The 53,088-nt window shown below is 39.6% G+C and carries 51 protein-coding genes and 1 other RNA gene; 51 read left to right on the plus strand and 1 reads right to left on the minus strand.

What is annotated here, in order from left to right; all coding sequences use genetic code 11:
• The 18 genes from Q7P05_RS01640 to pyrR form a co-directional block, all read left to right on the plus strand.
• The coding region (locus Q7P05_RS01640; protein ID WP_303930172.1) for an O-antigen ligase at window positions 1–512 on the plus strand (512 nt) is incomplete at its 5' end.
• Between the two features lie 519 nt (window positions 513–1,031).
• The gene (locus Q7P05_RS01645) at window positions 1,032–2,537 is read left to right on the plus strand and encodes an acetyl-CoA hydrolase/transferase family protein (RefSeq protein WP_039969068.1); all 1,506 of its coding nucleotides are present in this window, start codon (window positions 1,032–1,034) and stop codon (window positions 2,535–2,537) included.
• Window positions 2,538–2,565: 28 nt separating this feature from the next.
• The gene (locus tag Q7P05_RS01650; RefSeq protein ID WP_005386006.1) at window positions 2,566–4,212 is read left to right on the plus strand and encodes a methylmalonyl-CoA mutase; all 1,647 of its coding nucleotides are present in this window, start codon (window positions 2,566–2,568) and stop codon (window positions 4,210–4,212) included.
• 28 nt (window positions 4,213–4,240) lie between these two features.
• A complete protein-coding gene (locus Q7P05_RS01655; RefSeq protein WP_005386008.1) occupies window positions 4,241–4,636 on the plus strand; it encodes a cobalamin B12-binding domain-containing protein in 396 nt (131 codons plus the stop codon).
• Window positions 4,637–4,714: 78 nt separating this feature from the next.
• The gene (meaB, locus tag Q7P05_RS01660; RefSeq protein ID WP_005386009.1) at window positions 4,715–5,653 is read left to right on the plus strand and encodes a methylmalonyl Co-A mutase-associated GTPase MeaB; all 939 of its coding nucleotides are present in this window, start codon (window positions 4,715–4,717) and stop codon (window positions 5,651–5,653) included.
• Between the two features lie 51 nt (window positions 5,654–5,704).
• Window positions 5,705–6,127, plus strand: coding sequence for a methylmalonyl-CoA epimerase (gene mce, locus Q7P05_RS01665; RefSeq protein ID WP_005386012.1), 423 nt, complete (start codon window positions 5,705–5,707; stop codon window positions 6,125–6,127).
• Between the two features lie 151 nt (window positions 6,128–6,278).
• Window positions 6,279–7,808 carry a methylmalonyl-CoA decarboxylase subunit alpha gene (gene mmdA, locus Q7P05_RS01670; protein ID WP_303930174.1) on the plus strand — a complete coding sequence of 510 codons (1,530 nt, stop codon included), beginning with the start codon at window positions 6,279–6,281 and terminating at the stop codon, window positions 7,806–7,808.
• A 73-nt stretch (window positions 7,809–7,881) separates the two neighbouring features.
• On the plus strand, window positions 7,882–8,226 hold the full coding sequence (locus tag Q7P05_RS01675; protein ID WP_039969070.1) for an OadG family protein: 345 nt from the start codon (window positions 7,882–7,884) through the stop codon (window positions 8,224–8,226).
• A 23-nt stretch (window positions 8,227–8,249) separates the two neighbouring features.
• Window positions 8,250–8,417, plus strand: coding sequence for a hypothetical protein (locus Q7P05_RS01680; protein ID WP_004696483.1), 168 nt, complete (start codon window positions 8,250–8,252; stop codon window positions 8,415–8,417).
• A 101-nt stretch (window positions 8,418–8,518) separates the two neighbouring features.
• Window positions 8,519–8,902 (plus strand): biotin/lipoyl-containing protein, encoded by a 384-nt coding sequence (locus tag Q7P05_RS01685; RefSeq protein ID WP_287533453.1) that lies wholly within the window; start codon window positions 8,519–8,521, stop codon window positions 8,900–8,902.
• Window positions 8,903–8,972: 70 nt separating this feature from the next.
• On the plus strand, window positions 8,973–10,094 hold the full coding sequence (locus Q7P05_RS01690) for a sodium ion-translocating decarboxylase subunit beta (RefSeq protein WP_105094080.1): 1,122 nt from the start codon (window positions 8,973–8,975) through the stop codon (window positions 10,092–10,094).
• Window positions 10,095–10,286: 192 nt separating this feature from the next.
• A complete protein-coding gene (locus tag Q7P05_RS01695) occupies window positions 10,287–10,544 on the plus strand; it encodes a hypothetical protein (RefSeq protein WP_005377387.1) in 258 nt (85 codons plus the stop codon).
• Between the two features lie 38 nt (window positions 10,545–10,582).
• The gene (locus tag Q7P05_RS01700; RefSeq protein WP_105089439.1) at window positions 10,583–11,881 is read left to right on the plus strand and encodes an SLC13 family permease; all 1,299 of its coding nucleotides are present in this window, start codon (window positions 10,583–10,585) and stop codon (window positions 11,879–11,881) included.
• A gap of 239 nt (window positions 11,882–12,120) precedes the next feature.
• A complete protein-coding gene (locus Q7P05_RS01705) occupies window positions 12,121–12,384 on the plus strand; it encodes a SemiSWEET family transporter (protein WP_004696474.1) in 264 nt (87 codons plus the stop codon).
• A gap of 490 nt (window positions 12,385–12,874) precedes the next feature.
• Complete coding sequence (locus tag Q7P05_RS01710) at window positions 12,875–13,039, plus strand: DUF362 domain-containing protein (protein ID WP_005386021.1); 165 nt, start codon at window positions 12,875–12,877, stop codon at window positions 13,037–13,039.
• 107 nt (window positions 13,040–13,146) lie between these two features.
• A complete protein-coding gene (lspA, locus tag Q7P05_RS01715; RefSeq protein WP_039969072.1) occupies window positions 13,147–13,587 on the plus strand; it encodes a signal peptidase II in 441 nt (146 codons plus the stop codon).
• Window positions 13,588–13,648: 61 nt separating this feature from the next.
• Window positions 13,649–14,572: an RluA family pseudouridine synthase gene (locus Q7P05_RS01720; RefSeq protein ID WP_303930176.1), complete on the plus strand. Its 924-nt coding sequence runs from the start codon at window positions 13,649–13,651 to the stop codon at window positions 14,570–14,572.
• Between the two features lie 158 nt (window positions 14,573–14,730).
• Window positions 14,731–15,252, plus strand: a complete 522-nt coding sequence (gene pyrR / locus Q7P05_RS01725; RefSeq protein ID WP_105089436.1) for a bifunctional pyr operon transcriptional regulator/uracil phosphoribosyltransferase PyrR — start codon at window positions 14,731–14,733, stop codon at window positions 15,250–15,252.
• A 44-nt stretch (window positions 15,253–15,296) separates the two neighbouring features.
• Here the strand turns inward: pyrR and Q7P05_RS01730 are convergent, their stop codons facing one another.
• Window positions 15,297–16,490, minus strand: coding sequence for a nucleotidyltransferase family protein (locus Q7P05_RS01730; RefSeq protein WP_303930178.1), 1,194 nt, complete (start codon window positions 16,488–16,490; stop codon window positions 15,297–15,299).
• Window positions 16,491–16,676: 186 nt separating this feature from the next.
• Here Q7P05_RS01730 and Q7P05_RS01735 point away from each other — a divergent pair, with 186 nt between their 5' ends.
• The 33 genes from Q7P05_RS01735 to Q7P05_RS01895 form a co-directional block, all read left to right on the plus strand.
• Window positions 16,677–17,240 (plus strand): hypothetical protein, encoded by a 564-nt coding sequence (locus tag Q7P05_RS01735; protein ID WP_369680422.1) that lies wholly within the window; start codon window positions 16,677–16,679, stop codon window positions 17,238–17,240.
• A gap of 3 nt (window positions 17,241–17,243) precedes the next feature.
• On the plus strand, window positions 17,244–18,449 hold the full coding sequence (locus tag Q7P05_RS01740; RefSeq protein WP_119209371.1) for an acetate/propionate family kinase: 1,206 nt from the start codon (window positions 17,244–17,246) through the stop codon (window positions 18,447–18,449).
• Window positions 18,450–18,600: 151 nt separating this feature from the next.
• On the plus strand, window positions 18,601–19,224 hold the full coding sequence (locus Q7P05_RS01745) for a hypothetical protein (RefSeq protein ID WP_105089433.1): 624 nt from the start codon (window positions 18,601–18,603) through the stop codon (window positions 19,222–19,224).
• A gap of 114 nt (window positions 19,225–19,338) precedes the next feature.
• Window positions 19,339–19,905 carry a nucleoside triphosphate pyrophosphatase gene (locus Q7P05_RS01750; protein WP_295825891.1) on the plus strand — a complete coding sequence of 189 codons (567 nt, stop codon included), beginning with the start codon at window positions 19,339–19,341 and terminating at the stop codon, window positions 19,903–19,905.
• Window positions 19,906–20,072: 167 nt separating this feature from the next.
• Window positions 20,073–20,771: a DNA repair protein RadC gene (gene radC / locus Q7P05_RS01755; RefSeq protein WP_295825895.1), complete on the plus strand. Its 699-nt coding sequence runs from the start codon at window positions 20,073–20,075 to the stop codon at window positions 20,769–20,771.
• Between the two features lie 326 nt (window positions 20,772–21,097).
• Window positions 21,098–22,135 carry a rod shape-determining protein gene (locus tag Q7P05_RS01760; protein ID WP_105089431.1) on the plus strand — a complete coding sequence of 346 codons (1,038 nt, stop codon included), beginning with the start codon at window positions 21,098–21,100 and terminating at the stop codon, window positions 22,133–22,135.
• Between the two features lies 1 nt (window position 22,136).
• Window positions 22,137–23,054, plus strand: coding sequence for a rod shape-determining protein MreC (mreC, locus tag Q7P05_RS01765; protein ID WP_105089430.1), 918 nt, complete (start codon window positions 22,137–22,139; stop codon window positions 23,052–23,054).
• A complete protein-coding gene (gene mreD / locus Q7P05_RS01770) occupies window positions 23,051–23,542 on the plus strand; it encodes a rod shape-determining protein MreD (protein ID WP_105085900.1) in 492 nt (163 codons plus the stop codon). The genes mreC and mreD overlap by 4 nt, the downstream gene beginning before the upstream one ends.
• Window positions 23,543–23,565: 23 nt before the next feature.
• Complete coding sequence (gene mrdA / locus Q7P05_RS01775; RefSeq protein ID WP_303930182.1) at window positions 23,566–25,488, plus strand: penicillin-binding protein 2; 1,923 nt, start codon at window positions 23,566–23,568, stop codon at window positions 25,486–25,488.
• A 1-nt stretch (window position 25,489) separates the two neighbouring features.
• Window positions 25,490–26,413: a P-loop NTPase gene (locus tag Q7P05_RS01780; RefSeq protein WP_303930184.1), complete on the plus strand. Its 924-nt coding sequence runs from the start codon at window positions 25,490–25,492 to the stop codon at window positions 26,411–26,413.
• An 8-nt stretch (window positions 26,414–26,421) separates the two neighbouring features.
• The gene (gene rodA, locus Q7P05_RS01785; RefSeq protein WP_005386038.1) at window positions 26,422–27,525 is read left to right on the plus strand and encodes a rod shape-determining protein RodA; all 1,104 of its coding nucleotides are present in this window, start codon (window positions 26,422–26,424) and stop codon (window positions 27,523–27,525) included.
• A gap of 56 nt (window positions 27,526–27,581) precedes the next feature.
• Entirely contained in the window at window positions 27,582–29,465 is a 1,884-nt protein-coding gene (locus Q7P05_RS01790; RefSeq protein WP_303930185.1) for a TIGR03960 family B12-binding radical SAM protein, read from the plus strand.
• Complete coding sequence (locus Q7P05_RS01795) at window positions 29,437–30,132, plus strand: TIGR03936 family radical SAM-associated protein (protein WP_363178904.1); 696 nt, start codon at window positions 29,437–29,439, stop codon at window positions 30,130–30,132. Before Q7P05_RS01790 ends, Q7P05_RS01795 begins: the two co-directional genes overlap by 29 nt.
• A gap of 115 nt (window positions 30,133–30,247) precedes the next feature.
• On the plus strand, window positions 30,248–31,675 hold the full coding sequence (locus Q7P05_RS01800; protein WP_178884688.1) for an Rne/Rng family ribonuclease: 1,428 nt from the start codon (window positions 30,248–30,250) through the stop codon (window positions 31,673–31,675).
• Window positions 31,676–31,701: 26 nt separating this feature from the next.
• The gene (locus tag Q7P05_RS01805; protein WP_295825705.1) at window positions 31,702–32,277 is read left to right on the plus strand and encodes a manganese efflux pump MntP family protein; all 576 of its coding nucleotides are present in this window, start codon (window positions 31,702–31,704) and stop codon (window positions 32,275–32,277) included.
• Between the two features lie 204 nt (window positions 32,278–32,481).
• Complete coding sequence (gene rplU, locus Q7P05_RS01810) at window positions 32,482–32,793, plus strand: 50S ribosomal protein L21 (protein ID WP_004698652.1); 312 nt, start codon at window positions 32,482–32,484, stop codon at window positions 32,791–32,793.
• Between the two features lie 2 nt (window positions 32,794–32,795).
• Entirely contained in the window at window positions 32,796–33,110 is a 315-nt protein-coding gene (locus Q7P05_RS01815; RefSeq protein WP_060923972.1) for a ribosomal-processing cysteine protease Prp, read from the plus strand.
• Window positions 33,111–33,122: 12 nt separating this feature from the next.
• A complete protein-coding gene (gene rpmA / locus Q7P05_RS01820; protein WP_004696430.1) occupies window positions 33,123–33,407 on the plus strand; it encodes a 50S ribosomal protein L27 in 285 nt (94 codons plus the stop codon).
• 214 nt (window positions 33,408–33,621) lie between these two features.
• The gene (locus Q7P05_RS01825; RefSeq protein WP_303930188.1) at window positions 33,622–34,278 is read left to right on the plus strand and encodes an ATP-binding cassette domain-containing protein; all 657 of its coding nucleotides are present in this window, start codon (window positions 33,622–33,624) and stop codon (window positions 34,276–34,278) included.
• A complete protein-coding gene (fetB, locus tag Q7P05_RS01830) occupies window positions 34,275–35,039 on the plus strand; it encodes an iron export ABC transporter permease subunit FetB (RefSeq protein ID WP_105085890.1) in 765 nt (254 codons plus the stop codon). Before Q7P05_RS01825 ends, fetB begins: the two co-directional genes overlap by 4 nt.
• A 289-nt stretch (window positions 35,040–35,328) precedes the next feature.
• Window positions 35,329–36,747 (plus strand): [FeFe] hydrogenase H-cluster radical SAM maturase HydG, encoded by a 1,419-nt coding sequence (hydG, locus tag Q7P05_RS01835; RefSeq protein ID WP_227721141.1) that lies wholly within the window; start codon window positions 35,329–35,331, stop codon window positions 36,745–36,747.
• A gap of 195 nt (window positions 36,748–36,942) precedes the next feature.
• The gene (gene recJ, locus Q7P05_RS01840) at window positions 36,943–38,925 is read left to right on the plus strand and encodes a single-stranded-DNA-specific exonuclease RecJ (RefSeq protein ID WP_303930191.1); all 1,983 of its coding nucleotides are present in this window, start codon (window positions 36,943–36,945) and stop codon (window positions 38,923–38,925) included.
• A gap of 11 nt (window positions 38,926–38,936) precedes the next feature.
• A complete protein-coding gene (locus Q7P05_RS01845) occupies window positions 38,937–41,177 on the plus strand; it encodes a bifunctional (p)ppGpp synthetase/guanosine-3',5'-bis(diphosphate) 3'-pyrophosphohydrolase (protein ID WP_303930192.1) in 2,241 nt (746 codons plus the stop codon).
• Window positions 41,177–41,812 (plus strand): MBL fold metallo-hydrolase, encoded by a 636-nt coding sequence (locus Q7P05_RS01850; RefSeq protein ID WP_303930193.1) that lies wholly within the window; start codon window positions 41,177–41,179, stop codon window positions 41,810–41,812. The genes Q7P05_RS01845 and Q7P05_RS01850 overlap by 1 nt, the downstream gene beginning before the upstream one ends.
• Before the next feature lie 41 nt (window positions 41,813–41,853).
• Window positions 41,854–42,345 carry a Fur family transcriptional regulator gene (locus tag Q7P05_RS01855; RefSeq protein WP_105089417.1) on the plus strand — a complete coding sequence of 164 codons (492 nt, stop codon included), beginning with the start codon at window positions 41,854–41,856 and terminating at the stop codon, window positions 42,343–42,345.
• A complete protein-coding gene (gene hemZ / locus Q7P05_RS01860) occupies window positions 42,338–43,765 on the plus strand; it encodes a coproporphyrinogen dehydrogenase HemZ (protein ID WP_303930194.1) in 1,428 nt (475 codons plus the stop codon). The genes Q7P05_RS01855 and hemZ overlap by 8 nt, the downstream gene beginning before the upstream one ends.
• Window positions 43,765–45,036, plus strand: coding sequence for a histidine--tRNA ligase (hisS, locus tag Q7P05_RS01865; RefSeq protein ID WP_303930195.1), 1,272 nt, complete (start codon window positions 43,765–43,767; stop codon window positions 45,034–45,036). The genes hemZ and hisS overlap by 1 nt, the downstream gene beginning before the upstream one ends.
• An 8-nt stretch (window positions 45,037–45,044) precedes the next feature.
• The gene (gene aspS, locus Q7P05_RS01870) at window positions 45,045–46,850 is read left to right on the plus strand and encodes an aspartate--tRNA ligase (RefSeq protein WP_303930196.1); all 1,806 of its coding nucleotides are present in this window, start codon (window positions 45,045–45,047) and stop codon (window positions 46,848–46,850) included.
• A gap of 80 nt (window positions 46,851–46,930) precedes the next feature.
• A non-coding RNA gene (gene ssrS / locus Q7P05_RS01875) (6S RNA) lies at window positions 46,931–47,103 on the plus strand.
• A gap of 176 nt (window positions 47,104–47,279) precedes the next feature.
• A complete protein-coding gene (locus tag Q7P05_RS01880; protein WP_303930197.1) occupies window positions 47,280–48,581 on the plus strand; it encodes a replication-associated recombination protein A in 1,302 nt (433 codons plus the stop codon).
• An 81-nt stretch (window positions 48,582–48,662) separates the two neighbouring features.
• Window positions 48,663–51,407 carry a DNA translocase FtsK gene (locus tag Q7P05_RS01885; protein ID WP_303930198.1) on the plus strand — a complete coding sequence of 915 codons (2,745 nt, stop codon included), beginning with the start codon at window positions 48,663–48,665 and terminating at the stop codon, window positions 51,405–51,407.
• A gap of 48 nt (window positions 51,408–51,455) precedes the next feature.
• Complete coding sequence (locus Q7P05_RS01890; protein ID WP_005386075.1) at window positions 51,456–51,908, plus strand: helix-turn-helix transcriptional regulator; 453 nt, start codon at window positions 51,456–51,458, stop codon at window positions 51,906–51,908.
• Between the two features lie 39 nt (window positions 51,909–51,947).
• Window positions 51,948–53,088: YgiQ family radical SAM protein (locus Q7P05_RS01895; protein ID WP_303930200.1), on the plus strand; the 1,141-nt coding region annotated here is incomplete at its 3' end.

A 53,088-nucleotide genomic window follows, 5' to 3' on the forward strand; every position in this document is an offset into this window, starting at 1 on the left:
TAGCAGTGCCAGTAATTTTATATTTTTATGATGGTGAAATAGCTTCAAGGTTGTGGTCTATATTCCAAGGCCATGATACATCAGCTGATCTTCGATGGGCTTTATGGGATAGTACCATGTATATCGTACGTGAAAATCCTATCTTTGGTATTGGGTGGAATACATTTTACTTAGTATATCCAGATTATAACTATTATATTCAAGGTCCTCACATCTTGATGTATCATGCTCATAATTTGTATCTTAATATATTAGCTGAATCAGGCATCCCAGGATTGATATCATTCCTAGCAGTTATTATTGGTCATGTTATTACATCTATAAGACTTAAAGGGGATATATTCCGCCAAGCTGCACAAGTTGGTGTAGGTGCGTTAGCTATAGGTGTTTTATTTAGTGGCTTATCCGATTTTGAGCTATATAGTCATCAAGTAACCATCGTATTTTGGCAATTGTTTGGTTGGGTAGGGGCTTTTGTAAAAGTTCAGTTATCTGCTGATAAATCTGCATAATTGTAATATCTTGTATAATTAGCATGTTTTATGGTAGATATATAATTTCATAATATGGTATAATTAATACATACCTTGGGTAGGTACGTATTAGGTAGTATAACCGGTTTTCTAATGTTAGACATAATTGAACATTATCGTTAGCATTTGAAAGCCGGTTTTTTGTATATCATTGTATCTTTATAGGGAGGTGTAAGGTCTAGTTCTTGTATATGAGATGTTGTTTTATATTGAAAAGGGTCTATATATTGTATAGAGAGAGTTCGATTTAATTGAAAAACATCAATATATGCCATATATCGATGATTCCTGTGAGTTATAACGATGTGAATAAAACTTATGTGGAAATGTGAAAATCTATGCATTTTAATCATAATGCTAATCAAAGTGTGATAAAAAATACATTTTAGTCATATAAGTTGACAATGCATTGGATGTGGACTACGATGAAGTCGGTTTAAGGAACGACCAAGAGATCAAACTGTCGTTTATACAATGTTACTCTTAAAGGAGATGGTAATGGTGATAGACATCAAAGACCGCGTTAAATGTGCGGCCCTCCAAGGTAAAATTGTCACTGCTTATGATGCAGCTCTTTTGATTAACCCTAACGATAAAGTTGGTATTTCCGGCTTTACTCCATCTGGTTATGCAAAAGCAGTGCCATTGGCATTGGCAGAAAGAATGGAAAAAGAACCATTCAAAATTGATTTGTGGACAGGTGCTTCCGTAGGTGATGAAGCTGATGGCGCGTTAACTCGTGCTAACGGTATCAATCGTCGTTTCCCATATCAAACAAATGGGGATACACGTAAAGCCTTAAATAGCGGTGCTGTTAAATACATCGATATGCATTTAAGCACAATGGCACAAAATGTTCGCTATGGTTTCTTTGGCGATTTAGACGTAGCTATCGTAGAAGTTTGTCAAATCAACGAAGATGGCTCTTTAGTACCTACAACATCTGTTGGTAACTCTCCAACATTTGTTAGCCAAGCTAAAAAAGTTATCGTAGAAGTAAACGTATCCCAACCACTTTCCTTGGTAGGTATGCATGATATCTATGAACCACTCGATCCACCACATCGTAAACCAATTCCATTGGAAACACCTGGTGATCGTATTGGTACTGAAGCAATTCCTTGTGACCCAAGTAAAATTGTTGCAGTTGTACCTTGTGATGTTCCTGATACAACAAGACCTTTGGCACCTATCGATGATGATGCAAAAGCAATGAGTCAACACCTTATCAAATTCTTCGAACAAGAAATTGCAGAAGGTCGTTTGCCTAAGAACTTGCTTCCATTACAATCTGGTGTAGGTTCCGTAGCAAATGCGGTAATCAGTGGTCTTGCTAAAGGCCCATTCACAGATTTGTCCATCTATACAGAAGTAATCCAAGATGGTATGTTCGACTTGATCGATGCTGGTAAAGTAACTGTATGTTCCGGTACTGCATTAAGTCCTTCTCCAGATGGGTTGAAACGTTTCTATGCGAATATTGATGAATATCGTAAAAAAATCATTCTTCGTCCGCAAGAAATTTCCAACAACCCTGGTATTGCTCGCCGTATTGGTGTCATTGCCATGAATACCGCTATCGAATTTGATATTTTTGGCAATGTAAACTCTACTCATATTATGGGTAGCAAAATGATGAATGGTGTTGGTGGTTCTGGTGACTTTGCACGTAGTGCATATCTCACTATTTTCTGCACTAACTCCGTTGCTAAAAATGGCGACATCAGTTCTATCGTTCCATATGTATCTCATGTGGATCATCCAGAACATGACACTATGATTTTCTGTACAGAACAAGGTGTTGCTGACTGCCGTGGTTTGAGCCCAGTGGAAAGAGCTCGTTTAATCATTGAAAAATGTGCTCACCCAGACTACAAACCTATGTTAACTGAATACCTAGAAAAAGCATTAGCTGCAACAAAGAATGCCCATACACCTATGTTGCTTGATGAAGCTCTTTCTTGGCATAAACGCTTCACAGAAACTGGAAGCATGAAAAAATAACCTGTTTTTTTAGGAGGATGATGAAAACATGGCTTACGAAAACTTAAAAGCCCAAATTGCTGAGTACAACAAACTTTGTGACGAAAAAAGTGCAAAAACTCCAGAACGTCAAAATTTAAAATACAACCGTGTATATACACCAGTTGATATCGAAGGTTTTGACTATGAACGTGATTTGGGTATGCCTGGCGAATTCCCTTACACTCGTGGCGTACAACCTACTATGTACCGTGGTCGTTTCTGGACAATGCGTATGTATGCAGGCTTCGCTACAGCAGAAGAATCTAACAAACGTTACCGCTACTTAATCGAGTCTGGTGCAACTGGTCTTTCCTGTGCATTCGACTTACCTACACAAATCGGTTACGACTCCGACGATGCAGTTGCAGAAGGCGAAGTTGGTAAAGTAGGTGTAGCGATTGACTCCTTGGCAGATATGGAAATCTTGTTCGACGGCATCGATCTTGGTAAAGTATCCACATCCATGACAATCAACGCTCCAGCATCCGTTTTGTTGGCAATGTATATCGCAGTAGCTGAAAAACAAGGCGTACCTTCCACAGAATTGAAAGGTACAATTCAAAATGATATTTTGAAAGAATACGCAGCTCGTGGTACATACATTTTCCCACCAAAACCATCCATGCGTTTGATCACTAATATCTTCGAATATTGTTCTCAAAACGTTCCAAAATGGAACACAATCTCCATCTCCGGTTACCATATCCGTGAAGCAGGTTCCACAGCAGCACAAGAAATCGCATTCACAATTGCTGATGGTATCGCATACGTAGAAGCAGCTTTGAAAGCTGGTCTTGATGTTGATACATTTGCTGGTCGTCTTTCCTTCTTCTGGAATGCTCATAACAACGTACTTGAAGAAGTTGCTAAATTCCGTGCATCCCGCCGTCTATGGGCAACAATCATGAAAGAACGTTTTGGTGCTAAAAAACCAAAATCCATGATGCTTCGTGTACATACTCAAACAGCTGGTTCCATGTTGACTGCACAACAAGTTGATAACAACATCGTTCGTGTTGCTCTTCAAACTGCAGCTGCTGTAATGGGCGGTACTCAATCCTTACATACAAACTCCCGTGACGAAGCTTTGGCTCTTCCTACAGAAGCATCTGTACAAGTAGCTCTTCGTACACAACAAATCGTGGCTTACGAATCTGGTTTGGCTGACGTAGTAGACCCATTGGGTGGTTCCTACTATGTAGAAGCTATGACTAACGCTATCTATGACGAAGCTATGGCATACATTAAGAAAATTGATGAAATGGGCGGCGCTGTAGTAGCAATCGAAAAAGGCTACATCCAAAAAGAAATTCAAGAATCCGCTTACAAATGGCAAATGGAAGTTGAATCTGGCTTGCGCACAATCGTTGGCGTAAACAAATTCCAAGTTGAAGAAGAAGCTCCAAAAGACTTACTTCGCGTAGACGCTTCCGTTGGTGTTAACCAATCCAAGAAAACTCAAGCAGTTCGCGCTAACCGCGATCAAGCAGCAGTTGATAAAGCATTAGCAGCTCTTAAAGCTGGTGCAGCTGATGAAAACGTTAACTTGATGCCATTAATTCTTGATGCAGTTAAAACATATGCTACTTTGGGTGAAATTTGTAATGTATTGCGCGAAGTATTCGGTGAATACGAAGCTCATTCCACATTATAATATCGGCTAATTTCGGAGGTAATTAATCATGGCAGAAAAACGTATTAGAGTAATCGTAGCAAAACCAGGTCTTGATGGTCATGACCGTGGTGCAAAAGTAGTAGCACGCGCACTTCGCGATGCTGGTTTCGAAGTAATCTACACTGGTCTTCGTCAAACTCCAGAACAAATCGTTGAAGCAGCTCTTTCTGAAGACGTTAATGTAGTTGCATTATCCCTTCTTTCTGGTGCTCATAACACATTGTTCCCTAAAATTGTTGAACTTTTGAAAGAAAAAGGCATGGGCGATGTACTTGTAATCGGTGGTGGCGTTATTCCTGACGCTGATATCCCTGGCTTGAAAAAAGCTGGCGTAGCAGAAGTATTCACACCTGGTACACCAACTGGCGATATCGTTAAATTCATCAACGAAAACGTTAAATAATTAATTGGGCAAGAGAGGAGCACAACTGAATAGTTGGCTCCCCTCTATTCCCATATTCTAAGATAGGTGGTGAGGCGAGTGGATTTAGTTAAAGAACTTTTCGAAGGTTCTCGACTAGCCTTAGCACGGTCCATAACAGCTGTAGAAAACGAGTATGATAATGCCATTGATATTATGAAGGCTATTTACCCTAAAACAGGGAATGCACGTATTCTCGGTATTACAGGGGCCCCTGGTGCTGGTAAAAGTACGTTGACAGATAAAGTTGTTAAACATTATCTAGATCAAGGTAAGAAAATCGGCATCGTTGCCATCGACCCAACTAGCCCATTCTCTGGTGGTGCTATCTTGGGGGACCGTATTCGAATGAATGATTTGACATTAAATGAAAATGTATTTATTCGAAGCATGGGCACGCGTGGTAGTCTTGGTGGTTTGTCCAAAAAGACTGCAGACGTTGTAAAACTCATGGATGCCTTTGGCATGGATTTAGTAATCATTGAAACAGTAGGTGTAGGTCAATCTGAAGTAGATATCGTAAAAAATGCAGATACTACATTGGTTGTACTTGTTCCTGGTCTCGGTGATGATATCCAAGCTATCAAGGCAGGTATTCTTGAAATTGGCGATGTATTTGCTATCAATAAAGCTGACCGAGATGGTTGTGATCGTTTGAATGTAGAAATTGAAATGATGCTTGACCTAGACTCTCGTGAAGTAAAATGGCGCCCACCGATTAAGCGCACAATTGCTAGTAAAGACCAAGGCGTAGATGAACTCATCGACGCTTTAGATGAACATTTTGAGTATCTTGAAGATTCTGGTGAATTGGAATCTCGTCGGGCAGAACGTACTCGTGATGAAATCATCGCAATGATTAATGAACAAATTGGTCGTTATGTAGCTGACAAAATCGTTACAAGCGACGAATTTAATAGCCAAGTGGCAGCTGTTAATGAACGCGAAAGCGATCCATACACAGTTGTTAACGGCGTAATGACAAGCGTGCTAAAGTAGACGGCGACTACATAGCATTAGAGATTTAGCCTTATAAAGGAGATAATCGAAATGGCTTTTAAAGTATTACAAGTGGATCACATCGGTATTGGTGTTAATGATTTAGCAGCAACTAAAGAATTCTATAAAAATGCATTGGGTATTGAACATCTTCCTGAAGATGAAGTGGTTGAAGAACAAAAAGTAAAAGTATCCTTCTTCCCATGTGGCGATGCTGAACTTGAATTCTTAGAAACTACAACTCCAGATGGCCCTATTGGTAAATTCATCGAAAAAAATGGCGGTCGTGATGGTATCCAACACGTTGCATTGCGCGTTGATAATATTGAAAATGCTATTGCTGATTTGATGGCTAAAGGCGTTCGTATGATTGACGAAAAACCTCGTTACGGTGCAGGCGGTTCCTCCATTGCTTTCTTACATCCAAAAGCAACAGGCGGCGTATTGCTTGAATTATGTCAACGTATGAAATAATACAGTATCCAATTCACATCATTATGTATGAGTAATAGATATACATATTCATATAATCATGAGTTATATATTAAATATGTATGCATGCTTGAACTTTAATTATTAATGAAATAAAATGATACTGTAACAAGTTTTATTTGGAGGTGCTATAATGGCAACAGTGCAAGAAAAAATCGAGTTATTGCACGAAAAACTAGCTAAAGTTAAAGCTGGTGGCGGTGAAAAACGCGTTGAGAAACAACATGCTCAAGGCAAAATGACTGCTCGTGAACGTTTGGCTAAATTGTTCGATGATAACTCTTTCGTTGAACTTGATCAATTTGTTAAACATCGTTGTGTTAACTTCGGTCAAGATAAGAAAGAATTACCAGGCGAAGGTGTAGTAACTGGTTATGGTACTATTGACGGTCGTTTAGTATATGCATTCGCACAAGATTTCACTGTAGAAGGTGGTTCCCTTGGTGAAATGCATGCTGCTAAAATCGTTAAAGTACAACGTTTAGCAATGAAAATGGGTGCTCCTATCGTTGGTATCAATGATTCCGGCGGTGCTCGTATTCAAGAAGCTGTAGATGCTCTTGCTGGTTACGGTAAAATTTTCTTTGAAAATACAAATGCATCTGGCGTTATTCCACAAATTTCCGTAATCATGGGTCCATGCGCAGGCGGTGCTGTATATTCTCCAGCATTGACTGACTTCATCTACATGGTTAAAAACACATCTCAAATGTTCATCACTGGTCCTGCAGTAATCAAATCTGTAACTGGTGAAGAAGTAACAGCTGAAGATCTTGGTGGCGCAATGGCTCACAACTCCGTGTCTGGTGTTGCTCACTTTGCAGCTGAAGATGAAGATGATTGCATCGCACAAATTCGCTACTTATTAGGCTTCTTGCCATCCAATAATATGGAAGATGCTCCATTAGTAGATACTGGCGATGATCCAACTCGCGAAGACGAAGGCTTGAACAGCTTGTTGCCTGATAACAGTAACATGCCATACGACATGAAAGATGTTATCGCAGCTACTGTAGATAATGGCGAATACTATGAAGTACAACCATTCTATGCTACAAACATTATCACTTGTTTCGCACGTTTTGACGGTCAATCCGTTGGTATCATTGCTAACCAACCAAAAGTAATGGCTGGTTGCTTGGACATCAATGCATCCGACAAATCTTCCCGTTTCATCCGTTTCTGTGATGCTTTCAATATTCCAATCGTTAACTTCGTTGACGTTCCTGGTTTCTTGCCTGGCACAAATCAAGAATGGGGCGGTATCATTCGTCATGGTGCTAAAATGTTGTATGCTTACTCTGAAGCTACAGTACCAAAAATTACTGTTATCACTCGTAAAGCATACGGCGGTTCTTACCTCGCTATGTGTTCCCAAGATTTGGGCGCTGACCAAGTATACGCTTGGCCTACATCCGAAATCGCTGTAATGGGTCCTGCTGGTGCAGCTAACATTATCTTCAAAAAAGATGAAGACAAAGACGCTAAAACAGCTAAATACGTAGAAGAGTTCGCAACTCCATATAAAGCTGCAGAACGTGGCTTCGTAGATGTTGTAATCGAACCAAAACAAACTCGTCCAGCAGTTATCAACGCTTTGGCTATGCTTGCAAGCAAACGCGAAAACCGTGCTCCAAAGAAACATGGTAATATTCCATTATAATTCGATTCGATAACAAGATCATCGAATTTGGGAGATACCTTTCTTTACTACTTTTTTAGAAAGGGGAATGATTATGGAAGGACAAGCAGTTACTACCAATCCTTGGTTAATCATGGCCATTAATATGACAGTTGTATTTGTTGTGTTGATTCTTTTAGGTATTTTGATGTCAATCGTTCATTTGATTGACCCTACTAAGAAGAAAAAAGACGTACCACCAAGTGCACCTGTTGCGGCTCCCGCAGCTACACCGGTGGCTGCACCAAATGCATCTGCTCAAAATGAAGGTGAAGTAGTAGCAGCTATCGTAGGTGCCATTGTGGCGATGGGGTATTCATCTGAACAAATTGCATCTATTCGACCTACAGCAACCAGTGCTAAATGGCGCTTGGAAGGTCGTTTAAGCGGTAGAGGTTAATAATATTTTAGGAGGCATTTGTAATGAGCAATGCTACAACAACTAACGGTAAAGCTCCATCTCAAGATGTAGTAGCAGTAATCGTTGGTGCATTAGCGGCAATGGGTTATTCCGCTGATCAAATCGCGCATATCCGTCCAATCGTAAGCTATAATTGGAAAATGGAAGGACGTTTGCGCGGTAATCGATAAGATTATTGGCAGTTAGATAATCTAATAGATTATCCAATTTATATGTGTAAAGAAAATTTATAAGTATTGTGTAGACACTACACATTTTGGAGGAATTTAAAATGAAAAAATTCAACATTACAGTAAACGGCACAGCATATGATGTAGAAGTTAATGAAGTAAAAGGTGCAGCTCCTGCAGCAGCTCCTAAAGCAGCTCCAGCAGCAGCTCCTAAAGCAGCTCCTGCACCAGCTCCAGCTCCAGCTGCAGCAGCAGCTCCAGTTCCAGCAGGTGCTGAAACTGTAAAAGCTCCAATGCCTGGTAAAATCTTATCTGTAGCAGTATCCGCTGGTCAAGCAGTTAAAAAAGGCGAAACTTTGTTGATCCTTGAAGCTATGAAAATGCAAAACGAAATCGCAGCTCCTCATGATGCTGTAGTTGCAGAAGTTCGCGTAGCTGCTAACCAAACTGTATCCACTGGCGACGACATGGTTGTTCTTGGTTAATACCAAGTTGTGTGTGGCGCGGCTGAGCCGCGTCATATGACAATTTTATATTTGTGAAAGGGGAACGCATATGGAGGCTTTTGCTGTTGCGATTCAATCCGTTATTACAGATAGCGGGTTCCTCGCATTTACAACAGGCAATGCTATTATGATTCTTGTAGGTTTGATCCTATTGTACTTGGCATTTGCTAAAGAGTTTGAACCTTTATTGTTGGGTCCGATTGCGTTTGGTTGTGTACTTGCTAATATTCCTCGTAATGGTTTCGAAGAAGGCGTTATGGCACTTATTAGCGCAGGTATCTCCCAAGAAATCTTCCCACCTTTAATTTTCCTTGGTGTAGGTGCAATGACTGACTTTGGTCCACTCATTGCTAATCCTAAAACATTGCTTTTAGGCGCTGCCGCTCAAATCGGCGTATTCGTTGCTTTAGGTGGCGCAATGATGCTTGGCTTCACAGCTCAAGAAGCAGCTGCTATCGGTATCATCGGTGGTGCTGACGGCCCTACATCCATTTACTTAGCTACTAAGCTAGCTCCTCATTTATTAGGTGCTATCGCGGTTGCCGCATATTCCTATATGTCCTTGGTACCGTTGATTCAACCACCTGTAATGAAATTATTCACTACGCAAAAAGAACGCGAAATTGTTATGGAACAATTGCGTGAAGTTACACGTTTTGAAAAAATCGTATTCCCAATTATTTCTACGATCTTCATTTCCTTATTGCTTCCTTCCATTACATCCCTTTTAGGTATGTTGATGTTAGGTAACTTGTTCCGTGAATCTGGCGTAACTGATCGTTTGTCCGATACATCTCAAAATGCGTTGATCAATACTGTTACTATCTTCTTAGCAACTGGTACTGGTTTAACAATGAGTGCGGAACACTTCTTAAGCGTGCAAACACTCCTTATCATTTGCTTAGGTTTGGTTGCATTTATCGGTGGTACTGCTGGTGGCGTATTATTCGGTAAATTGATGAGCTTAGTAGATGGTGGTAAAACAAATCCACTTATTGGTTCTGCTGGTGTATCCGCGGTTCCAATGGCGGCTCGCGTATCTCAAGTTGTAGGTGCGAAAGCTAACCCAGCTAACTTCTTGCTCATGCATGCTATGGGTCCAAACGTAGCTGGCGTTATCGGTACAGCAGTAGCAGCAGGTACAATGCTTGCTATGTTGTCCAACCACTAGTAATTTAATAATTATTCACCAAGGTGTGCCTAATTAGGTACACCTATTGGTGAATATAAAAACCCTTCAAATCTATGTATTCATGCATAAATAGGGTATATTTGCAATAAATGCTTTTCAGATCGGTCATTAGGTGATACAAGAATTCACACAATAACCTTCTAGTGCTTTAAATTTAGTAGAGGTGGTCACTTGTTATCTGTAGAATTAAAAATACTGATTTGTTTTATCTGGGCATTTATTGTATTTTTTATTACGGCACTGATTATCGGTGTTGAAGGCAAAGCTAAATGGTTTCAACGCAGAACTAAATATACTTGGTTTAATCGCCGAGGATTTTTAGGTGAAACCTTATTCTTTGGGTATCCTAAAACAAGAGAGGGATATGGGATTACTTTTTTGATGGCTTCCGCCATTGGTATCGTAGGTTATATTTTATACCTCTTATAACTATATCAGTGCATTTCTCTGAAGGGAGATGATGATGTATGGGTACTGCAGAACAAACCTTAATCGTCCTCGCAGTCATGGCTGTTTTATTTGTTACGGAAATTATTCCTTTAGCTATTACTTCTTTAGGCGGCGCTATTACACTTGGCCTTATGGGTATTATTACTCCTAAGGTTGTATTCTCTGGTTTATCTGATAGTACAGTTGTGTTGTTTGCTGGCATGTTCGTTGTTGGTGCAGCATTGTTCTACACTGGTTTGGCTCAAAAAATTGGGGAAACAGTAGTATCTCATGCTGGTACTAGCGAAAATGGCTTAATGCTAGCAATCATGGTTGTTACAGCAACTATGTCCGCATTCTTATCTAACACTGGTACTACAGCTGCTTTACTTCCTGTAGTTGTTGGTATCTGTGCTGTTGCTAAGATTCCTGCATCTCGCCAATTGATGCCTTTAGCATTCGCTGCAGGTATTGGTGGTATCATTACAATGGTTGGTACACCTCCAAACATTATTGTAAGTGGTACATTAACTAAATTTGGTGAACAACCATTTGGTTTCTTCGAATTTGCTTGGATCGGTATTCCTTTGACTATCGCCACAATCGCATTCATGATGCTTATTGGTAAACATTTATTGCCTAAACATGAAATTCAAGATGCTGGCGACGTTGAACAAGAAGTAGCTGCTGAAGATATTTCTAACGATCCTAAGAAACAATTATACTCTGGTCTTATTCTTTTAGGTGTAATCATTGCTATGATTTTAGGTGACTTCCTAAAAGGTTATGGTATCAACTTACCATTGAGCATGGTTGCAGTTATTGGCGCAATGCTTTGCGTATTAACTGGTTGCTTGAACGAAAAACAAGCTTACACATCTATTGACTGGGTAACAATCTTCTTATTTGCTGGTATGATGCCAGTAGCAACTGCACTTGACCAATCTGGTGCAGGTAAAATGATTGCTAATGCAGTAATCGGTGTTATGGGTTCTGACCCTAGCCCTTACTTTGCAACAGCAGTATTATTCGCATTGTCTTGTGTTATGACTCAATTTATGTCTAACACAGCATCTTGTGCATTGTTGGCTCCTATCGGTATCTCCATTGCTCAAGGTATGGGCGCTGACCCTCATGCTGTATTGATGGCTATCGGCGTTGCTGCATCTTGTGCATTCGGTACACCTGTAGGTACACCTCCAAATACATTAGTACTTGGCCCTGGTCAATACAAATTTACAGACTATGTAAAAGCCGGCGTTCCATTGATTTTAGTTTGCTTCGTAGTAAGCTTAATTATCATTCCAATGGTATGGCCATTCTTCCCTGGTAAATAATAGGGGATAGGTTACTCTACTATAAAGCACATACGAGGTCGAATCGTAAGATTCGGCCTCGTTTTTTATGATTTTAGCCTATATGATTTTAATATAGATTACATATAAGTGTAATCAAAAGCAATATGAATTAAACTAATTTGCATGATTAATTTTACACAATTGACTACATCGAAAAAAATATGATATAGTATATTGTGTAAGATATAATAATGTAATGTTGAATAAGGAGGTCATCTATGACAAAAGAAAGATTTAACATGTTAGTTGGTTCTATTGGTGCATTTATTGGTGTATTTGTATTTTTAGCCTATATCCCACAAATAATTGCTAATCTTCATGGTCAACCTAGTCAACCATGGCAACCATTATTTGCAGCAGTATCCTGTTTGATCTGGGTATTATATGGTTGGACAAAATCACCTAAACGTGATTATATTTTAATCGTACCAAACCTTGCAGGCGTTATTTTAGGTACACTAACATTCTTAACATCTTTCTAAGTGCTATAAGAAAAAAATAGTATTATTGTTATATAGTGAATAATAGTAAAGATATTACTTTACTTTATAAATATAAATGAGGTCGAATCGTATGATTCGGCCTTTTTTAGAGTGAAGTTTATATGTTAGATTAAAATATAGATAAGCGTTAAATCTGTTGTAATAAAAAAATAGTTTTTATGATAATAAATATTGATAATTAAATTCCTATTATAATGATTAGGATTTTATAAAATTGATAATTACAACATTCTCATTTGTTGAATATCATATTCAATTAATTAAATGAAAAGTAATATCAAAATACCTATAAACATAGGCTTTGTATGATAAAAATGAAAAAGTAATATGCAAAAATATATACAGTTTTTTATCATTTTCATTTGACTTTCAAAAAGAACTGTGTGATAATGAGAACATAAGTTGAGGCAAGTGCCTTTCTAAATGATAATAAAAAGTTCTGATCTATATTTTTATGGAGGTCCTAATTATGAGAGTTATTGCTGATGGTTGCATTAAATGTGGTTCTTGCGCATCTGTTTGCCCAGTTTCTGCTATTTCTGAAGGCGAAACTAAATATGAAATCAACGATACTTGCATCGATTGCGGTTCTTGCGAATCCGTTTGCCCAGTATCTGTAATTTCCGCTGAGTAATCACAAATTAAACGGCCCCTCATTGAGGGGCTTTTTATTTTGCCTAAATTTGCTTAACTTAGTATAATAGGACTATTAAGATATATATTATTATAAGGGAGTACAGCTTGTTTTATATTATACTAATTCTTTGGTTACTCTTAGATCAATGGACTAAATATTACATTATGAATCATTTTATGTTAGGTGAGTCTTTAGTGGTTATACCCAATGTATTTCATTTAACATATATTATTAATCGCGGTGCAGCATTTGGTATGCTTGCTAATCAGCGATGGTTTTTCTTACTGGTAGCGGTTATTTTGCTAGGCGCATGTGCATATTATTGGAAGCGCTTATCAAAAGGTCCGTGGACTTTACAGATTGGATCTGCTTTATTAGTGTCTGGTGCTATTGGTAATGGCATTGATCGTTACATGATTCATGGTGTGGTAGATTTTTTTGATTTCCGTATATGGCCTATTTTTAATGTTGCTGATATTGGTATCTGTGTAGGCGTAGCTTTAGTAGTCTACTATTTATTTACATTAAAAGATGATGATAAATAATTCATATATTATGACATATAATTAATTAATATATGATACTTAACTCATAGAGAGGTAGAGGATGAACGAATATATTGTAAATTCTGAGCAAGACGGTATGAGACTGGATGTATTCTTAACAGAACATATGGAAGGGTCTCGTAGTTATATTCAAAGTTTAATTAAAGGTGGTCACGTTACAGTAGGTGCTAAGGTAGGGAAAGCAAATCTTAGACTTACACCAAATGCTGTTGTACGTGTAGAGATACCGGAGCCTGAATCTGTAGAGGTAAAACCAGAGGATATTCCTTTAGATGTATTGTATGAAGATCATGATATTATCATTGTAAATAAACAACGTGGTATGGTTGTTCATCCTGCGGTGGGCAATTATTCGGGTACACTTGTTAATGCATTGCTATATCATTGTAAGGATTTGTCCGGTATTAATGGTGAGATTAGACCTGGTATTGTTCACCGTTTAGATAAGGATACATCTGGTGTTATGATGGCTGCTAAAAATGATGCAGCTCATATAGGTTTAGCGGAGCAGGTAAAGGAGCATTCTGCTAAACGGACATATTTAGCATTAGTACAAGGTAATATTGTAGAAGAAAAGGGTACTATTAAAGCTCCTATTGGAAGACATCCTAAGGATCGTATGAAAATGGCTGTTGTCTTTGAAAATAGTAAGGATGCAGTCACTCACTTTAACGTGGTTGAACGATTTGGACATCAAACCTTGGTTGAATGTAATTTAGAGACTGGGCGCACACATCAAATTCGTGTACATTTTGCTCATATTGGACATCCTGTTGTTAATGATCCGTTCTATGGTTACCGTCGTATGGATTTTCCTATTGAAGGACAGGCATTGCACTCTAAATCTTTAGATGTAAAACATCCTATTACAGGTGAAAGTATGCATTTTGAGGCGCCTCTTCCAGATGACTTCAAAGCATGTATAGAGTTTGCTAAAACATATCGAGAAGATAAGCGTAAATAAGCGAAAAAATGAAAAGAAATCAAACGAAATGTAAAGAAACGTAGACAAACGTAAATACATGCAAATGAAATAACTGTCTTATATTGTGGTTTACTAAATAATCTTCTAACTATATTTGTAAAGGGGCATAGAGAACTCTGTGCTATAAGGGCGTATATATGGAAAAGAAACGCTTATTGATGGATCAAGATGCTATTATGCGCGCGATTCGTCGTATTAGTCACGAAATCCTAGAACGTAATAAAGGCTTATCTAATGCTCTTATTGTAGGCATTGAACGACGTGGTGTTATTTTGGCAAAACGTTTGCAGGCCGAAATCGAACGCATTGAAGGTATTCGTATTGAATGTGAATCACTCAATGTTGCTATGTATCGTGATGATCGTGATGCTCGCCAAAAAGAGGGGAAACCATGTACGATTGATACAACGGAGAAAACAATCATTCTCGTGGATGATGTACTTTACACAGGGCGTACTATTCGTGCAGCGTTAAATGCACTGATGACATCTGGTAGACCTAAATCTATTCAATTAGCAGTACTCGTGGACCGTGGTCATCGTGAATTGCCGATTCGCGCAGACTATGTGGGTAAAAATATTCCTACATCACATCTTGAAAGTGTACGAGTTGCCGTAGAAGACTTAGATGGTGAAGAAGGGGTTACAATACAGGAATAATCTGTATTGTAACCCCTTTTTTGCTTAAATTAAAATTATACTTTTTATTTGATATATTGCGGTGTATAGGTATAGTCTGTATGCCCTATACGTTTACCTTTATTATGGAAACATAAGGCTTGTATATCTGTAGCTAGTGTATCTATATGATGCATAGATTTTCCAAGATTATTGAGCTGAGTAGGTGCTTTAGCCCATTTTTGAATGAGTGGAATGTCATGTTTAGTCCTCAGCCATTGACGTCCTCTGTCGTTAAAGGCTAGTAATCTAGCGTATTGAGGACCGTCTTGCATAGCGATATTTATCAAGTCTTTCGTAATGCCTAATGTAAGATATGCACCCATGCGCTGTAAACGGGCGTAGGTGTAGCGCTTGGATTTTATTTGCTCAATGGCAGATTCCCATGAAGGCTGTTGTGCTGCTTTTAACCACAAGTGTTCAATACCTTCAGTAAAATCAACAAAACGCTCTAACTCATTGGCTGTCATGCGGCGACTCAACATATGTACCATATTGTAATATTTATTGTAGTCGACATAGTCATCATTTGTGATTCTATGCGTCATATCATCTAGAATTGGTGCTGGAATAGTACTTTGAAGCGTTGAACACATATCTAAGGAATTAGCAGTAGTGATGAGTTGACGCAATGCTGTACCTGAGGGCAACTCTTGATCGATAGTTTGATTATGGTGATCAGAGGTACGTTGAATGGGAATATACTCTAAAGTTGGATGATATTTTAATCCAGCTCGTATATATTCTAGCCCTAATAAGGCATTAGGTGTGCTAAGCATTTCAGAGCCTAAGGCTTTACGGAAGGCCGTTCCATAGGACATTCCTTCATTTAAATAACTACGTAACTCATTTTGGGTACTTTCACAATCCATACGTTTAGCCGTGTGGATGAGTTGATTTAAATCTGTTGTTTCAGAACCAAAAGAAAGGGTATCGATAGATAGTGACTTGATTAACCGAACCGCACCGGTCCCGAATAGTTGCGCACTGCCTAAGGAATAGAGCGTAGGGAGTTCGATAACAACATCTGCACCGCTAAGAATAGCCCAACGAGCACGATCAAACTTTGAGAATAGAGCCGGCTCACCACGTTGAACAAAGGAGCCACTCATAACACAAATGCGCAATACATCAGGGTATTTTGAAGCTAACGTATGTAGTTGGTGTGCATGTCCATTGTGAAATGGATTGTATTCGCAAATAATGCCGATGGTTTTCATAGTGTCTCCTTTCATTAGTGTTAGTGTAACAAAGCATAGAGGTACTGTAAATAAATTTTGAACTCAAGAGGGGATATAGTGAAGAAATAGACGTAAAAATGTACGTAAAACTAAAGTTTATTGTAGATTTTATTTGTTCTATAGGCTATAATTAACTGTAAATGCTGAATTGATGTGAGGTATATGATGAAACAAAATTGGAAACGTACATTACAAGGGGCTCTGCTCGGTGCTGTGCTGCTAGCAATGGCGGGATGTGGCTCTACAAATGTAATGGATACATATAGTTTTGGCCATCAAGTTATCCGTGCTGGTCAATCTGAAATTACCATTGCTTTGCCTTATGAAATGGGTAAAAGTACAAAAAATATGTCTGATGATGGGTATCCTATTGATATTTATGGTTCTGTTACAGAACATATGGTAATTGAAGTTGAAGCTTTGCGTGCTGGTGAAAACAAACCTTTACCAACGGTAGATGAGTATGTTAACCGCAGCAAATCTGAGTTTACTAAAATTGGCGGCACCATCAAGGAAGAGTCTGTAGCATTAGATGGCGCATCTGCTAAAAAGCTTGATGTGACCTATACGACTCAAGGACAAACATTTAGATTTTCTCAATACGTATTCTTAGATCATGGCGTATTGTGGAATATAGTCTACCAATATCCTGAAAAGGATCAGGTAGGTGCTGATATCAGCAAAGAAATTCAAAACAAGATTCAAGTTACACAACAGAAAGAGGGTTAATCGATGAACGTATTAGTAGTTAACTGCGGTAGTTCTTCCTTGAAGTATCAATTACTTGATATGACAACTGAAACAGAATTGGCAAAAGGTCTTTTTGAGAAGATTGGTGATCAAGATGCTATCTTCACTCATAAACGTCCTAACGCTGACAAATTAGAACGCGTTGAACCAATTTTGAACCATAAAGAAGCTCTTCGCATTTTGCTTGATATTTTAGTTGATGCTGAATATGGTGTAATTAAGTCCATGGACGAAATCGACGCTGTTGGTCACCGTGTAGTACATGGCGGTGAAAAATTCGCTGACTCCGTATTGATCACTCCAGCTGTTATGGAAGCATTAGAAGAATGCTGCGCATTGGCTCCATTACATAACCCACCAAACATTCAAGGTATCGAAGCTTGCCAAGCTATCATGCCAAACGTACCACAAGTAGCTGTATTCGATACTGCATTCCACCAAACAATGCCTAAAGAAGCTTATATGTATGCGCTTCCTTACGAATACTATGAAGACTATGGTATCCGTCGTTATGGTTTCCATGGTACATCCCATAAATACGTTGCACAACGTTGCGCTGAATTGATGGGTAAACACATGTCTGACCTTCGTATCATCACATGTCACTTGGGTAATGGTTCTTCCGTTTCCGCTATTAAAGGTGGTCGTTCCATCGATACAACAATGGGCTTCACTCCATTGTCCGGTTTGATCATGGGTACTCGTACTGGTGATATTGACCCAGCTATCGTTCCATTCTTGATGAATAAAACTGGCATGAACTACGAAGAAGTAGACACTGTAATGAACAAAAAATCCGGTGTACTTGGTATTTCCGGCGTGTCCAATGACTTCCGTGTTATCGAAGAAGCAGCAGCTAATGGTAACAAACGTGCTCAATTAGCATTGAACATGTTCCATTACAAAGTTCGCCGCGTAATTGGTGCATTCGCAGCAGTTATGGGTGGTGTTGATGCTATCGTATTCACAGCTGGTATCGGTGAAAACGGTATCGGTAACCGTGATGCAATCTGCAACGGTTTAGAATACTTGGGTACTCGTATTGACTCTGAACGTAATAATATCCGCGGTAAAGAACAAGAAATCAGTGCTGAAGGCTCCAAAGTTAAAATCTTCGTAATCCCTACAAACGAAGAAATCATGATTGCTCGCGATACTCAACGTATTACAGCATCCTTGAAAAAATAATATAGTTCGTATCTGAACTAGGTGACTAATAGAGTCATAAAACCCCGTCTATATCTTAGGTATAGACGGGGTTTTTGTAGTTTTTATACCTAGAATACCTTATAATAGAATGTATAGTTATAAAGTAGTAGTTCTTTTAAAGGGGTAACACATGACAGTATTATATGAAGAAAAATCTCAACGTGCTAAAAGTGCAGAGTGGTTAGTATTATGTTTTGTCATTCTATTATTATGCGGTGTAGCATACACTACATATCGTAGCATTAATTTACATACTGTGCTAATAGCTGAATACTTTATTGAAATTATGGCCATAATCGTAATTGTGAAACAGGCGGTTAGCCGATATACCTATATTTTGACAGATACAAAGTTGGTCATTGAAGAATCTTCTATCTTTAGAAAACGCCATTTTGAAGTAGATTACGATATGATTGATGGGGTGTTTAAGTTTGAACGTGAATTATTGACGAATATTAAATATCGATATAAATACAGAAAATGTTCTACTTCTGATCCACGTCCTATATGGTCTCTAGTGTATGCGATTGTAAAGGGTGATAAGGTCCAAAATGGTCGCCTTTTACTGAAAGCAGATGATAAATTCTTTGAAATCTTAGAAGAACATGTACCAGGGCGTATCCGTGTGCCGCAAGCAGACATTGTATTCTATGCTGCAGTGCGTGCTGATGCGGTAAAACACGGAGAAGATGTACAAGAGTACTATAAAAAGTTAACTACTCCTGAAAAGGATGGCCCAGATATTACTGTTTAGTTTACAAATATTCTGATTTATATTTTGTGATCTATATTTTCTGAGCTATGTTAGTTAGTCTTATTAATAAAATAGTTAAATTAACTAAAATTCTTATACCGTAAAGGAGTGCAAATGGCTGGATTATATTTGGCGAGCCAATCACCGCGAAGAACAGAATTATTAACACAAGTTGGCATTGATCATATTGTCGTGTCGAGCGCTTATGAAGAGGCTAATACTGGATATAATAATCCCATTGAAATGGTAAAAGCACAGGCTTTAGGTAAAGCTCGCGCTGCTGTAGATGTCCCTGAAGGTAGTATTGTTCTAGGCGCTGATACGATTGTCGTGCTAGATAATCAAGTGTTAGGCAAACCTCATGATGCGGCTGAGGCCCGTCACATGCTAGAACGTTTATCAGGCCAAGTTCATTCTGTTGTTACGGGAGTAGCTTTACTCATTAAAAATCAGGAAATAGTTTTTCATAATGAAACAAAGGTATATTTTAAAAAGTTAGCTCCTTTTGAAATTGAATCCTATATCGGTAGTGGTGAGCCTATGGATAAGGCTGGCGCCTATGGTATACAAGGTAAAGGCGCTTTATGGGTAGAGAAGATTGAAGGATCTTATACCAATGTGGTTGGCTTGCCTGTAGAGCATGTGTATGATGAACTATGTAAGGCATTAGGTGCTAAATAATACTATCGCTTTATAGTGATAGTGTTATAATTGGCTGTGCTGTGCTGTGCTGTGCTGTGCTGTGCTGTGCTGTGCTGTGCTGTGCTGTGCGCTATTGATATAGTAAGAGAGTAGATGTGTGTAGTTAGATTTACAAATGGTGTTATCTATTTGAATGGAGAGATTCTATGGAAGTACCAACAGTAAGTGTAAAAGACATGTTACCATTTCAGCGTCCCCGTGAAAAATTTCTTGCTTTAGGACCATCCCATATGGCGATGGAGGAATTGCTAGCTATTTTATTGCGTACTGGGGTGAAAGGTCAGTCTGCCATATCGCTAGCGAGTGATATCGTACAGTCCTATGATGATGGGGCGTACGGTCTTAATAGAATGACCGTTGAAGAGCTTATAAAAATTAAGGGAATTGGCACAGATAAAGCGGTAACTTTGTGTGCGGCTCTTGAGATGGGGCGACGATTAGGGGAACTAAAAATTAAGGCAACATACGAAGATTTTTCTCAACCTTTTGTCATTGCTCAATATGTAATGGAGCGCCTGCGACACGAAGAGGTGGAGCATGTATGGGCAGCTATGTTGACGTCTCGAAATAAGTTGATTCAGTTAGAACATATTTCGAATGGAGGTTTAGTATCTAGCCTCGTAGAGCAGCGAGCTGTTTTTAAGAAGGCCATAGCTTGTAATGCGGCAGCCATTATCTTAATACATAATCATCCATCTGGCGATAGCCGGCCTAGTGATGAAGATATACGACTAACCAAGTTATTTGTCAGTGCAGGTCAGTTCATGGGGATACCTGTGTTAGATCATATCGTCATTGGTGATAATGAATTCACTAGCCTTAGTGAAATCGGTAAACTCAGTTAAGTTATCCTTATATGATAAGTTTTAAAATGTATAATAATGGCTTTATAGTTTGTTGTATCAGTAAATAAGCACTCATAATGATGCGTTCTTTATTATGTCTAGTAAATAGAGAATGCATCATGATATGGGTGCTTTTTCTATTTTGTTCGACCTATAGGTAGCTTTGTAATGTATTACTTATGAGTGTGTAAATTATGTATGACTTAAGGGTACTTGAATTATGCATTTTCTGTGCTTTTAACAATGGTAAAAGCCTTGATATTAATAGAAAAAGTCGCATTATATGTGGTAAAATGGAATGATGATGTAATGAAGGAGATTTTACTATGAGTTCCATTTTACCTACTCTAGGAAAAGATGTAAGTATAGATATTGGGTCCATACAGACGCGCCTCATGGGGGGGACGCGAGGAACCGTTATAAGTGAGCCATCTATTATAGCCACTGATACGAAACAAGAAAAAGTAGTAGCCGTTGGGGATGAAGCGGCTCGCCTTGTATTGCGTATGCCAGATATGTGGCGACCTTTGACACCGTTGAAAGATGGCTTTATTGTGGATTATCGTGTTATGCATACGATGCTTAACTATTTTCTGAATAAGGTATCTAATGCATTGCGTCGTGCTCGAGTTCTTGTTGGTGTTCCATGCGGGATGACTGATGTTGAGCAAAGAGCGATGATGGATGCTGTTATTCAGGCGGGAGCCCGCGAAGTATTTCTTATTGAACGTCCTGTGGCTGCAGCTATTGGTTGCGGTGCACCTATCTTTGAAGCTCGTGGATCCATGGTCATTGATATTGGTGGTGGTACCGTAGATATGGGTATTGTTTCATTGGGCGGTATTGTAGATAGCAAAACTATACGCTTTGGTGGTTCAGATATTAACAATGCGTTGCTACGCTATGTACGCGAGTGTTTTGGTGTTATCGTTTCTGATGAAATTATAGAGGATATTAAACATACCGTAGGTACTGCTATGGCTCCACTAGAAGATGCGGAATATGCCTTTCAAGGCCGTGATATGATGAATGGTTTAGGTAGACGTTGTGTCATTCATCAGTCTGAAGTATACCAAGTAGTTAATGACTGTATCGGAGGACTTTTGGATGAATTAAAACAAATGATTCGTTCCGCTGAACCTGAAATTGTAGCCGATATTATGCAATATGGAATCTACCTCACTGGTGGTACAGCGCAATTATCTGGCCTGGCAGAGCGTATTGGAGGCGAGTTAGGTGTGCCTGTACACGTTCCGGACGCACCGGAGACGAAAGTTGTTGTGGGCCTTAATGGGGCTTCATCGGACTTAGTGAGTTTATCGAGATTTATTGTAAATTCTAAAAATAGAAAGGGCCAAGACTAATATGATACAGTCAGATAAAAAGTTAATTATCGTCGTTGTCATTAGCTGTATCCTATTGGCTTTGCTCGGATTTGCATGGAAACAACGAACTAGTATTCCTTTTGTTACTGTTACTCTTGAAGGCATTACAACACCATTTGCTTATGGCTCTGCTCGTTTACTTGATGGTGTGCAAACAGGTTTCACAGTGCTTAATAATGCTATTTCTGCAACTATTGAAAGTGATGAGGAAGCATCTCGTAAAGCTGCCTTAGAACAAAAGGTAGTTAACTATGATGAGGTAGTGGCAGAAAATATTCGACTTCGCCAGCTTCTTAACTATAAGAGTAGTCATCCAGAATTTTCCATGACATTGGCTGGTATTATTACAAAGGATTACGGTACATGGACAAATACTTTTACTATCGATAAGGGGAGTGAAGATGGGATGGCCGTTAATATGGCTGTCGTTGTACCAAGTGGGGTAGTTGGTTTTATTACCGATGTGTATCCTCATTCCTCTCGTGTGCAAACCATTCTTGACCCGCGTAGTGCAATCGGTGTTATCGTACAGCGTCCTGAATCCCGTTTATCTGGTGTTGTAAAGGGGGATGGAGATTCACCTCGTACACCATCAATGGTAAATATTGCCCGTGATGGCGATGTATTAGTAGGGGATAAATTAATAACCTCTGGGTACGGTGGTATCTATCCAAAAGGATTACCTGTTGGCAATGTACAGTCTATCGAAAATGATACAGAAGGCTTTGTTAAGAATGCCGTTATCACACCTAGTGTAGACTTTTACCGTTTGGAAGAGGTGTTTGTTCTTACATCATCTTCTGTTAGTGCACCACAAAAACCAGGGCTTGAGCCTAAGCTTGTACCTCAAACACAACGAGATCAAGTAGAAGGGGCAAAGGGGGCCGTTAAACCATGACGCGTCTAGCTTTAGTCCTCTGTGGATTCTTAATTTATTTTATACAGGCTCAATTATTGCCTGCTATTTTTCATACGAATTGGTTACCCAATTTAATCTTGACCATCATTGTTATGGTTACTCTTTTTAAAGGGCGTCGTATGGGAATAATGGCCGCTGTTATAGGTGGTATCGTCCATGATGTATTGATATCTAATTTCTTTGGGCTCCATTTATTCCCTTACGTTCTTGTGGTTTATCTATTATCCGCTGTAAAACATAGACTCTATGAAGAACGTTGGTATTGGTCTAGTGCTATTGTAGCGATATGTACCTTGCTAGATGGTTTTATCCGTAGCCTTATGATCTTGGCTAGTGGTGGGGATTTGCATATTGGCTTATATATGTGGCATATGGTTATACCTGTACTGTTTTGGAACGGCGTATTGGCCGCCATCGTACATGGCTTGTTGTGGCGTAAGGATGAACAACAAGATTATATTTGGTAATAATTTGGTAAGGGGGTGAAAGAGTGCTTGAAGGCCTCTATAAACGAAGAAAAACGAGTCGCTTTGATGTACTCTTTTACATTGTAGCGGGCATATTTATAGTGTTAGCATTGCGTTTGTTTATGCTACAAATCTTGGCTGGTGGCTATTATCAAGCCAAGGCGGAAGGCAACCGATTGCGCATGGTACCGATGACTGCAGCACGAGGTGTTATGTATGATCGTAATGGTCAAATTCTGGTAGGCTCTCGACCTGCCTATACTATATCTATCATGCCTACTGGAAAGGCTTTGGATGATGGTGAAGTTGCTAAATTAGCAGCTTTATTAAAAATGAAACCTGAAGATATTACAAAGAAGGTTAATGATCATAAGTATGGCTATGAGCCAATACGTATTGCTAATGATATTTCAATGGACGTAGTAACAACCATTGAAGAGCATCGACATGAATTACCAGGGGTAACCATTGATGTTGAGCCACTTCGATACTATCCATATGAAACGATGGCTTCTCAATTATTTGGTTATGTTGGTGAAGTGAGTGAAGAGGAATTAGAAGAGCTAAAACAGCAAGACCCTAATACACTGGTAAGTGGTGGTACTATTCTAGGTCGTTCTGGCCTTGAGAAATTATATGACTCTATCTTGCGTGGCACTGATGGTGGTAAGCAAGTTGAAGTCGATGCTACAGGTCGTCCTGTAGCTGAGGTAGATAGAAAGCATACAGTACCAGGATCTAATATTCATTTAACCATTGATGTAAACCTTCAAAAGGCTGCTGAAGAGGCTGTTAAGAACCAGCTTAATCAGTTGCGTGCTCAAGGTATTCCGGCACAAGGGGCAGCAGTGGTGGCTATGGATCCTAATACAGGGGCTATTTTAGCTATGGTCAGCGCTCCTGAATTCAATCCAAACTGGTTTGCGAAAGGCATTACAACGGCTCAATGGAATCAGTTAAACAATGATAAAAATCATCCATTTGATAATAAGGTTATTTCTGGTGAATATCCTCCAGGTTCACCGTTTAAGATTATTACTGGTACGGCCGCATTAGACCTTAAAAAGGTTACTCCTGAAGAGATGATCTTTGATAGTGGTAAGCACTGGTTGATCGATAAACGAAATGCGGAAGGTGAAGCATTAGGTTGGCTTAATTTTAATAAAGCACTTGCTAAGTCTGACAATGTTTACTTCTATGAAATGGGTAATCGTGTAGGCATAGAAAATCTCGATAAATATGCTGCGTATTTTGGCATAGGTGAAAAGACTGGTATTAATTTACCGGGTGAGGCCGCTGGCATTATGGCAAGCCCTGAGTATAAACGAAAAGTATATGATGAAGATTGGTACTTAGGGGAAACCTTTGATGCCGCAATTGGTCAATCTTTCACATTGGTTACGCCATTACAAATGGCGGTTATGCTCAGTGAAGTGGCTAATGGAGGCATTAAATATAGACCGTATGTGGTAAGCCGCATCGATAATAAAGATGGCACGCCAAAAGAAATTTTTGGACCTGATAAATTAGGAATTCTACCAGTTCCTAAGAATATTATGGATCTCATTCGAGAAGGCTTGCGTGATGTAACGAATGAGGGCGGTACAGCAGGGGATTTATTTAAAGGATTCCCTATAAATGTAGCGGGTAAAACTGGTACTGCGGAAAACGCACATGGCCGAGATCATGGCTGGTTCGTAGCCTATGCACCATATGATAAACCGCAAATTGTTGTGGTTGCACTCGTTGAACAAGGTAGCTTTGGTGCCGGTTCTGCAGGCCCAATCGTACGAGATGTGTTAGCGGCATATTTCAATGTACCGTTGAATAAAAAAACGAATGATACAAATACTAAAAGTAATAAAGATGCTGCCACTGTAGGCAATACGACGAATGGTCAAAAACCGGAGAAGGCAGTAACTAGTGGGCAACCAAGAAAGGATTAGTATGGGCGAAATCATTGGTGTTGTATCCGGCAAGGGTGGCGTAGGTAAAACGACTGTCACTGCATGCTTGGGTGCAGCCTTAAGTCATGCAGGGCACCGCGTATTGCTCTGTGATGGGGACTTTGGATTGCGCGATTTGGATCTTGTGTTAGGTGTAGCAGATGAAATCATCTATGATGCACTTGATGCGAGTGAAGATAAAGAATATACAGATGATGCTATTGTATCAATTGCAGAAAATCTAGATTTCTTACCGGCTAGTCAAAGTGCGCGTTGGGAAGATATAGGTCGTAAGAAGTATAAGAAATTAGTTCGTCGACTTTGTGATGTATATGACTATATTTTGATTGATGCTCCAGCCGGTATTGGTAAGGGCATAGAGTCTATTTTAGACTTAGTAAATCGCTGTATTGTTGTAACGCATCCGTTGTGGGTATCCTTACGTAATGGAGCGCGCATGATTCAAGTGTGTGAGGAACATAATATTCGCGATTTTGCTATTGCTTTTAATGCAGTACCTACAGATGGTGAAGACATAGACTTATACGATATGCTAGAAGTTCTTCGCGCCGAATATGTAGGGGCTATGATTCCTTATGATGAAGATGTGTTAACCTATACACAAGATGGACAGCTGTTAGATTTAGCTTCTCATGAATTCCGCAATGTATTAGCACCTCTTGTGGACTATGTTGTAACTGGGGATTGCTGGGAAGATTATGATGTACAAAAGCAATTTGATGCCTATGTAGCGAAGAAAAAGGCTGCTACAGAAAAACAAGGTACACCTACTCTTGCTGCAGCTGGTGAGTCTATCTTTGAAGACTCGAATAATGTTCTCTATATTAATCGCGGCGGTTGGACTACTCAGCGTTTATTAGTGCAAGGTAAGCAAAGCTTATGGCGCCGTCGTAAATTGAAATAGGTGATATGATGTGGCGGAAACTATGGAACGATAGCGACTGGGCTATTATCATATGTACTTTCTTACTTGTTTGTATTGGTTTAGCAGCCATTGGCAGTGCAACGCATGTTAATCAAGAGCCTATTGGATTTGGTAGTTTAGTAGTAAAACAACTCATATTTTTCTTAGCTAATGTAGCCGTTGTGATAGGTATGCAGTTTCTTAACTACCATCGCCTAAAGGATTGGGGTAATATCATTTACGCCATTACCCTTTTGATGTTGATTGCCGTTATGGCCGTTGGTACCTCTGCATTGGGGGCCCAACGCTGGATTCAATTGGGACCTATTACGATTCAACCATCAGAGTTTTCTAAATTGCTCATGATTATTTGCATGGCTAAAATGCTAGAGCCTCGTATTGGCAAGTTAGATACATTTAAATCATTAATATTGCCTGTATTATATGTTGGGGTACCTATTGCACTCGTATTCTTACAGCCTGACCTAGGTACATCTCTTGTGTATATTGCTATTTTTGTAGGCATGTTATTTATTTCTGGTATTAGAACAAGACTTATAAAAATTATTGCCGGTACTGGTTTATTATTGATGCCTTTAGGTTGGTTTGTACTGAAAGAATACCAAAAACAACGTATTCTTGTATTTTTAAATCCAGATATTGATCCGTTTGGATCAGGCTATCATATCATTCAGTCTAAGATTGCCATTGGTTCAGGTTTGATTTTTGGTAAAGGTATCTTTAATGGTACGCAAAGTCAGTTGAACTTCTTACCAGAAAACCATACGGACTTTATTTTCTCCGTTATTGGTGAAGAATTTGGTTTTGTAGGCTGTATTATCGTGTTGTTTTTGCTCTTTATGCTGATTTATCGCAGCATTAAAGTAGCCTATATGTGTAATGATAATTTTGGTATGTTATTAGCTACGGGGATTGCTACCATGTTTACCTTTGAGGTACTCGTTAATGTAGGCATGACTATTGGTATTATGCCTGTTACAGGGATTCCATTACCATTCCTTAGCTATGGTGTTAGTGCGTTGACTACCAATATGTTGAGTATCGGTATTTTGTTAAATATTGCTATGCAACGGACGAAATATATTTTTTAAAAACCTATTTTTAGGATTGATTGTGAAAGAAGTCTTTCAGAAAAGACGGAGGATGTATGATTCAATTAGATACGTCATGGTTACAACATGTCCAAAAGCCTGCTCGTTATACGGGCGGTGAATATAACAGTATCGTAAAAGATCACAGTACTGTTGATGTAACAATGGCTTTAGCTTTTCCAGATGTATACGAAGTGGCTATGAGCCATTTGGGCATCAAAATTTTATATGGTCTTGTAAACCGTCGTGAAGATGCAGCAGCGGAACGTGTATTTGCTCCGTGGCACGATATGGAAGAGGAAATGCGTAAGCGTAACATCCCTTTATTCTCTTTGGAAACTCGTACGCCTATCAAAGATTTTGATGTGTTAGCCTTTACACTCCAATATGAGATGAGCTTTACTAATATTTTAAACATGCTCGATTTGGCTGGTATTCCAATGTACGCTAAAGACCGGGATATGGAGTTTCCATTACTCGTTTGTGGTGGTCCATGTGCATTTAATGTAGAGCCTATTGCAGATTTCTTTGATATTGTCTCCCTTGGTGAGTCCGAAGAATGGGGAGATGAATTCATCAATCTCTACAAGGCTGAAAAGGCAAAAGGATTCCCAGGCGGCAAGGAAGCATTCTTGCGTAAAGTGGCTCAAATCCCTGGTACGTATTGTCCAGCATTATACGATGTGGAATATACCGAGCAAGGCGATTTTAAATCTATTACACCGCGCTTTGAAGACGTACCTGCAGCTGTTGAAAAACGCATTGTTGAAGATGTAGAAAATGTTTTCTACCCAACAAAACCTGTTGTACCATTCTTAGATATAGTTCATGACCGTGCGGTACTCGAATTATTCCGTGGTTGTACACGTGGTTGTCGTTTCTGCCAAGCCGGTATGCTATATCGTCCTGTACGTGAAAAGACGCCAGAGCGTTTGCTTCAAATTGCTAAGGATACGATTGCTAACACTGGTTATAATGAAATCTCTTTGATGAGCTTAAGCTCTGCGGACTATTCTAAATTGCCAGAGCTAGTAGATATGCTTATGGAAGAGTTCAAAGACAAACAAGTGAGCGTAAGCTTACCATCCTTGCGTATTGATAGTTTCTCCATCGATATCGCTAAAAAGGTGCAACAAGTTCGTAAGAGTGGTCTTACCTTTGCACCTGAAGCAGGTACACAACGTATGCGCGATGTTATCAATAAAGGTGTTAGTGAAGAGGACTTGTTGGCGGCATGTACAAATGCCTTTAAATCCGGTTGGAATACAGTTAAATTGTACTTTATGATGGGCCTTCCAACTGAAACAGATGAAGATTTGGCAGGCATTGCTGATTTGGCGTACAAGGTGCTTGATTTACATCGTGATATTACAGGTAAACGAAATGGCTCTGTCACAGTGAGTGTATCCTTCTTTGTACCCAAAACACATTCTCCATACCAATGGTATGGTCAACAAGATGTAGAGGAAATCCATCGCAAACAACGGTATTTAAAATCTCTCATCAATAACCGCAATATTTCCTACCATTACCATGATGGCTATACTGGCTATATGGAGGCTGCTTTTGCTCGTGGGGACCGTAGATTATCTAAAGTTCTTGTGAAAGCATGGGAAGCGGGTTGTAAATTTGATGGTTGGACTGAGTACTTTAACTATGAAACTTGGTTGCAAGCATTCGCTGATTGTGGCTTGGATCCAGCATATTTTGCAAGACGTACTCGTGACTTCGATGAGCCATTACCTTGGGACCATTTAGATTGCACAGTAAGTAAAGCTTTCTTAAAACGGGAGTGGGAACAAGCGGTAGAGGCAAACCTAACAAGTGATTGCCGTCGCGGCCCATGTAAGGGCTGTAATGTATGTCCAGAGCTTAATACTGCAATTATTGACTATAAGGAGGGTGGCAGAGTTGAAAAAGTTACGTTTGGCCTTAAATAAGGGTGAAAAATTGCGATTCCTGTCGCACCTTGACTATGCACAAGCAGTAGAGCGTATGATTCGCCGCGCAGAAATTAAAATGGCGTACTCTGAAGGCTTTAATCCACATATGAAAATTAGCTTTTCCTCTGCACTAGCTCTTGGTGTAACAGCTGCAGCTGAATATATCGATATGGATGTTATTGAAGATGATAGTTTAGAGTCTATTATAGAACGCCTTAATCGTGTAGCACCTCCAGGCCTTGAAGTACTAGGTGGTAAAGAAATGCCTGATAAGGTTAAAAAGATGATGGCTATTTGTAACTTTGCCATCTATGAAGTTACAGGCCCTGTAACGGATGAAAATGCCGATTGGGATGCGTTACTAAAGCCTTTTAATGAGGCTCCGGAAATTTCTTACGAAAAGGTAACACCAAAGAAAACTCGTATTATCGATGTAAAAGAATTTGTAAAGGAGCCCATCGTTGCATCTGTGAAAGATGGTATGGTTACTCTTACAATGGGCATCGGTATTTATCCGCAAGGTACTATTAAACCTAGTGAAGTGTGGAACCTTGGTAAAGACCAATATAATTGGCCTATTACAAGTGGCTATGAAATTCATCGTAAAGCGATTATGGTGGAAAACGAAGAAGGTCGTTACACTCCACTGGAAATTAACTACTAATACTCGTTATATACATCTTAACTATTAATAGTCTTTACATAAATCGTAAGAGCTTATACACGTTTAGTGATTTAAGAGACCTATATATTTTATATTGAATGAAGGGAGGGATAGGATGCATAAAATTTTGGTCAATGTTATGCGAGAAGAAATTCGCATGGCTGTTATTGACGAAGATGGGCAGTTAGTAGACTTTGTCTTAGAGCGTACTGATGAGTCTCATATGGCAAATCATATGTACAAAGGTACTGTTAAGAACGTATTAAACGGTATGCAAGCGGCCTTTGTTGATATAGGGGGTTCTCAAAATGCATATTTGAACCTTCAACAAGGGAAAGAACAGAAAATCTTGCCACGCCTATCTGTGGGACAGCAAATTCTTGTACAAGTGGTAAAAGAGGAAATGCTTGGTAAAGGAGCTCGCGTTACAGCTGATGTGAGTTTGGCAGGACGTTTTATGGTGCTTTTACCATATTCTGAAGGCATGCATATTTCTAAGAAAATTACTGATGAAGCAGTACGTGCTAAATTACAAGAATTAGCAGCGCCTTATGTACAGGAAGGCTGTGGATTTATTATTCGTACCGCAGCCGCTAAGGCTAGTGCTGATGAAATCGGTCGTGATATGGAATATCTATGGCGTACATGGCAACATGTGTTAAAACGATTTAAGGTGGCTAAGAGTGGTACTGATCTCTATAGTGATGCGGATTTTTGGTTCCGCCTTGTGCGAGACTATGCGCATCGCAATGTAGGAGAGATTATTGTAGATTCTGATATGGGCGAGTCTCGGTTGCTGGATCTCTTAGGTCATGGGCCTACATCACAGCAAATTAAAGTGACACGTCACCGTGGTAGTACACCTATCTTTAAAGCCAATCATATTGAACCACAATTAGAAGATCTTATCTCTCGTGATATCAATCTACCTTCCGGTGGCTCTATCCGTATCGATCATACGGAGGCTCTCACCGTATTTGATGTAAACTCGGCTCATTACACAGGTAAGTCTAATAAGTTAGAAGATCTAGCTTTTACAGTCAATAAAGAGGCGGCAAAGGAAATTTGTCGACAATTGCGATTGCGCGATATTGGTGGTATTATCGTCGTCGATTTTATCGATATGAAGGATAAGTCCCATCAACAAGAGTTGTTAAAATTGTTGAGCGCACAGGCCAAGTTAGATAAGATGAAAACTGTAGTATGTGGTATTAGTTCGCTTGGTCTTGTGGAGATGACAAGAAAGCGTGCCCGTCAAGGTTTGCAAACTTTGATGTTTGATACATGTCCTCAATGTGGGGGCACTGGATACATGTTGTCAGGCAGAACTGTATACATGCAAATTATCCGTCGTATACGTGAGCTGTTTAAATCAGGTCGCATTAAATCGAATCTAGAAATCGAAGTACATCCAGAGGTAGCCCAATACTTAACTAAGGCTGTCCTTGAGGAGTTAGGTGATTCTATAGGGCGTAAGATTTCGATTGTAGTGAATTCACAAATTAGCCGAGAAGGATATTCTTTGATGGCAGTAGCAGAATAAGTAAGTAGTTTTTATAGGTGAGTTTCGTGTCTGTATTTGAAATTATATTAATTAGTATTGGTCTAGCCATGGATGCCTTTGGTGTATCGATTGGTAAAGGTTTATCAATGCCGGTAGGTGAAAATGGCCGAAAGGTTACATTGGCATTCTTATTTGGGTTATTCCAGTTTCTCATGCCTGTTATGGGATGGCTTATTGGGCGTCAGTTTATAGATATTATATCTGAATGGGATCATTGGATTATCTTCGGTCTTCTCGGCTATTTAGGTATTGCTATGATACGAGAAGGGCTTAGCGATGAAACTGATGAAGACGATGATAAGCAGTTTTTAGGCGCTTGGGAAATGATGATGCTCTCCGTAGCCACCAGCCTTGATGCTATGGCTGTAGGTCTTACTTTTGCTTTTATGCCCATCAATGTGTGGGAAGCCTCTACTATGATAGGGGTAATTACCTTTGGTATTTCTCTTATTGGTGTGTACCTAGGCAAATTTATGGGCCAGTTCGTAGGAAAATATGCAGACATACTAGGTGGGGGTGTATTGATTCTCATCGGTACAAAAATACTTTTACAACACCTCGGTATTATTGGAGAATTTTAGAGGTTTGTATATATATGAAAGTATCATAAACTGAGCTATGTATGTTGAATTTTGTTTGACATAGATAGGTAAATACGATATACTATATCAGTATTAGTTCGGTTTACTGAACTTTGCAATCCGCGTGAAGCAGGTTTAAACGCCCGACCGAAGTTCGGGTCGGGATACCGAATTCAGCGAGTTCGATAACAAGGAGGTGTTCTCATGTACGCAATTATTAAAACTGGTGGTAAACAATATCGCGTTGCTGAAGGCGATGTAATTACTATCGAAAAATTGGAAGCAGCTGCTAACGAGTCCGTTACATTCGAAGAAGTTTTGACTGTAGTGAATGACGGCGACGTTAAAGTTGGCGCTCCTCTTGTAAACGGTGCAAAAGTTACAGGTACAGTTCTTGAGCATGGTAAAGGTAAAAAAATCTTAGTATTCAAATACAAAGCTAAATCCAACTACCGTCGTCGTCAAGGCCATCGTCAACCGTTCACAAAAGTTCGTATTGAATCTATCCAAGCTTAATTATGGTTTCCATTGAAATCCAGCGGAATAGTGAGAATCAAGTCATTGGTTGTCACCTATCCGGTCATGCAGGATATGATGAGCATGGCTTCGATATCGTATGTGCTGCAGTGTCTGCCTTAACGGCAACGGCAATGTTAGGACTTACCCAGATTGCTCAGCAAGAAGGGGAATATACGAATAGCGAAGGTCGATGTGATATGGTTCTCTCTGGTACGATTAACCAGAGTGGACAGGATATTCTGGGGACTATGATCCTTGGTTTAAAGGAAATTAGCCGTCAATATCCAGAGTTTGTCCAAATACACGAAATATAGGAGGTGAACTTAATGTTTACTTTTGATTTGCAATTGTTCGCACATAAAAAAGGTGTGTCCAGTACTCGTAATGGTCGTGACAGTGAATCTAAACGTCTTGGTGTTAAATGCCATGATGGTTCCATCGTAAAGAGCGGTAACATCATCGTTCGTCAACGTGGTACTCACTTCCACCCTGGTACTAACGTAGGTATCGGTAAAGATGACACTTTATTCGCACTTGTGCCTGGTAAAGTAGCATTTGAACGTGCTGGTCGTTATAACCGTAAAGTTAGCGTATACCCTGTAGAAGCTTAATTTTACAAAGACTATTAATCCCTAGTGGTTTTCCACTAGGGATTTTTTTGTTTTCTGTAGTGTGTGTTTGATAGATATATTATAATTAAGCTTAGCATTATCATATTGGTAATGATAAAATAATTAGAATCATTATGCTTAAGAATACTAAATAACTAGCAACAGTGAGTCGATATTTTGCTATTAATATACATATGACGAGATAGGGGGCTTTATGGCGCTGCTAGAATTATCTAACATATCTTATATTGTAAAAGACAAATCTATTATTAGTGATGTATCTTTATCGGTAAATCAAGGCGATTATATTACTATTGTAGGTCCTTCTGGAAGTGGTAAAAGTACACTTTTAAAATTATGTAGTGATCTGATTAGTCCTACATCGGGAACTATTACTTATAATGATCGTCCCTTAACGGCTATAGATCCTGAATCTTATCGTAGAGAGGTGGGCTACTGCTTTCAAAGACCTTATTTGTTTGGGAAAACAGTACGTCGTAATATTCTATTTCCTTATGATATTCGCGGTTTAAAACCGGATATGAGTCGTATAGAATATCTCTTTGATCTACTACATATGCCACTAAATTATATGGAGCGCGGTAATGATGAGTTGTCTGGTGGTGAAATGCAACGAATATGCCTTATTCGGAGCCTTATTTTTGAGCCTAAAGTGTTGCTTTTAGACGAGGTTACGTCTGCCTTAGATGCGACGAATACATCGATTGTAGAAAATGTTATTGATGAGCTTCATAAAAAGGGGATCACCATTATCTCCATTACTCATAATGAAGAGCAAAGCTTGCGTACTGCAAATCGCCGCATCACTATCGTAGACGGTCAATTAGCTAAAGAGGAGGTACTGATATGAGTCAGTTTCAAACTATATCTACTATATCGTTGTGCCTTGCATCAGTGCTAGTTATTATTAGTATGATTATGTCTTATCGACAAGAATTGAAGCTAGAAAAGGATATTTTCATCAGTGCTATACGTGCTACAGTTCAACTATTAGTCATCGGGTTTATTTTATCCTATATTTTTAGTACGGAAAGTCCAATATTTATTATTGGCTTACTTGGATTTATGGCTTTTAATGCCGCTTATAACTCAGCTAAACGAGGGCAAGGGATTCCGCATGCGTTATGGATTTCTTGGTTTGCTATCACCATTGGTGCATGGATAACCTTATCTATTTTATTGGTAACTGGCGTGCTTAGTTTTACTGCGTACCAATTGATTCCTGTTGGTGGTATGGTCATTAGTGGTGCTATGGTAGCCATTGGGCTTTGTTATCGTCAAATGCTATCAAATTTTGAATTGCGTAAACAAGAGGTGGAAATTAAATTAGCCTTGGGTAGTACACCTAAACAAGCTTCGAAAGCGATAGTTCGTGATGTTATAAAGACGGGTCTACAACCTACTGTAGATAGTGCCAAGACATTAGGTATCGTAGCGCTGCCGGGGATGATGACAGGCCTTATCCTAGCAGGCATGCCTCCATTAGAAGCTGTAAAATATCAAATGATCGTTACATTTATGTCGTTATCCACTATATCCATTGCTTGTTTTATTACGTGCCAGTTGTCTTATAGGACATTTTTTAATACTAGAAATCAATTATATAAGTAATTTCTATTAAAATCTTAATAGTAAATAAGGAATTAATTTAATTACATACATTTTAGTCATATTCGATATAGATAATCGATATAAATTAGAAATTCCCATACTATAAAGGTTGCTTCCTCTTATGAGGGAGTAACCTTTTATTATTGTGTGTCAAATTCCTATGTTTTTTAGTAGGAATAGTGGTATACTATGTACAGTATCAGTGAAATACCAGAAGACTGGTTGTCATATACTTTCATAAACCTAAAGAGGGGTGGCATTGCCACTAGAAAGATTTGAGGTAAGTACTATGTATGATGTAAAATCTCCAAAGGCGGAGGAATTTATTTCCCATCAGGAAATCCTTGATACTCTTGCTTACGCAGAGGAAAACAAGGAAAATCGGGAGTTGTTAGATGCTATTTTAGCAAAGGCTGCTACATTTAAGGGGTTAAACCATAGAGAGGCAGCTGTTCTATTAGAATGTCCGTTGCCTGAATATAAGGAAAAGCTTTATGCTTTAGCAAAAGAAATCAAGAAAGCCATTTATGGTGATCGTATCGTTTTGTTTGCACCATTATATTTGTCTAACTATTGTATTAATGGTTGTGTATATTGTCCTTACCATTCTAAAAACCGCGATATTAAACGTAAAAAGTTGACTCAAGACCAAATTAGAGAAGAGGTTATCGCGTTAGAAGCAATGGGTCATAAGCGTATTGTAATTGAGTCTGGTGAAGATCCACTCAATAATCCGCTTGAGTATATTTTGGAATCCATTAAAACTATTTACGGTATTAAAAATAAAAATGGCGAAATTCGCCGTGTAAACGTAAATATTGCAGCTTGCTCTGTTGAGGATTACAAGAAATTACATGAAGCTGGCATTGGTACCTATACATTATTCCAAGAAACGTACAATAAAGAAAATTACGAAGCACTACATCCAACAGGCCCTAAGAGCGACTACGCCTACCATACAGAGGCGATGGACCGCGCTATGCAAGGTGGTATTGATGATGTAGGCATCGGTGTTTTATATGGTTTAGAACACTATAAATACGATTTTGTAGGCTTATTAATGCATGCTGAACACTTAGAGGCTGTATTTGGTGTAGGTCCACATACAATTTCTGTACCTCGTATTTGTCCAGCTGATGATATCGATGTAGATGATTTCAGTAATGCTGTACCTGACGATATCTTTGAGAAAATCGTTGCTCTTATTCGCGTATCCACACCGTATACAGGTATGATTATGTCCACCCGTGAAAGCCAATCTATGCGTGAACGTGGTTTGGCATTAGGTATCTCCCAAATTAGTGGTGGCTCTCGTACTAGCGTAGGTGGCTACAAAGAAGAAGAAAAACCAGAAGATAATTCTGCTCAATTTGATCGCAGTGATACACGTACATTAGATGAAATTGTAGATTGGTTACTAGACCTTGGATATGTACCAAGTTTCTGTACTGCATGCTATCGTGCAGGTAGAACAGGGGACAGATTCATGGCCCTTGCTAAATCCGGTCAAATCCACAACTGTTGCCAACCAAATGCATTGATGACATTAAACGAATACATCATGGATTATGGTGATGAAAAGACTAAAGCTCATGGCGCTAAAGTTATTGAAGAACAGTTAGAAAATATCAAAAATGACTTAGTTAAAGATAAAGCGAAAGCTTATATTGCACAGATGAAAGACGGCGAACGAGACTTCCGGTTCTAAGTGATTCACTGATCTAGAACCTCCTATTGATAATGGGAGGTTCTTTTTTGTTGAGAAAAAGACAAGGTTTAAATGAGAATAAAATATATAAAATGGTTTATTTTATTCACTTTTTGATGTATAATAAATAAAAATGATAATGATAATACGTTGAATTATTATAATAATATTGATTATAAACTACTGAGGGATATGATGATTAAGAAAAAACGTTGGCGCATTTCTACAAGCGACAAAGAACAAGAAAATATCTTAATCCGTGAACTTGGTGTAAATCCTATTGTGGCAAAATTAATGGTAAATCGCCACATAGATGTTGACGAAGGGCGGAAGTTTTTACAAGGCTCTTTGTCAGATTTGTTAGATCCATTCACATTAAAAGACATGGATGTAGCTGTTTCGCTAGTTCAGGAGACAATTGAAAAGCATAAACCAATCGTTATTTATGGCGATTATGATGTAGACGGTATTACGGCCACATCTGTTCTGTATCGATTTTTAAAGAAACTTGGTGCTGATGTTACCTATTACATACCAGAGCGTCAAAGCGAAGGCTATGGTCTCAATTTAGAGGCTTTAGAGCACCTTATAGAGCGGGGAACATCTCTAGTTATTACCGTAGATTGCGGTATTAGTTCTTACGATATTGTAGAGGCTGTACGTGACCGTATTGATATGATTATTACGGATCATCATACGGCACCAGATTTGATTCCACGAGCAAAGGCTGTTATTAACCACAAGCAAAAGGATTGTCCTTATAAGGATAAAAACTTATCCGGCGTTGGGGTGGCCTTTAAATTATGCCAAGCTTTATGGCTCACAAAATATGGTGAATGGTATTTAGATGATTTAGATATCGTTGCATTAGGCACTGTGGCGGACGTTGTGCCGTTAGTCGGTGAGAACCGCATCATCGTAAAAGCAGGCCTTGAAAAGATGAATAGTCATTCAAATCTAGGAATTAAAAAGCTAATCGATGTAGCAGGTCTCCATGAACGAACTATAACATCTGGACATATTGGTTTCACCTTAGCCCCACGGCTCAATGCAGCAGGTCGCGTAACGCATGCAACACGTGCTGTTGAGTTGCTAGTTACTGATAATGCTGACATGGCTGAAGCGATTGCTGAAGAATTAAATGAAACAAATCGTGAGCGTCAAGAACTAGAGAGAAATATTCACGAACTAGCTCGTATCGATGTGGCTAATCAAGGCCATAAAGCAGACTATGTAACCGTTGTAGCCGGTGAAGACTGGCACCCTGGTGTTATCGGTATTGTGGCTTCTCGCTTGGTTGAGGAGTTTTATAAGCCGACCCTGGTTATTAGTATCCACGATGGCATTGGCAAAGGCTCCTGCCGTAGTATCGATGGTTTTAATATCTACGATGCACTGAAGTCTTGCGAAGATGTGTTATTACAATTCGGTGGCCATGCTGCAGCAGCAGGCTTCAGTATTGATGCAAATCGTATAGATGAACTACGAGACCGATTAACGGCGTATTGTAAAGAGCATGTGACACAGGAAGAATATATCCCTGTCGTTGCTATTGATGCGGAACTACCCGTTGATGATATCGATGTAGATATCATTGACCGCGTATCAGCCCTTGAACCTTATGGTATGGCTAATAGTACGCCGGTCTTTGCCGTTATGGAAGCAACCGTACAAGATATAATGCTTATGGGACAATTGAAAAATCACTGCAAGGTGATTTTAGAAACCTCTAGTGGCACATTGGATGCCATTGCTTGGAATCGTCCCGATTTATTTAAAACTATATTCATTGGAACTGTGGTGAAAGTAGCATTTTCATTGCAAAAGAATGAATGGCAAGGGATGGTTTCTCCACAGCTTATGATCCAAGCTATTGAACCGCTCACTGAAGAGCCGATTACACTTTCCACGGAAGGTCTTAGACAAATGTATGTCATAGTAAAACAAGCTATGCGTGGTCGTAGTCAATCGGTTTATAATGTGGAACAAGAAATTTTGCGCCGTAAGCCGGCAGATCAAAATAATCGCAGTGCCCTTACATCCTTAGATGTATTTAAGGAGTTGGGCATCATAGAAGAATATACCAGTGATGATGGTCAATTAATGCTAAGATGGAATGCCATTGAAGGAAAATTAGATCTTGTCACGTCCGTAACATTTCTTACCTATAGTGTATAGGAGGTGACACCATGACAACTGTAAATGAAGAAGGCAAAGCTTTGGTTGAACAAGGTACATTTAACAAAGAAAAAGCTTTAGCTGAATTTATGGAGTATATCCATACCTATTTAACAGATGATGAGTGTAACCAAGTATTGAAGGCTTTTGAACTTGCTGATAAGGCTCATGAAGGTCAATTGAGAGCTTCTGGTGAGCCATATATCATGCATCCACTAGCAGTAGCTGAAATTTTGGCACACTTACAAATCGACCATATTACGCTTATGGCAGCCCTTATGCATGATGTGGTTGAAGATACATCGTACTCGAAGGAAGACTTAGAGAAAATGTTTGGCTCTGAGGTGGCTTTCCTCGTTGATGGTGTAACGAAATTAAACCAGTTCCAATATGAAACAAAAGAAGATCGGCAAATGGAAAATTATCGGAAGATGATTTTAGCTATGGCGAAGGATGTGCGCGTCGTTGTTATTAAATTAGGTGACCGCTTACATAATATGCGTACCTTAAAGCATATGCGTAGCGACAAACAAAAGCGTATTGCAAAGGAAACATTAGAAATCTTTGCTCCTCTAGCACATCGCCTTGGTATCTTCAATGTGAAATGGGAACTAGAAGATTTATCATTCCGCTATTTAGAGCCGGAAAAATATTATGATCTTGTAGATCAAATGAAACAAAAACGCCAAGCTCGTGAGGACATTGTAAATGATACGATGAGCCAACTTACAAAAGCGTTAGGAGAAGCTCATATTAAGGCGGATATCAAAGGCCGTCCAAAACACTTCTACAGCATTTACAAGAAGATGAAAAAGGACAACCGTGATTTATCTCAAATTTACGACTTGCTCGCTGTTCGCGTTATTGTTGATACAATTCCAGATTGCTATGCCGTACTAGGTATTGCGCATAGCTTGTGGAAACCATTGCCATATCGTTTCAAGGATTACATTTCCATGCCGAAATCTAATATGTATCAATCCTTGCATACAACGGTTATCGGTACCATGGGGCAACCTGTAGAAATCCAAATTCGTACATGGGAAATGCACCGTGTATCTGAGTATGGTGTTGCTGCTCATTGGCGCTATAAAGAAGGCAATAAAAATGGCGATAAGGATTTCGACCAAAAGGTTGCCTGGTTACGCCAAGTCCTTGAATGGCAAGATACAAGTAATCCAACAGAACTAGTTAATGCGTTAAAACTAGACGTTTTCTCTGGTGAGGTATTTGTATTCACACCAAAAGGCGATGTTGTTAAATTGCCTATCGGTTCGGTTCCACTTGATTTTGCGTACCGTGTTCATACCGATGTTGGTCATCGCTGTGTAGGGGCTAAGGTAAACGGTAAAATTGTACCGCTAGATTACACCTTACAAAATGGCGATATTGTAGATATTATTACATCTAAAACAGGTCGCCCAAGTCTTGATTGGCTTAATATCGTAGGCTCTTCTGAAAGTAAGAGCAAAATTCGCAACTGGTTCAAGCGTGAAAATAAAGCTGAAAATATTGAAAAAGGCTTAGAAGCTCTTGAAAAAGAAGCGAAACGACTGAATCATAATTGGAAAGAATTATGTGCAGACAACCGTTTACAACATGTAACGAAACAACTTAAAGCCGGTACAGAAGAGGAAATGTTTGCCGCTTGTGGATATGGCGGCATTCCTGTCAGCACTGTTCTCTTGCGGTTAATTGAACTTTATAAAAAATCTAAAGAAGCAGAAGAATCTAAGCGCAGCACTGAACAAATCATTGAGAAGTTAAAAGCTCAAGGGCCAAAAACGACCAAGAATGGTACAGGCGTTCTCGTAAAAGGGGAAGCTGGTGTTATGGTACGTATGGCGAAATGCTGTAGCCCAGTTCCTGGTGATGATATCATCGGTTACATCACGCGTGGTCGTGGTGTATCCATCCATCGCTCCGATTGTACGAGCCTAGGCCATACGCCAGAAGATTTAGAACGTATGATTGAAGTCTCTTGGGATGGTTCTTCTGGTGAATCCTTCCATGTAGGTATCGATATTCAAGCATACGATCGAAATGGTCTGTTGATGGAGGTTATGGCTGTACTTTCAGAGTTAAAAATCACCATTACAAACATCAATGCCAAGGTTCAAGAAGATACTAAAACTGTAAGTATCAATGTTGTGGTCGATATCCGTGATATTTCACAACTTGATTTTGTTATGACTAAGTTGCGCCGTATTCGTGAAGTATATACAGTACAGCGTAGTAAAGGAGGGGCTTAATGAGTGAACAACAATTAGTGCTTATGCGCATGCCATTAGGTCCATTAGGGACTAATTGCTATGTTATTGGAGATAAAGCGGTAGGCGAAGCTTTCATTATTGATCCTGCTACATCGGAAGTATTAGAGTCTCTAAAGAAGCACGACTTGAAACCAAAGGCTGTTTTGCTAACCCATGGTCATGGCGACCATATTGGTGGCGTTCAAGAGATTGTAGATACATATCATGTGCCTGTATATATTCAAAAGGGCGATATACCGTATCTGTCAGATCCTGAACTCAATCTCAGCGCCTATAGCAATCCTACACCCATTAAGGTAAAGGCTGACATTATCGAGGTTAAACAAGGTGACCACATTATCTGTGGTGCTATTGATCTTGAAGTACTCGAAACACCGGGTCATACGCCAGGTGGAGTATGTTATTACATGGAAGGTCTTGTATTTGTCGGGGATACTCTATTTAGAGATTCCGTAGGTCGTACAGATTTTCCAAATGGTTCGTATGAGACATTAATGGAATCCATTAAAACTCAGCTTTATAAATTGCCTGACAATACAATGGTATATCCTGGTCATGGACCAGAAACAAATATAGGTTATGAAAAACAATACAACCCATTCGTTGGGGCGTAGGTTTTATAAAACTTTTGTAAGAAGTAAAGGGGATAGTTATCATGAACACAACATTAGAGAAATTAAAAGAACGCATTAAAGATAAAAAATACAAATTGACTACACAACGTCAAACAATTTTACAAGCCTTCATCGATGCAGATGAAAACCATTTGAGCGCTGAAGACGTATATGTACTTGTAAAAGAAGTAGCTCCTGACATCGGCTTAGCTACTATTTACAGAACACTTGATCTATTCACTGAACTTGATTTGTTAAAACGTCTTGATTTTGGTGATGGTCGTAACCGTTACGAATTAAATGATGAAGAGTTCGCTCATTTCCATCATCATTTGATTTGCGTGAAATGTGGTAAAGTATCCGAGTTCGAAGACGACATGCTTGAAACATTAGAGTCTATCATCGCTAAAAAATTGAACTTCCGCACTATTGACCATCAATTGAAAGTATATGGTTATTGCAGCGATTGCCAAAATCATATGACTGAAGCAGAACTTGAAAAATTAGAACGTATGGCTCATCACCATGCTTAATGGATATCTATATACGGGGCCATTACCACTTGGCTCCGTAGTAGCCCATAACTGTGGTGCTGCTGGTTTATTCTCTGATAAGGTTAATCCAGACGTTGTTTTAGAGGCTATAGAGGTAGACGGTTTATATCGTTTGACTGTAACCATTGGGGAGACCGTAAAAACTTTTGACGGTGATATTTCATCTATGGGCCGTCGTCAAATTGGCCAAGCCTTATTGCGCTATTTGCGTGAATATCAAGGTTTGCCAGCCGATGCCCCATGGGGGACTATGGTCGGTGTGCGTCCTACAAAGCTACTACATAAATATATAGATACATATGGCTCTGTCCACGCAGCAACTCGTCACATTAGGGACGAGTTTTCTGTGTCTATGGAAAAGCTTGCAACGTTGGGGGCTATCGGTGAGTATCAACGTCCATTTTTAGCTGATACAGACGATAAAAAGGTGAGTCTCTATTGTGGCATTCCTTTCTGTGATACTCGTTGTGTGTACTGCTCGTTTCCTTATGGTCTTTATCAGGATTACACTGATAAAAGTCAATTCTTAACAGCTTTAGGCCGTGATATGGAGGATATGAAAGCTATTGCTCAGTCTTATGGCTTATCGGTAGATACCCTCTATATGGGTGGCGGTACACCAACGGTATTAGGTGATGAAGACTTTCACCAAATCCTAAAACAGTTATCTATACTAGTGCCAGAAGGTCATGAGTTTACTGTAGAGGCGGGGCGTCCAGATTCTGTTAATCCTCGGAAGATACGATCTATGCTCGATTTTGGTGTAAATCGTATCAGTATTAATCCACAAACGATGCAAGACGATATTTTGCGGCGCATTGGGCGTGGACATAGTGCGCAAGATATTGATGAATTGTTACAATATGTAAAAGTTAATACACCATTTGCTGTAAATATGGATTTTATTGCAGGTTTACCGCATCAAACGATGCAAAACATGGTAGAGAATATGGATTACGTATGTCAAAATTTGCCGGAAAATGTTACAATTCATACGTTAGCATTAAAACGTGGTAGCCCATTGTATGATTTAAATATGCAAGATGATATTCCTGAAGAACATCTCGTAGCAGAAATGGTACAATATGGTAAAGAGCGTCTTGAAGCAGCTGGCTATGTGCCATATTATCTATATCGCCAACAATATATGAGAGGGCAATTAGAGAATATTGGCTATACCTTGCCAGGTAAAGCGTGCGAATATAATATTCAGATCATGGAAGAGCGACAAAGTATTCTATCCATGGGACCTGGTAGCTCATCTAAGTGGATGCGCGCCCCTGAATATCGTCAATTGAAACAGCACATGCCAAAGGATGTTGATGTTTACCACGCAACGATAGATGCACTATTAGAGAAACGACATAGAATTTGTGAGAAATTTTGGGAGGTTGTGTAATGGCTATTAGAAAACCAAGAGGTACACAAGACTTTTTGCCAGAGCAAATGATAAATTGGCACTATATTGAACAACGTATGCGTGAAATTTGTAAAGTATACGGGTTCAATGAAATTCGCACACCTGCCTTTGAAGATACTAAGTTATTCTTGCGCGGTATCGGTGAAACTACAGATGTAGTACAAAAGGAAATGTATACATTTACTACAGGCGATGATGGTGGCTCTAGCTTCACATTGCGTCCTGAAAATACGGCTTCTGCTGTACGGGCCTACTTAGAAAATAAAGTATATGGTAAAGAAGGCCTTACAAAATGGTATTACATGGGACCTATGTTCCGTCATGATAAACCACAAGCAGGTCGTTACCGTCAATTCCATCAATTTGGTGCAGAGGTACTAGGCTCTCAATCTCCAGTGGTAGATAGTGAAGTTATCTGTATGGTTGTACAATTGTTGAAAGACTTTGGCCTTAAAGACCTTAATGTAGAGGTGAACTCTGTAGGTTGCCCAACATGCCGCCCTGTATATCGTGAAAAATTAATTGAATTCTTTGAACCTAAAAAAGAACAATTATGCAGTGATTGCCAAGAACGTTTATATAAAAATCCGTTGCGTATCTTGGATTGCAAAAATGAAACCTGTAAATCCTTGTCCGTAGGTGCTCCTGAAATTCACGAACATTTATGTGAAGAGTGTCATGATCACTTTGAAGAATTGAAGACATATTTAACAGCTGCTAATGTGCAATATACATTAAATCCTCGCCTTGTACGTGGTCTTGATTATTACACAAAAACAGCATTCGAAGTACAATACACTCCATTAGGCGCACAAAGTGCCGTAGCAGGTGGTGGACGTTACGATGGCCTTGTAGAGGAACTTGATGGTCCTCATACACCAGCCATTGGCTTTGCCATGGGCATGGAGCGTTTATTATTAGCTCTTGAAAAACAAAACTTATTGCCTGAACCAACTGTTGAACCATCTGCATTTGTAGTGGCTCTTGGTGATGCGGCTAAGGTAGAGGCTTTCAAAATTTGCCAAGCATTACATGATGCATATGTATCCGTTGAAATGGACGGACAGGGCAAGAGTATGAAGGCACAATTAAAATATGCTAACAAAATTAATGCAAAATATGTTATCATATTGGGTGATGATGAATTGGCTCGTGGGGAAGCCATAATCCGATTCATGGAAACTAGTGAACAAGAAACTGTACCACTTGATACAGTTTCTGAACGTATAACTTCTTTGGTGAAAGGATGACAATTAGAATGGAAACAATGCAAGGCTTACACCGTACGCACGGTTGTGGCACCATCTCTGAACAAGAGGTAGGTAAAGAGGTCGTATTATGTGGTTGGGTTGAACGCCGTCGTGACCACGGTGGTTTGATTTTCTTGGATCTACGCGATCGTTCTGGCGTAGTACAAGTAGTAGCGTCTCCAGACCATAACGTAGAATCTTTCCACAAAGCAGAGGATGTTCGTAATGAATATGTACTTTGTGTACGTGGTAAAATTACAAAACGTGATGAAGCCGCTATTAATCCAAACCTTCCTACAGGTGCATACGAAATGTTCTGTGAAGAGTTGCGCGTATTGAACTCCGCTAAAACTCCTCCATTCTATATTCAAGATGATATCGATGTAGATGAAAATATTCGTTTGAAATATCGTTACCTTGACTTGCGTCGTCCAGAAATGCAACGCAACTTGATTTTGCGTCACAAAGTAACGAAAGCAATGCGCGACTTCTTCGATAGCCGCGATTTCTTGGAAATTGAAACTCCAATGCTTACTAAATCTACACCAGAAGGCGCTCGTGACTATTTAGTACCTTCTCGTGTAAATGCTGGTACATTCTATGCATTGCCACAATCTCCACAAATTTTCAAACAAATCTTGATGGTTGCTGGTTATGAAAAATACTTCCAAATCGTTCGTTGCTTCCGCGATGAAGATTTGCGTGCAGACCGTCAACCTGAGTTCACTCAGCTCGACTTGGAAATGTCCTTCGTAGATGAAGAAGACATTTACTCTATGCTTGAAGAAATGATTGCTCATGTATTTAAAACTACATTGGGCATAGAAATTCCATTGCCTATGCCTCGTATTACATGGGATGAAGCAATGGATAAATACGGTTCTGATAAACCAGACCTTCGCTTCGACATGGCCTTTACTGATGTAACTGATCTTGTAAAAGATACAGAATTTAAAGTATTCCGCTCTGTAATCGATAACGGTGGTGTAGTTAAAGGTATCGTTGTACCTGGCGATGCTGGTATTCCACGTCGTGAACTTGATGACCTCGTTGAATATGTTAACCGTTACGGTGCAAAAGGCCTTGCATGGGCTTGCTTCAATGAAGATGGTTCCATCAAGTCTCAAATCATGAAGTTCTTAGGTGAAGATACAATCCGCAATATCGGTGAAAAAATGGGCGCTAAAGGTGGCGACCTTGTATTGATGATTGCTGATAAACCTGCTACTGTGGCACGTGCATTAGGTGAATTGCGCCTTGAAATGGCACGCCGCATGAACATGATTGACCAAGATAAATTGGCATTCACATGGGTAACTGATTTCCCTATGTTCGAATATAACGAAGATGAAAAACGTTATGTTGCAATGCACCATCCGTTCACAATGCCTCGTCATGAAGATCTTGATAAATTGGAATCTGATCCTGGTAGCGTAAAAGCGATTGCTTACGATATGGTATTGAACGGTGTTGAAATCGGTGGCGGTTCCTTGCGTATTTACCAATCCGATGTACAAGAAAAAGTATTCAAAGCTATTGGTTTATCTGAAGAAGAAGCTAAATCTAAATTCGGCTTCATGCTTGATGCATTCCAATACGGTGCACCTCCTCATGCTGGTTGTGCATTCGGCCTTGATCGTCTTGTTATGTTGATGGCAAAACGTCAATCTATCCGCGACGTAATCGCATTCCCTAAAACTCAATCTGCTTCTGATGTAATGAGCCAAGCTCCATCTGAAGTAGAACCTAAGCAATTAAAAGAGTTGCATATTAAACCAGATATCGAGGAAGAAGAAGAGCAATCTTTGGTGTAAAAACATAGGCAAGAATTGATTAAATTTGAAATGTCAAGACTTGTTAATTACGAATCTTTCTGATACTATTTATGTATAAGATATCCCTGCCATGTGCGTGTGATATCGCAGTTTTGAGCCAACACATTTACTTCGGGAGTCCGAACTCTCGTCTGAACGTTACGCCCTTACGGGACAACTGAAGGATGAGGAGGACACCCACCTGCCCTAAGCAGGATCAAAACGCGGTACATTACGGCATGGTGGGGCTTTTTTGCGTGTAAAAATGGTATGTAATGTCATATACTATATATAGAAAAGACCAGCCAATATCGTTATTATAGGCTATTGATCTATAAATTATATTCTTAATGAATACAATTTACTGGACTGTACGATTAATAAAACTTTAGAGTTAATAGATAAGATGTTATGGATTGAGGTGATAGAATGGATAGTTTATTTGATATGACGCCTACCAATACGTATGAACCGTTACCGGTGCGTATGCGTCCTACCACATTAGACCATTTATATGGTCAAGAAAAAGCGGTAGGGAAGGGGACTTTCTTGCGCGCCATGGTTGAAAAGGATACAATTCCATCTATGCTTTTTTATGGCCCTTGTGGAACGGGTAAAACTACACTGGCAGGTATTATTGCGAAGGTTAGCAATAGCCATTTTGTAAATTTAAATGCTACTAATGCGGGCATAAGTGAGCTGCGTAATATCATAGAGGATGCTCGTAAGCGGGTGCGATCTTTACAACAACGAACTATTTTATTCCTCGATGAAATTCATCGCTTTAATAAAAGCCAACAAGATGTGTTATTACCTTGTGTAGAGGATGGCACAATCATCCTTATTGGCGCTACCACAGAAAATCCATTTTTTGAGGTAAATAGACCTCTTTTATCTCGTCTAAGATTAATTACCTTAGAGGCACTTACACCAAAGGCTATAGGGCAAATTTTGCGCCGTGCTATTACAGATGAAGAGGTAGGCCTTGGTAAACGTCGTCTACAGGTGACAGATGAGGTTCTTGAAGATGTGGGGATTTTCGTCAATGGCGATGGGCGTATGGCGTTAAATATTTTAGAGCAAGCTGCAGCAATGGTACCCGATGAAGGGGCTATTACTATAGAGGTCCTTGAAAAGGTTGTAGGCCGCCGTATTTATACATACGACAAAAAAGGTGATAGCCACTATGATACAATCTCTGCGTTTATTAAAAGTATGCGTGGCTCTGATGTGCAAGCAACGATGCACTACTTGGCACGTATGATTGAAGCTGGCGAAGATCCTAACTTTATTGCTCGTCGTATCGTAATTTGTGCTGCTGAGGATGTAGGTCTAGCAGACCCTCAAGCTTTAATTCTCGCCAATGCAGCAGCTCAAGCTGCTCATATGGTAGGTTTCCCTGAAGCGCGCATTATATTATCTGAGGCGGCTTGCTATGTAGCCTTAGCGCTGAAAAGTAATTCTGCTTATATGGCAATCGATGCAGCCATTGCGGATGTGCGCCACAAAGATTGTGGCCAGGTGCCAGATCATTTAAAAGATAGTCATTATAGTGGTGCTAGCAAACTAGGCCATGGGAACACCTATAAATATGCTCATAACTATCCAAATGGCTATGTAAAACAGCAGTATTTACCAACACCTCTTGTGGATGCTACATACTACAATGGCATTAAAAGGGGGAAAGAAGAACAGTTACTTCGTGACTGGGAGGAACGGCGTAAAAACTAACTAAATACTTCGATATATGCTATAATATAATGATAAGTTAATTTACAGTAGTGTTATATAGTAAGGGGTTTGTATAGATTTATGGCAGAAGAAAAAACTTCCACCAAAAAACGCAATACACGACGAAAGCGAACAAATACAAAACAGCAAAATAAATCTCAAGGATTTTCCTTGCGTAGCGAAGTTAAAGGTTTAATTATCATTGCCTTTGCAGTTATTTCCCTGCTCGGGTTCTTTGGCTTTGAACTTGGTCTTGTCGGTGAAATTTTAACAGGTATATTCCGCTACGGCTTCGGCCTAGGTGGCATTATTCCTTGTTTGTGCGTTTTCTGGGTAGGTTGGAGATTATTATATAAGGGTACATTTATTTCCATTACAAAACGAGGCGTTGTAATGACCTTGTTTTTCCTATTCTTGTTAGCTCTTGTTCCGTTGTGGCGCGTTCCTGAGGGGCAGGAACTCATTACTACACAACTGGCTAATCAAGGGGGTGTTGTAGGTGGCGCCATCGCTACATTCCTTCGCACATTATTAGGTGAACTAGGGGCTATCATTTTAGATGTGTTCTTATTATTAGCCTTTGGTATTCTGATCACTCGTTTATCTTTGCGAAGTGGCCTGCAAAAGGCAGCGGATAAAACACAAGTAGGTTTAGATGTGGCTAAAGAAGTGGCTGCTGAGAAGGTAGCTGTAGCTAAAGAGGTCTTTGAAGATTGGAATGAACAACGTAAAGAAGCTGCAGAACAACGGAAAGCGTATAACAGGGAAAAGGACACACGCTTTGCTGATGCTGCAGATCAAGCGTTAGATACACTTGAAAAACGAGGTATCACTACCGATCGAGATAACTTTGAAACGAGTGCGGTTGTAGATAATGAACCTATGGTGGATACAGTAACGACTGTAGAATCTCCAAAGGTTCCTACATCTTGGAAAGAATTAGCTGAAATTGAAGCGCGCAACCGTGCAGCAGAACAATTGGCGAATATTTCTGAAGATGCTGGTGATGCGAAGTCTTATGATGCAGATGATTTTGATCAATTCTCTGATGCTAGTAGATCTACAGGTGATGACTATGTATATACTCCAGATGAGGATTATACATATACTCCAGACGAAGGATATACAGATGAATCTGAATCAGTAGAGAATAACCATGAGGAACAACCAAAGTTTACATATCAAAATACAACGATTGGTCCATTGGAAACTAATCACGCTGCCATAGCTTCTGCTGTACCTGGAACAGGTGCTGCTGCAAGTTCTGTAAGTGCTGGTGCCGGTATGTCTGGTATGAGTTTACAAGTACCATCTACTATTAGTACTACAGAAGATACAGCACAAGTAGCAGTATCTAAAGAGGGTCAAATTCATCGTACCTATGATAGACCTTATCATTTCCCAAGCCTTGATATTTTGGCGAAAGGGAAGGGAAGTCAAAGTAATGGTGAAGAAGTAGCGCAAAATGCAATGATGCTTGAAAATGTATTGAGTAACTTTGGCATTACTGCTAAGGTCGTTAATGCTACACAAGGTCCAACTGTTACACGCTACGAAATTGAACCTGCACCTGGTGTAAAGGTTAGCCGTATCGTCAACTTAACTGATGATATTGCCTTAAACTTAGCGGCTCAACATATTCGGATGGAGGCTCCAATCCCTGGTAAATCCGCCATCGGTATCGAGGTTCCTAATAAGACGACAGAGGCCGTTCATTTACGTGATGTCCTTGATTGTAGTGACTTCAAGGACGCTCGTGGGGGTATTCCGGTAGGTCTTGGCAAGGATATTGCAGGTAAGCCTGTTATTACTGACCTTGCGAAGATGCCTCACTTGCTCGTAGCAGGTACTACGGGTTCTGGTAAATCTGTATGTGTAAATACTTTGATTTCAAGTATTCTATTTAGTCGTAAACCAGAAGAGGTTAAGCTTTTATTAATCGACCCTAAGATGGTTGAATTGTCTATCTACAATGGCATTCCTCATTTGATGGCGCCAGTTGTAACAGATATGAAAAAAGCAGCCGCTGTATTGCGTTGGGCTGTTCGTGAGATGGAGGCTCGTTATAAAGCTTTTGCAGCATCTGGCAAACGCGATATTAAGAGCTATAATGAAGCGCACCCTAAGGCGGCTATGCCGTTGATTGTATTAATTATCGATGAGTTAGCTGACCTTATGATGACTGCTCCTGATGATATTGAAGAATCTATTAGTCGCTTAGCACAAATGGCGCGTGCTGCAGGTATTCACATGGTACTCGCTACGCAACGTCCTTCTGTCAACGTTATTACAGGCTCTATTAAGGCCAATGTACCTAGCCGTATTTCCTTTGCAGTAGGTTCTCAAATTGACTCCCGTACTATTCTCGATATGGCGGGTGCTGAGAAATTGCTTGGTAAAGGGGATATGTTATTTGCTCCAATTGGTGCTAATAAACCAATTCGTGTACAAGGTGCGTTTATCTCTGATGATGAGGTAGAACATCTTGTGGAATTTGTAAAAGCTCAACGTGAACCAGAATATGACGATACTGTTACACAAGAGGCTGAAAAGGAAACCGAAAAAGAATCATCAGAAGAAAATGATATCTACCGCGATGAATTATTAGAACGTGCTGTTAATCTCGTTATGGAATCTGGTCAAGCTTCTGTGTCTATGTTACAGCGTCGATTCCGCATTGGGTATACTCGTGCGGCTCGCCTTGTTGATACGATGGAAGATCTTAAAATTGTTGGTCCTAGTATGGGTAGTAAGGCTCGAGAAATTTTGATGAGCCCTGAACAAGCTAAGGCGCGATATTTTTCAGACTCCAATGATGAGCAATAATTAAATGATTACGATATGAGTATTATGTAGATTAAGAGAGGAACGAAAATGGCTGAATTAGGCGAAGAATTACGACGTGAACGAGTAAGACGTAATTTAACCTTTAAAGATGTGGAGCAAGTACTGCACATTAAAACAACCTATTTGGAAGCTATCGAAGATGGTAAGTATGACATCATTCCTGGTCAGGTCTACGTAAAAGGATTTATTCGTAATTACGGTAATTATTTAGATCTTGATGGGGATCGCTTGGTAAAAGCCTACCAAAGTCAAGTAGGTGATATAGATACGTTTTCTTTGCGTTCTGTGACGCGTCAGAAGGCACAAGCAGCGCCAAATTTGGTACAAAGCGAATTCGTTGAATACCAAACCTCTAAGAAGCGTATGTCTTTAGAAACGCGACAACGAAAACGCCAACGTTCTATCGTTCAGGAACGTATTATTTTAGGCATTATTTTATTCTGTATGGCATTATTTTTACTGTGGTTATTCCTTTTCTAATAGTTGATTAGGAATGATAGAAAGGCATTTACACAATCAATGGATAGATTTTTAGTAACAGAACCTTCGGATATGAAGGAACAAGGTTGGGCCGAATTAGATTTTGTCCTCATTAGTGGGGACGCCTATGTTGACCATCCTTCCTTTGCACCTGCAGTTATCGGCAGATACTTAGAATCCAAAGGGTATCGTGTAGGCATTATAGATCAACCAGATTGGAATGATGTAGAGGCTTTCAAAAAACTAGGTAAACCGCGTCTAGCATCCCTTGTTACGGCAGGGAATCTAGATTCAATGCTCAATAAATTTACGGCAGCAAAGAAAATTCGTCGACAAGATGACTATTCTCCAGGTGGTGAAGCGGGCCATCGTCCAGATCGAGCTACCTTGGTATATGCGAACCGCATGAAAGAGGCATATAGTGATGTGCCTCTTATTATCGGTGGCATAGAGGCGTCCTTACGCCGATTTGGTCATTATGATTATTGGTCAGATACTGTGCGTCGTTCTATTTTAGTTGATTCAAAGGCGGATGTACTCATTTATGGTATGGGTGAACTTCAAATTGTAGAATTAGCTGATGCGTTAGATCAAGGTAGATTTAAAGAGTCCTTGCCATCTATTCGTGGTATTTGTTATATGGCCAAGGAAATCCCTACCATAGACTATGTTGAGTGTCCATCTTTTGAGGAAATTAAAGCGGATAAGATGGCCTTTGCTGATGCATTCCGTATGCAGTATGATGAACAAGATCCATTCTATGGTCGTATAGTAGTACAAAAACATGGCGATAGATATCTTGTTCAAAACACACCTGCATTGCCACTTACGCAGGAGGAAATGGATGGCGTATATAACTTGCCGTATACTCGCAAGTGGCATCCTAAATATGATGATAAGGGTGGCGTACCAGCATTAAGCGAAGTACAGTTTAGCCTTGTAAGTCAACGGGGGTGCTTTGGTAGCTGTTCATTCTGTGCAATAACAAATCATCAAGGTCGTATCATCCAAAACCGTAGTCATGAGTCTTTACTTGATGAAGCTCAAACTATGATTAATATGGATAACTTTAAAGGGTATATTCACGATGTAGGGGGGCCTACAGCGAATTTCCGTCATTTAGCCTGTGATAAGCAAGCTGTGTCTCTTGCTGTAGAGGCAAAGAAGGTTTTAGCAGAGG

Source organism: Veillonella dispar, assembly GCF_937975875.1.
GTDB lineage: Bacteria > Bacillota > Negativicutes > Veillonellales > Veillonellaceae > Veillonella > Veillonella dispar_B.

Bases quoted from the DNA above. Each gene is read 5' to 3' on its own strand.
- Q7P05_RS01825 (WP_303930188.1), top strand. From the start codon at position 33,622: ATGGCGCTGCTAGAATTATCTAACATATCTTATATTGTAAAAGACAAA.
- Q7P05_RS01645 (WP_039969068.1), top strand. From the start codon at position 1,032: ATGGTGATAGACATCAAAGACCGCGTTAAATGTGCGGCCCTCCAAGGT.
- Q7P05_RS01730 (WP_303930178.1), bottom strand. From the start codon at position 16,490: ATGAAAACCATCGGCATTATTTGCGAATACAATCCATTTCACAATGGA.
- Q7P05_RS01720 (WP_303930176.1), top strand. From the start codon at position 13,649: ATGAACGAATATATTGTAAATTCTGAGCAAGACGGTATGAGACTGGAT.
- mmdA (WP_303930174.1), top strand. From the start codon at position 6,279: ATGGCAACAGTGCAAGAAAAAATCGAGTTATTGCACGAAAAACTAGCT.
- hydG (WP_227721141.1), top strand. From the start codon at position 35,329: ATGTATGATGTAAAATCTCCAAAGGCGGAGGAATTTATTTCCCATCAG.
- recJ (WP_303930191.1), top strand. From the start codon at position 36,943: ATGATTAAGAAAAAACGTTGGCGCATTTCTACAAGCGACAAAGAACAA.
- Q7P05_RS01750 (WP_295825891.1), top strand. From the start codon at position 19,339: ATGGCTGGATTATATTTGGCGAGCCAATCACCGCGAAGAACAGAATTA.
- Q7P05_RS01735 (WP_369680422.1), top strand. From the start codon at position 16,677: ATGAAACAAAATTGGAAACGTACATTACAAGGGGCTCTGCTCGGTGCT.
- hemZ (WP_303930194.1), top strand. From the start codon at position 42,338: ATGCTTAATGGATATCTATATACGGGGCCATTACCACTTGGCTCCGTA.
- rodA (WP_005386038.1), top strand. From the start codon at position 26,422: ATGTGGCGGAAACTATGGAACGATAGCGACTGGGCTATTATCATATGT.
- Q7P05_RS01880 (WP_303930197.1), top strand. From the start codon at position 47,280: ATGGATAGTTTATTTGATATGACGCCTACCAATACGTATGAACCGTTA.
- Q7P05_RS01655 (WP_005386008.1), top strand. From the start codon at position 4,241: ATGGCAGAAAAACGTATTAGAGTAATCGTAGCAAAACCAGGTCTTGAT.
- rpmA (WP_004696430.1), top strand. From the start codon at position 33,123: ATGTTTACTTTTGATTTGCAATTGTTCGCACATAAAAAAGGTGTGTCC.
- Q7P05_RS01710 (WP_005386021.1), top strand. From the start codon at position 12,875: ATGAGAGTTATTGCTGATGGTTGCATTAAATGTGGTTCTTGCGCATCT.
- Q7P05_RS01885 (WP_303930198.1), top strand. From the start codon at position 48,663: ATGGCAGAAGAAAAAACTTCCACCAAAAAACGCAATACACGACGAAAG.
- mreD (WP_105085900.1), top strand. From the start codon at position 23,051: ATGACGCGTCTAGCTTTAGTCCTCTGTGGATTCTTAATTTATTTTATA.
- Q7P05_RS01700 (WP_105089439.1), top strand. From the start codon at position 10,583: ATGGGTACTGCAGAACAAACCTTAATCGTCCTCGCAGTCATGGCTGTT.
- Q7P05_RS01815 (WP_060923972.1), top strand. From the start codon at position 32,796: ATGGTTTCCATTGAAATCCAGCGGAATAGTGAGAATCAAGTCATTGGT.
- Q7P05_RS01685 (WP_287533453.1), top strand. From the start codon at position 8,519: ATGAAAAAATTCAACATTACAGTAAACGGCACAGCATATGATGTAGAA.
- pyrR (WP_105089436.1), top strand. From the start codon at position 14,731: ATGGAAAAGAAACGCTTATTGATGGATCAAGATGCTATTATGCGCGCG.
- Q7P05_RS01740 (WP_119209371.1), top strand. From the start codon at position 17,244: ATGAACGTATTAGTAGTTAACTGCGGTAGTTCTTCCTTGAAGTATCAA.
- Q7P05_RS01705 (WP_004696474.1), top strand. From the start codon at position 12,121: ATGACAAAAGAAAGATTTAACATGTTAGTTGGTTCTATTGGTGCATTT.
- Q7P05_RS01855 (WP_105089417.1), top strand. From the start codon at position 41,854: ATGAACACAACATTAGAGAAATTAAAAGAACGCATTAAAGATAAAAAA.
- aspS (WP_303930196.1), top strand. From the start codon at position 45,045: ATGGAAACAATGCAAGGCTTACACCGTACGCACGGTTGTGGCACCATC.
- Q7P05_RS01800 (WP_178884688.1), top strand. From the start codon at position 30,248: ATGCATAAAATTTTGGTCAATGTTATGCGAGAAGAAATTCGCATGGCT.
- Q7P05_RS01690 (WP_105094080.1), top strand. From the start codon at position 8,973: ATGGAGGCTTTTGCTGTTGCGATTCAATCCGTTATTACAGATAGCGGG.
- Q7P05_RS01890 (WP_005386075.1), top strand. From the start codon at position 51,456: ATGGCTGAATTAGGCGAAGAATTACGACGTGAACGAGTAAGACGTAAT.
- Q7P05_RS01650 (WP_005386006.1), top strand. From the start codon at position 2,566: ATGGCTTACGAAAACTTAAAAGCCCAAATTGCTGAGTACAACAAACTT.
- Q7P05_RS01675 (WP_039969070.1), top strand. From the start codon at position 7,882: ATGGAAGGACAAGCAGTTACTACCAATCCTTGGTTAATCATGGCCATT.
- hisS (WP_303930195.1), top strand. From the start codon at position 43,765: ATGGCTATTAGAAAACCAAGAGGTACACAAGACTTTTTGCCAGAGCAA.
- Q7P05_RS01790 (WP_303930185.1), top strand. From the start codon at position 27,582: ATGATTCAATTAGATACGTCATGGTTACAACATGTCCAAAAGCCTGCT.
- Q7P05_RS01760 (WP_105089431.1), top strand. From the start codon at position 21,098: ATGAGTTCCATTTTACCTACTCTAGGAAAAGATGTAAGTATAGATATT.
- Q7P05_RS01780 (WP_303930184.1), top strand. From the start codon at position 25,490: ATGGGCGAAATCATTGGTGTTGTATCCGGCAAGGGTGGCGTAGGTAAA.
- radC (WP_295825895.1), top strand. From the start codon at position 20,073: ATGGAAGTACCAACAGTAAGTGTAAAAGACATGTTACCATTTCAGCGT.
- mreC (WP_105089430.1), top strand. From the start codon at position 22,137: ATGATACAGTCAGATAAAAAGTTAATTATCGTCGTTGTCATTAGCTGT.
- Q7P05_RS01745 (WP_105089433.1), top strand. From the start codon at position 18,601: ATGACAGTATTATATGAAGAAAAATCTCAACGTGCTAAAAGTGCAGAG.
- Q7P05_RS01850 (WP_303930193.1), top strand. From the start codon at position 41,177: ATGAGTGAACAACAATTAGTGCTTATGCGCATGCCATTAGGTCCATTA.
- Q7P05_RS01680 (WP_004696483.1), top strand. From the start codon at position 8,250: ATGAGCAATGCTACAACAACTAACGGTAAAGCTCCATCTCAAGATGTA.
- fetB (WP_105085890.1), top strand. From the start codon at position 34,275: ATGAGTCAGTTTCAAACTATATCTACTATATCGTTGTGCCTTGCATCA.
- rplU (WP_004698652.1), top strand. From the start codon at position 32,482: ATGTACGCAATTATTAAAACTGGTGGTAAACAATATCGCGTTGCTGAA.
- mce (WP_005386012.1), top strand. From the start codon at position 5,705: ATGGCTTTTAAAGTATTACAAGTGGATCACATCGGTATTGGTGTTAAT.
- Q7P05_RS01845 (WP_303930192.1), top strand. From the start codon at position 38,937: ATGACAACTGTAAATGAAGAAGGCAAAGCTTTGGTTGAACAAGGTACA.